The organism is Tepidimicrobium xylanilyticum, assembly GCF_900106765.1.
Lineage (GTDB): Bacteria > Bacillota > Clostridia > Tissierellales > Tepidimicrobiaceae > Tepidimicrobium > Tepidimicrobium xylanilyticum.
In genome coordinates this window covers 57,672-115,342 of sequence record NZ_FNNG01000004.1, presented here as the reverse complement: position 1 = coordinate 115,342, position 57,671 = coordinate 57,672, and the positions used below count along the sequence as shown (strand labels likewise).

Here is a 57,671-nt window from a genome sequence, read left to right as displayed (position 1 = left end):
GAACAGCTTAATTTGGCTAAAGAAGTTAAACTACCAGTTATAATCCATTCTAGAGATGCCAACAAGGATACTTTCGATATATTAAAAGAGGCCCAAGATGGTACCTTAAGGGGGGTCATGCACTGCTATTCGGGGAGTGTAGAAATGGCTATGGAATATTTGAAGCTGGGTTTCTATATATCCTTAGCGGGACCCGTTACTTTTAAAAATGCAAGAGTAGCAAAAGAGGTAGCAAAAGCTGTTCCGCTAGATAAATTGCTGATAGAAACCGATGCCCCCTATCTTACTCCAGAACCTTATAGAGGCAAAAGGAATGAACCCATATACGTAAGATACGTGGCAGGCACTATTGCAGAATTAAAAGGAATAAGCTTTGAAGAAGTAGCCAAACAGACATCACAAAACGCAAAAAGGTTGTTTAATCTAGTTTAAACAATTGACAATTTTAAATATGGTGGTTGTCTTTGGTATATTGTAAAGAACAATTCCCCAACCCAAGATCTGGCAAATATTTCGTAAGTCGAGCCTTATTTTTATAAATATGCCTCTTAGCTTCCTCGTATATGCAAGGTGTGCCACTTCAATTTCTGGGATAGAGGATCCAATTTCTTGGTGGCAAAGGATCTGACCCCTTGCCACCAAAGTTGAATAATAATTGTCAATTGTCCATTGAAAAAAGAGGTGTTTTCGCATGATAAAAGAAATAATAGTAGTAGAAGGAAGAGATGATATTACAGCCGTAAAAAGTGCAATAGAAGCGGAGGTAATTGCAACTGGCGGATTTGGATACGATGAAAGGTTTATAGAGAATTTGAAAAAAATTGCCCATAAAAGGGGTATAATCATTTTAACGGATCCAGATTATGCAGGAGAAAGGATAAGAAAGCATTTAAGCAAGCATATTAAAAATTGCAAACATGCCTTCCTTCCCCAGGGGAAAGCTTTAAAGGAGGGGGATGTTGGCGTTGAAAATGCAACTAAAGAGGATATAATAGATGCTATTAATAAAGCAAGACCTGTAATAGTAGATAAAAGAGAAGAATTTACTAAAGAGGACCTATTGGAATTAGGTTTAATAGGGGATAGGGATAGTAGGCGTAAAAGAGAGATTTTAGGGAATATTTTAGGAATAGGCTACGGAAATTCTAAGCAGTTTCTAAATAGGCTGAACCACTTTGGCATAACTAGAGAAGAGTTTGTAAAAGCTTTGGAGTTGATGGAAAAATATGAATGATAAAAGGTTATATTCTCCCAAATATGTAAGGCAAATATTAGATAAACATGGATTTAAATTTTCGAAAAGCCTAGGACAGAACTTTCTTATAGACGGTAATATCTTAAGGAAAATCTCTCAGGGAGCTAATATTATAAAGGACGACTATGTATTGGAAATAGGTCCTGGCATTGGCACCTTAACAGAGGAATTGGCATTAAATGCGAAAAAGGTAGTAGCCATTGAGCTGGATCAAAATCTGTTACCTATATTAGAGGAGACTTTAGAGGATTATTCTAATGTGGAAATAATCCATGGAGACATTTTAAAGGTAGATGTAAATAAGCTAATAGAGGAAAAATTGGGAGGAGGGCCTATTAAGGTGGTAGCCAATCTACCCTATTATGTAACCACTCCCATATTAGCCAAGTTAATAGAGGAAGATTACAATATTGAGTCCATTACAGTGATGATACAAAAGGAAGTAGCCCAAAGGATAGTAGCCTCTCCTGGCAATAAGCAATACGGTTCCATAACCGTTTTTATGAATTTTTACACAGAACCAGAAATATTGATGAATGTACCCAAAACAGTATTTATGCCTCAACCTAAGGTGGATTCTGCTGTAATCAGATTAAAGATAAGAAAGGAGCTTCCACAAGTAGATAGAAATACATTCTTCCAAGTAGTAAAATTGGCTTTTAATAAGAGAAGAAAGACCATTCTAAACGCTTTATCGTCTAATCCTTGGGGGTTAGACAAAGAAGGAATAAAAGCCGTATTGGAAAAGGCTCAAATTTCTCTGGAAGAAAGGGCAGAGAATTTAAAAATTGAAGATTTTATTAAGATTAGTGAAACATTACCCTCCTTAGACATATATTAGTATAAAGATTAAAAAGGGGGGTTATTCATGTCAAAGGAATATACATACTTTAGGAAATATATTATACTGAAAAAAGACTATACGAATATTAGCGACATAAACCCTAAGGGGCATGCTAAAATAGAAGTTAGGGGCAATAAAGGCAATGTTAGCCTTAATGTAGATAATTGTGAAAAGGAGAATTATTACCGAGTATACCTATTAAGAGAAATAAATGGTAAGATAGAAGAGGAGGATATAGGTAGAATTTTTGCAGATGATAAGGGAAGGATTAGGACTAATATTGGTCTTAATCTAAAGGAATTAGAGGCGAAGGGCTTTTCAATAGATAAAATAGATGCTATTCTCATAAGAAGGGGTATATCTTTATTATTAGGTGGTTATATTGATAAAGACAATAAGGTTATAGATAGATTCATAGAAAAAATGGCTTCTGAAGAAGGAGAAAATAGTTTCCATGCAGAAAAAATTATAGAGGCTATAAACGAAGAAGAGCAAATTGCAATGGAAGTAGCAGTTGAGGAAGGGGAGAAAGAGAGGATTAAAGAAGAAATTTTAGAAAAACTAATAGTAGAAGATATAGTTGAAGAAAATGTCCAAGAAGAGCCTGTAAAGGATGAAATTTCTGGGGATGACGAAACTGTAAATGATGTAGCAGAAGAAATGAAAGAAGAAATAGGAGAGAAAATAAATGAAGAAGGCATACAGGATATAGTTATGGAAGATGAATGGGTCATAGATAATGTATCTGAATCTTTCAAGGATTTAGAATATGCTAGACGCCTTCATTATAAGAATCAAATGACCAATTATATATTAAGCGTACTGAGATTTTTCCCTCAAGTACAGCCCTTGAAAATATATTTGCACAATTATACTTGGTGGAGGATTGAAGACGATGGAAGCCAGCCCTATAGAGGATTTTTGCCCTATTATAATTATTTGATGAGTTCGGATTATAAATATCCATTTTTGCAAAATGCAGCTACTTGTATGGATCAAATAAAAAGGTATGGTCATTATCTATTTGGATTGTACAAGGAAAATGATGAGGTAAAACTCTACATCTATGGAGTACCTGGAAGATTTACATTAGAAGAACATCCTTTTAGAGGTATTACTGGCTTTAATACTTGGTATGATTCTGTAGATGGGATAGGTTATTGGGTTTTGTACATCGATCCAATAAAAGGGAAGGTAATATACCCTATAAACCCAATGGTACCATCTTATTAAAGGTGAAGAAGGGAGGTAATTAACCATAGATAATAAAAATATATGTGGCGAGTCTGGTGCAGACTTACAGCTATTAAAAGAGATTAAAGAAGGATTGTATAACGAAGAAATAATTAATGAACTGGCTCAAATATTTAAAGCATTAGCAGATCCTACAAGACTTAAGATAATATACGTTTTATCTGAGTCTCCTCTGTGCGTTCATGATATTGCCAATTTATTGGACATGACTCAATCTGCTATATCTCACCATTTAAGGCTTCTTAGAAATTTAAGGCTTGTGAAGTTTAAAAAAGAGGGAAAATCCGTCATATACTCTTTAGATGACGACCACGTTTTACAACTATTCCATCAAGGATTAGACCATGTTAAACATGATTAAAAAAGATGGGGGTTACATGGTATCCCTCATCTTTTCAACATTATTCTCTTTTGTATAACGACATTTATCACATACTATATCCTTTGCTTGAGTAAGAGCAGCAAGAACAGTAATTCTTCTTTGCCGATCCAATAAGAAGGCTTTTTTCTCAGCATCAGTGGTTGAAGACAAAAAATATACTGGTGGAAGATTATTCAATGCAACAGATTTAATGTCATCTTGATAGTAAGGCTTTTTACAGGATTTACATAGATGTTTTATCTCTTCAAAGATTTCATCTACTAATACTTCCATGTAATTTTGAACCATAAAACCATTCCCTTACAAGAAATCTATAAATTCAGACAATAATAATATAGTCCTAATTATTATAGTACTTTATTACTATAAAGTCAACAAAAATAGCTAAAAAATTTTTGATTAATAAGATAGTTTTCGGGTAGCATATAATCATAAAGAGTAATCATAAAGAGAAAAAACTTGACAAGAGATACCCTTGTGGGGTATAATAAAATGAGAATATAAACAGCTATGAAGGAGGAGTTTAAATGTCAAACGTTGTTGTCTATACAAGCAGTACATGTCCATATTGTGTTTCTGTTAAAGAATATTTAGAAGAAAAAGGAGTATCCTATACTGAAAAGAACGTATCTACAGATGTTGATGCAAGAAAAGAGCTAATGAAAATGGGGCATATGGGTGTTCCGGTAACCATAATCGATGGCCAAGAGGTAGTAGGCTTTGACAGAAATAAATTAGATGAGTTGTTGGATAAATAACTAGGTAAGTCAAAATCTCCCCTAAATTAAATTTAGGGGAGATTTATTTTTGCCAATCTAATTATTATTCATTTAACGCTTTCAATAATTGAGATAAATCTATACCATGAACCATAGCGGCTTCTTCTAAGCTTTCCATTTGGCTTGCAGGGCATCCAATACAACCTAACCCAAAGCTCAAGAGGGTATCTACCGCTTCTGGCTTGTAACGGATTATTTCTCCTATTAGCATATCCTTAGTAATTTCCATTTTCTGACCTCCTTAACTTAAACTCATATATATATTACCACAAAAGCTATACTATTAACAGAAAAAATTAATTGAAATTGAGAACAAATATATTAAATATTTATTGAAAATGTATAAAAAACTTGCAGAATGGTTAATCTTTATAGCAGGAGGTGGGAAAATGGATAATAATGAAAACAACAGAGATAGGACAGAAAATAGGACTAACAATTGGAACATAGGGGAAATATTAATACGAATTTTAGTCACAGCAATAGTAGTTGGAATTGCAGCTTTTTTGACCCCAGGATTTTCTGTAGATAATTTATGGAGCTTGATTCTTGCAGCAGTAGTCATAGCAGTATTAGATTACCTAGTCCAAAAATTCACAGGAGTAAATGCAACTCCATTCGGTAGAGGTATTACAGGTTTTATAGTAGCTGCAATTATACTATACGCTACAAAGTTTATAGTTCCAGGATTTAATATATCCGTATGGGGAGCTATTATAGGAGCTTTAGTAATTGGTATAATAGATGTGATAATACCAGGAGATGCCATGTAAAAAAACCCTCTAACTTTTGTTAGAGGGTTGAATTTTTTTTAAAAATGATATAAAATGATTTAAAATACCCACATGGGGTATAATATGAATAATAAATAATATGAGGAGGAAAGATTATGAAGGTAAAAATAACCGATATAGCCCAGAAGGAGCTTAAAAAGACGCTGGAATCCATAAAAAACAGAAAACCTTTGAGAATTTATGTAGCAGGTTATGGTTGAGGCGGTCCTTCTTTTGGTTTGGCTCTGGATGAGCTTAAAGAAGGAGATATGAAGGTAGAGGTAGATGATTATACTTTCTTGATAGAGGAAGATCTAGCAGAAAACTTTGGCTCTTTTACCATAGATTATAGCAACAATTGGTTAAGAAGAGGATTTACAGTAATACCCGATAGAAAGGTTTCATCTTGCTAAGTTCTTATTTTGAATAGGCAATTCACAGAGCCTATTCTTTTTTGTTTTTTATATATTTATATAATAATAGAATGATTCTGTGTTACAATAGTATAGAGCAATATAAATTTATCTTGAATTTTTAATAGAAATTTTATAATCTATTAATGTAATTAAACCCTAGGAGGAACGTGGGAGGTGATGATTAGTGGATTCTGGGCCTTTACCTGGGCATAGTATATACTTTATAAGCAAAAAAATAAGAAGAACCCTAGTCATTACCTTGGACAGGAGTTCTTCTAAGGGGGGTTAATATGGATGAAAGAAGACTAAAAGAATTGATCGAAGAAAAGAAATACGTAACACTGAAGAAGGAGTTAGAAGAGTTAAATCAAGTAGACATAGCTGAACTATTGGAAAAATTAGATGTTTATACTGCATTGCTGATATTTAGAATGCTATCTAAGGACTTAGCTGTAGAGGTATTTTCTCATTTTTCCGTAGAACAGCAGAGAAATATTATAGGATTGGTAACTGATAAGGAATTGAAATATATAGTAGAAGAGCTATTTTTTGACGATATGGTGGATATTATAGAGGAAATGCCTGCGAATATAGTGAAAAAGATTTTAAAACATGCCAAGGAAGAAGAAAGAAGCCTTATTAACCAATTTTTAAAATACCCACCTGAATCAGCAGGCAGTATAATGACCATAGAGTATGTAGACTTAAAAAAGCATATGACGGTAGGAGATGCTTTAAACCATATTAAGAAAACGGGGTTAGATAAAGAAACGGTCTACACCTGCTATGTAACTGATGAAAATAGGAAATTGGAAGGTATTATCTCTTTAAGAAAATTAGTAATAAGTGACGAAGAGAAAACCATTGAGGACATAATGAATAAGGATGTAATCTATGTCCACACCCATGATGATCAGGAAACGGTAGCTAACATATTTAAAAAATATGGTTTTTTGGCTTTACCTGTTGTAGATAAAGAGGATAGGCTGACAGGTATAATCACCGTAGACGATATAATGGATGTAATAGAACAAGAAAATACGGAAGACTTTCAAAGGATGGCTGCCATGGCTCCATCGGAGGAAAAATATTTAGACACTGATATACTTACCCTTGCCAAACATAGAATCTTATGGCTATTAGTGTTGATGATTTCTGCCACCTTTACAGGTAGAATAATAATGAAGTATGAGGGTGTACTCCAAACAATAGTAGTATTAACGGCTTTTATACCCATGTTAATGGATACAGGGGGGAATTCTGGAAACCAATCATCAACCTTGATAATTCGTGGTTTGGCCTTAGGAGAAATAGAGTTAAAGGATGCAGGCAAGGTATTATGGAAGGAGTTTAGAATTAGTGTAATAGTTGGGTTTATGCTTGCAGTAATAAACTTTTTTAGAATCTATTTATTTGACACCGTAGGACCTTTGGTGGCTTTTACAGTATCTATTACTTTATTTCTAACGGTAATTATATCCAAAGGAATAGGCTCACTATTACCTATGGCAGCTAAAAAATTAAATATAGACCCAGCTATAATGGCAGGACCATTGATTACTACTATAGTAGATGCTATAAGTTTAATCCTATATTTCAAAATTGCAACTTTAATTCTTGGCATATAATAAAAAGCTGGTTTCTAAACCAATAGAAACCAGCTTTTTACTTTGTGATGAGTAATTTACGTTATATCATATATTTGTCCAGCTCTTTAGCAAAGTTTTCCGATACCTTATTGAATTCAGCAGTCTTTTCCGTCATATTCTTTATTTCATTGATGTAATTGGTTACATTCTTGCTTACCTCTTGGCTTGAAGCAGAGTTTTCTTCAGCTATTGCAGCTAGGGATTCAACATGTTCTGACATACTGGTTATTGCCTCCGATTCTTTATTTAAATCACTTACCAGATCGATGATCAGATTTGCAACTCCTTTGATGGATTCTACAACCTGGCTAGTTTCTATAGATAAATTATTTAAGTTAGACTTTTCTTCGTCCAATATCCCATATTGTCTCCCTATATCTGAAACCAATTCATCAATTTCCATAAGTATTGCTTCTAGTATGTTGTTTATATTGCTAACAGCTTCCTTAGAACTTTCTGCTAGCTTCCTAATTTCCATGGCTACAACGCTAAAGCCTTTGCCATATTCACCAGCCCTAGAAGCCTCAATGCTGGCATTTAGAGCTAATAAATTGGTCTGTTCTGCAATTTTTTCTACAGTTTCCACTATTTTAGTAACATCTTGAGCTCTGTTTTTTAAGGTAAAGCTTTTTTCCTTAACAATAGAAAATTCTCCTACTATTTCATTTAAATTATCCACAGTGTTTTTTAAATTTTCAAATCCCTTTCTAGTCTTATCTACAGTCAACTGAAGCTTATCCTTACCTTCGTTTTCCTTTTCTACTATACAGTTTAGATTTTGGATGCTATCATTAAGCTGGTAAGCTATGTTTTCCGTTTCCCCAGCTTGATTGGTAGCTCCATAAGCAACTTGCCTAACTATGGAGTCGATTTCTTGAGAAGTATTGGTCATGTTGTTGGATATCTCATTAAACTTTTCTCCAAATACATTTAATTCATCTACAATGGCCTTATAGCCTACAAAATCCCTCTTGATGCTATTTTTAGCCTTATTCAACCTATTGTTGATATCTTCTAAGAAATCGTTAGTAGAAATGTTCCTTTCAAAGGAGAAATCCTTATTTTCTAAATCCTCAATAGTTTCAAATATATACTTTAACGGTCTTAATAACAATTTCCCTATAATAGTAGGAATTAGAAAAGATAGAGCCAATATGGCTATTAGCAGTGGCATCCCATGCAAATAATTAGACAATATGGCTAAAGGGATGCCTGAGAACAATAATACTCCTAAACCAACTTTAAGTTGAAAACTCTTTATAAAACCAAGGGACAGGAAGCTATTCAGCTTATACACTCTCTTATTATAGACTTCCATTGGGAATGTTATGGCTATTTTAGTGTAATCCTCTTTCTTTTCCAATATCTCCACTTCAATATCTTCTTTAAAGTATTTGGAGGCTCCCATTAACATTCCGTGGAAATAATCAAACATTCCTCTAGGAGAAGAGTAGCTCATTGTAGCCTTGTTTTTTTCCAAGGGCTCTACCTTTAATATGGGAGGCTTTGCTCCGGGAATTCGCTTAGTGACCACCACATGGATATCATACATGGCCTTTAAAAAGGCATATAGATTTTTGAACTTAAAAAAAGCGGGATAATCTTTAGAGAAGGTATTTATGTTGTCCAACCCAATTTCGTGCCATACTTCTGATGGTGTCTTTCCTAATCTTTTTGCTATTTCATCTATAATTCCTAACGCAATACTATCCTCAATATCCTCCATGGGTGTGAATACCTTATTTTCACTAATTCCGTATGTAGCTAATGCATCCCTTACCACATCTTCCCCGAATATGTTTCTACTAGTTTTTATCCATGCTGAAACAATGGTACCCTTCATAATAACATCATCTCCTTGTTTATCTTAGATTAATTATACCATATTTATCACCTATTAAATCAATTTTCATAATATGTATTAACAGGGATTAGGGGGTAATATGATGGAGACAGATTTCAAAATTAAATATATAAATATAGAAAAGGATAAAGAAATGGAAGTGTCCCTGGAAAAAATGGTTGGCATATTATTGAATTTGGAAATGGATACTAATTTTCATATAGAGGCTTTAAAGGCTCAGGCAATAATAATTAGGACAAACTTAGTAAAAAAACCAATGGTAGAAGGAGGAGATTTTATAGATATATGGGAGGATGAAAGTGCCGAAAAGATAATAGAGGCTGTTAAGGATACTGAGGGTTTGGTAATTCTATTTAATGACAAGCCTATAGATGCAAGATATCACATATGCTGTGGCGGGAGTACGGAGAATTCGGAAAACGTAATAGATAATCAGATAGTCTATCTTAGAAGGGTTTTATGCGATTATTGTAAGGATACCACCTATTGGAGGAGGGAGAAGGATTTCAGCCTTGATGAAATGGAAAATGCATTAAAAGTAAAGTTTCCTTCCATGGATATAGGCGTAGAATCTGAGATTGCTGGATTTATAGAAGACATAGAAAGGGATGAACGGGGAAGGGTGTTGTCAATTAAGGTTGCAGGTAGAAAAATTTCAGGAGAGGAATTAGCTAGACTATTAGGTTTAAATTCCACCAGATATGCTATATTTCCAACGGGAATTAAATTTGTTACTAGGGGAAAAGGACATGGGCTGGGATTTTGCCAATATGGAGCTAATAAAATGGCCCAACAAGGATATAGCTATTTTGATATATTGAAATATTACTATACAGGAGTAGAAATAAGAAAATATTTGCTTCCCTGTATAAAAAAGCCTCTTTATGGGAAAACAATAATAATAGATCCAGGACATGGAGGAGATGATAAGGGATTTGAAGGAGATTCAATAGGACTCATAGAAAAGGATGTTGTCCTTAAACTTGCATTAAAGCTAAAGCTGCTATTGGAAGAGCTAGGCATGAAAGTTCATTTAACTAGGAATAAGGATGAAAACATACTCATTACTGATAGGATAGAAGAGGCTAATAAACTGAAAGCAGATTTTTTTGTGAGCATTCATATGGATTATTTTAATTGCTCTAATCAAAAAGGGTGTGAAATATTCCATTTTAGGAAGGATTACGATAGTCAAAGGCTAGGTTTCTGTATTCTGAAGAACTTAAAGGATAAAGGGATACCAATAAGGGGAGTAAAAGAGGGAAATTTTTATATTTTCAGAGGCGTTAGTACCAGCTCCTTATTAATAGAAATTGGCTATCTATCCAATCCAGAAGAGGAAGCTAAGTTTTTAGAAGATAGCTACATGGAAGACCTGGCTGAGGGAGTAGTAAAAGGGATTTTAGAATATTATCAATAAAAGATTGACAAAGTATCATATTCATAGTATAATATTAATTTATTTGACATGGTGGACAAATTGTGATATAATTTAACCATGAGTGTTCTTTGCACTCCTCCTCCCCTATTTTTAGGGAATAACCAATGGAAGGTGGTTACTTTGTTGGAAAAGAATAGTTTGGCGAAAATCCGTAAGAACGTAGAAGATTGTGTCGGGAAAAAGGTAATATTGAAGGCAAATAAAGGAAGAAAGAAGACCACGATTAGGGAAGGTATATTGGAAGAAGCTTATCCAAGTTTGTTCGTAGTTAAGATTTGTAATCAATTCGATATGGTTCGAAGAGTTTCTTACACTTATTCAGACATACTGACGGAAACTGTGGAAGTCACAATCTGTGATGATGAAGATAGACAGATAAAAATAAGTTAAAAAACAAGACTTGAAGTCTTGTTTTTTTACTGTCCAATTGAATGCTATATCTCGAAGTAGTACCTAATATTAGCATTTTGAATTTTATCGTGAATTATGTTTCCGATCCCTATTGCCACATTAAAGGATTTCTCGTCTTGATAATTAATTACAAAATTCCATTTTTCAATGGTTACAATCCTATAGCGATATATACAGGAATCTAAAAAGGTATGTATGATATCTTTATAGGAAAAGTCGTCTAAAAATTGGCAGTCCAGCTTAATATTAATCTTAAAATCGGATGTTTCACTAAAATTGACCAAAAGGTCGATGTTCTGCCAATTAAAATAGAATTTACCCTCCTTATTCTTGAAATTACTGGGATTAAGCACATTGACTATAACGCTTCTAGGAGGTGGTTGTGGTGTGATTTTATCGAATTTGTACAGATATTTCATCTTAACAAAATTATCAAATAGGTAACTAGTTTTCCAAATATTATCTTGGGAGTAATCGGGTATTACAATCTCTTTAATATAAGATTTAATTATATTGGCCATGCTGGAAAGGTCGAGTTCTTCATAATCGAACTGAGAGTCCATATATTCTTGGCATCTTTTCTTATGTTCTAATGGTTTTACTCCATACCATCGTCTAAAATGCTTATAGTAATATTTCACGTCTGAAAAACCACATTTTTCTGCTATAGTTGCTATACTCATATTGGTTGATAATAAGAGGAATTCGGATTTTAATGTTCGTTCATAATTGAGGCGTTCATTGAAGCTGAAATGGCTTAAATTCTTCCAGAGATGGGAAAAATAATTTTTGGTTATGAATTCCTGTTTAGCGATGTCGTCTAGAGTAATTTTTTCATGATAATGTTCATCTATGTACTTGACTATTCTATGATACCTGTCCAGTTGTAAAGGACTAATAAAATCGTTGCTCTTTTTTAAGAACTGGAGCCAATTAAACTCTTGGACCATAGAAGCTACCAACTGATACATGGAGTCTCGAGTTAATTCTTCTGCTAGTGGGTCTTGGCTGGTTATATCTGTAAGGACGCTTACTAATAGGTTTCTGAATCTGGTTTTATACCCCTTTCTTATATCATCGTCATAATTATCGCTTTCTATCCTAGTATTGCCTTGGGAGTACATATTGTTTCTAAAGAACATATACTTAATATATTTAAAATATTTTTCGAAATAGTTTAGATCGATATGAAATACTGCTACTATTGCCTTAGATGAGCTTCGTATGGAATGGATCGATTTATTATTTACAAACCAGAAATCCCCTTCCTTGACTAATATATGCTCGAAATTAGCATTTACCTCAATAGAGCCCTTAAGGGGTAATAGAATTTCAGTTACATCTTCATGCCAGTGGATGGGGTATTTTTTTATGGATAGTATCGATACGTTAAAAGGTTTATTAACTATGAACTGGACTGCTTCCTTTTTCATCTTTTCACCTTCCTTGTCCCCTTTATTATATCATATTTAAATATTTTCAGCATAAAAGGAAAAAATCCGACATAAAGTCGGATTAAAATAGGGAAATGAGCAAGCTTTTTGCTCGTACGGGGAAGAAAGATCTTTTGGAAGTCTTCCTTATAATTATATGTCGAAATTTAACTAAATGTAAATAGGACTTATTTCCCAAGAATATCCAAAATATAGTTTGGCAAGTAAAATGAACCTTTGTGCAGCTTACTATTATAGTATTTTGTGTCTAATTTTAGTTTTTCCCATTCTGCAGGCTTATGATCTTTAATGGGATGGTAGTTTTTGGATGCAAATCCAAATAACCAATTCCCTGAGGCATAAGTAGGTATATTAGCTTGATATACCTCAGTTATAGGGAAAATGTTTTTAAGTTTTTTTATAGCCCTTTCAAATTCAGCTCTATCTTTTTCATAAAAGGCGGATTCACACTGATTTACCAGTATTCCCTTATTATTTAGGGCTTTGTAGCAGTTATTGTAAAATTCCGTTGTAAAAAGTCCTTCCCCCGGCCCTATTGGATCTGTAGAATCTATGATAATTAAGTCGTATATGTTTTCCTTACCCTTAACGAATTCTATTCCGTCTTTAAAATAGGCAGTAATTCTTTCATCATCGAACCCCTTATTCAAAAATGGCAGGTATTTCTTAGAAATTTCAACTACCATCTTATCTATTTCAACAAAATCGATGGATTCAATGGTCTTGTACCTCGTTAACTCCCTTAAAGTTCCTCCATCTCCAGCTCCTATTACCAGTACCTTTTTTATATCTGGATTGACTGCCAAGGGAGTGTGGACTATCATCTCGTGATATACGAATTCATCTTTTTCTGTGAGCATTATGAATCCGTCTAATACTAGCACTCTACCATATTCATAGGTATCCAATACATCGATTTTCTGAAATGGGCTTTCCACGGAACAGAGATGCTCTTTTACCTTCATGGAAAGCTTACTATATTTGTTATGCATCTCATCAAACCACAATTCCATCATAAACCCTCCTATTCCTTAGGCCTCAATAGATTGAGGCTTAAAAACGATGTTCTTATATTTTCCTTGAGAATAATTATAAATTTTTTTAACATTTCCTCGATTTATCTCAACGGTTTCCGTTTTTTCCGCTTTAAATTTTTCCTTTAAATAATCAAAGGCAATCCAAGGGTCTACATCTTCACCACAGGTAAATAAATCTACAGCTGCATATCCATATTCAGGCCATGTATGGATTGTTAGATGGGATTCCTGTATCACTACTACACCACTGACTCCCCAAGGGTTAAAGGTGTGGAATATAGATTCTACAACGGTTGCTTTTGCTACATTTGCAGCCTCCACCATATATTCTTTTATTTTGCCAGCATCATTTAGTAATTCATTATCACAATTGTAGAATTCGACTAAAATATGCCTTCCTAACCTTTTACTGTCCATATAACAACCCCCTTCATAATATATTGTAAAGAAAAGAAATCATCAAAGTTTAGTAATTCTAAACTCAAAAACAAAAAATAATATTTAACTACAATAAACTTAAAGTTTATAATTAATAAACTTTTATCAGTACTATTATAGTACTAGTAATTAATTTTTGTGTCAATAGATTTAAACTATTTACTGTCAAAAAATTATTCATCATTTTGGACATTAACTCATATACTTTTTCATAGGATATATAAAGTAGTTTAATAGGAGGAGGTTAGATGATGGAAATAATCAAAGACACTCTAAAGGTGGAGGAACAAAGAGGTTTTGAAGAGATAGAGTCTTTAATCGAAACGGAAATTTACCTAGATCAAACTAAGGCTGAAATAGGCGAAATCCTCTGGATTGATGGTAAAGTTGAAATACTTAGTACTAAGATAATAAAGGACAAAATATTGATAAACGGATTATTAAAATTCAAAGTAATATATAGGTCTAATGAGGAGGAGTTAAATATATATACTCTTGAAACTAATAAAGATTTTAGGGAAGAGATAGAAATAGATGGAATAGCGGAAAATATGGCTGGAGAGGTAAAACCTAATTTAGAATACATAGAATATGAACTAGAAGATGAAAGAAAGGTTTCTTTAAGGGCCTTAGTTAAAATGGTAGGGAAAGTTGAAGAAACCGTTATGGTAGAAATAATTGAAGAGGTAGTAGGAGATGACCACCTTCAGCTTTTGAAGGAGAAGATTCAGTATAATGATGTATTGGAAAGGGATGAATCTTATGCTTTGATAAAGGAGGCTTTTGAGGTAGGAGAGAACCAACCAGAAATTGAAGAAATCTTGAAATTAGACTTTCATCCCTATGAAAAGGAATATTCCATTTCAGCAGATAGGATAATAGTTTCTGGAATAGTGGAAACTTCCATCATATATTTTGGGGAGAATAAGCTAAATTCTATAAAAAGGGAAATACCATTTACCCATTTCATAGAACTTTCCAATATAGAATACGACTCAAAATGTCAATTGAATATGGAGGTGGTCAATGGGGAATTTGAATTAAGGGAGAATTTAGAAGGAAGATTAAAGATAGTTGATTTGGAGTTGAAGATAAAGATAAAATCTAAAATATATAGTCAAAGGGAAAAAGAAGTAATTATCGATGCTTATTCTACTGAAAGAAAAATCAATCTAAAGACGGAAGAAATAAGGATAATGGAGAATATAAAGGATATCACCGTTAAGGAAAGTATATCTAAAGAAATAAACGTGATTAACTTCAAGGAAATATATCTGGTGGAAGCCTATCCAATAGTAGTAGATAGTCAATATGTTGAGGATAAGGTGATGGTAGAGGGAATATTGACTCTTAATATTTACTACCAAGACGATGTAGAAGACGAAATAAGAACCATTAAGGAGGAGCTGCCTTTTAAATCTTATATTACCGCTGAAGGACTAGATAGTCATATTATAATAAATTCGGATACGAGTCTTGAGGAATTACATTATAATTTAAAGGATAAGGTGCTTCACATAAGTGGAACCATTAAAAATCATATATTTATTAATAGGGAGAGGAAGATAAAAATAATTAGTGAAATGGAAGAAACAGATGAACTAATCGATAAGAAGAGCTGGCCTAGCATAATAATATACATGGTTCAAAAAGATGATATTCTTTGGGACATAGCTAAACGGTACAATACCACCGTTGAAGAGATAATAGAATCGAATAATATCATCTCCCCCTCCAGTCTAATGCCAGGGGAAAAGATAATCATTGAAAAGAAAATCCGTATGGAATTCTAGTTATAAATAGGGTTTTATGGTATAATGTATCCGTTAGTTTACTAAAAGGAGAATGAAAATGAATGAGATAGCCTTAGAATCTTATGCTAAAATCAATTTGGCCTTGGATATTTTATATAAAAGAGACGACGGATACCATGAAATAAATACTATAATGCAGCAGATAGATCTAAAGGATAGGGTGGTAATTAGAAACAAGGATAGTGGAATAGATATTCAATGTAATAATAAGGATGTACCTATAGATAGGAATAATCTAGTATATAAGGCTTGGGAGAAAATAAGGGAAAAAACTGGAATAAATAGGGGCGTTGGAATAATAATAGATAAAAAAATTCCTATAGCAGCCGGATTAGCTGGCGGCAGTTCCAATGGAGGAGCAGTACTTAAGGGGTTAAATCTATTATGGGATTTAAACCTATCGGATGAGGAATTGATGGAAATAGGCAAGAAGATTGGAGCTGATGTGCCCTTTTGCATAATGGGAGGTACTGCCTGGGCTAGAGGAATTGGGGAAAAATTAACTAAATTGAAGGGTTTTTCGGGATACAATATATTATTGGCCAATGTAGGAATACCTGTATCCACAGAATGGGTATATAAAAATATGGATTTAAAATCGATCCATAAAAGGATTGATATTGAAAAAGTAATTAAATACATGGAAGAAGGAAACCTTTTAAAGCTTGGTCAAAGTATAGAAAATGTAATGGAATCTGTGGTAATGACAAAATATCCTCAAGTAAAGATGGTCAAAGAGGATATGATTAAATTTGGAGCCTTAGGTAGCTTGATGAGTGGTAGCGGTCCTACCGTTTTTGGCCTATTTGATGACGAGGAAAAGCTCTATAGATGTAAAAGGGAGTTAGAGAAAAAAGTTCCTAATGTTTTTGTAACAAAGACCCTTTAGCTGTGTATAATAAACCCACTTTCTGTTAATTATATTAATAATAACAGGGGGTGGGTTTTTTGTATGGAATTATGCTAATTTTGAAAACCGTATTTGATAAGTATGCAATAATAGTCATCCTGTTAACGGTTTTGTTTTCACTGCTAATAGATGCTCCTAAATATAGGGCTAAGGGTTTTTTTAAGGAATGTAAGATAGTCAGAATATTTTCCTATTTGTACATAATTATTGGAATAATGATATTCATATTTTTAAAGGTTGTTTAGGAGGAGAATATGGAAGAACTCAGTAAGGACTTAAATGACAATGTGGAGAAATTAAAAACAATATTTAAGGATGTGGGAGATGTAGTATTCCGTTTTATAGAAATAGGAGATGATTCAAAGAGAAGAGCTTGCTTAGTGTTTATAGATGAACTAGTAGACAAAAATCTATTAAGCGAATATGCTATACAGCTTCTACTTACCAAAGAGAATGTTTATAACTTTGATACAAAATTGTTTAAAAAGGATTTAATAAATGCTCTTGCTAATAGAGCCATTGCCATAGCGGAGATAAAAGAGGAAAATAGATTAGAAAAAATAGTAGATGCCATATTGTCTGGGCAAACGGTTCTTTTTGTAGAAGGGGTAAAAATGGCTCTAATATTAGATGCAAAAGGTGGAACTTCTAGAGGTATTAACGAACCTCAGGCAGAAACGGTTGTTAGAGGACCTCGAGATGGGTTTGGAGAAGTTTTAAAGGTTAACATGTCTCTAATTCGCAGGCGAATTAGAGACCCGAATCTAAAGGTAAAAATGGTTCAGGTAGGTAGAAGGTCTAAAACTGATGTTGCAATAATGTATATTGAAGACATTGTAAATGACAAGATAGTAGAAGAGGTAAATAAAAGGATTGAACAGGTGGACATAGATGCCATAATCGATAGTTCCACATTGGAGTTTTTAATAGAGGATAATTATCTATCTCCTTTTCCCCAAGTGGAAGCTACTGAAAGGCCAGATACGGTAGTGGCTTCCATATATGAAGGAAGGGTAGGGATATTGGTGGACAATACTCCCTTTGCATTAATAGTTCCTGCCACCATAGGCACCATATTTCAATCGGCAGAAGATCATTATAGCCGTTGGACTATCACATCCCTTATTAGGGTATTAAGGATTTTTGCTGCCTTTTTATCTGCTTTAGCTCCTGCTTTGTACATAGCTATAACCTCTTTCCATCCAGGTCTAATACCTACTAGGCTAACTTATTATTTAGGGGCTAGCAGAATAAATGTGCCTTTTCCTGCAGTAGTAGAGGCTTTTTTAATGGAGATAACTTTAGAGTTGTTAAGGGAATCGGGTACTAGGATTGCTGGACCAGTAGGATCCACCATAGGCATAGTAGGGGGATTGATAATTGGTCAGGCAGCAGTAGAAGCGGGAATAGTAAGCCCTCTTATGATAATCATAGTAGCCATAACTACTATTTCTGCCTTTGCTTTGCCCAATTATGAATGGGCTTCAGGATTTAGATTCGTAAGGTTTATCTATATGATATTAGCAGCTATATTGGGATTATATGGTGTGATGTTAGGTGTAGTGGTGTTATTTGTCCATTTGGCAAAACTGGAAAGCTTTGGAGTACCTTATACAGCTCCTTATTCTGGTTTGGGAATTAAAGAAGGAGATTTAAAGGATACTGTAATAAAAGCTCCTGTACAGAAATTGAAATTTAGACCTGCATTTACATTTGCTAAGAATAAAAGAAGGATGGGAAAAGATAATAATGGAAAACAAAGATAGAATATCTAATCAACAAATAAAGGCTTTATTGGTTACTACTGCAATTGGTGTTGGCGTATTGTCGCTACCTAGCGATGTGGCCATGATATTGGAAAATGATGGCTGGATTGCAATACTTTTAGGAGGACTAATTCCTATTCCTATTATATTAATGACAAATAGACTGCTTAAAATGTATCCCAACAAATCCTTTTTTGAGATTTGCAAACAAGTGATGAATCCTATTGTAGCTTATCTATTTTTTATATTGTTCTTTATCTATACCATAGTGGTGCAAAGCTATGTTAGTAGGCTTTTTGCAGAAGTAATTAAGGCTTACTTACTGGAAACTACCCCCATGGGAGTAATTATTTTAGCTATGTTATTTTCAGTATCCTACATAGCAAGATCCAGAATAGAAGTTTTAGCAAGGGTAGCAGTAATGGTTTATCCCATCATACTAGCTTTTCCTATTTTATTGTTGGTTGTCAATTTGCCGGATTTAGACTATACTAATATATTCCCTCTATTCAACATAAATTATGGTGAAATACCCAATGGGGCAGTGACGGCGTACTTTTCCTATATTGGATACGAGATAGTATTATTAGCCTTCAACATTTCAGATGATAAGAGTAATTCTTTAAAATACAGTTTGAGAGGTTTATATACTGTAATAGGTATATATTTAATCATATTCTTCGTAACCTTATCCCAATATGGAATCTATCAACTTAAGAGGGAAATATGGCCTACCATAGCAGTAATTAAGGAAATCGATTTGCCTGGATACTTTGTAGAAAACCTAGATGGAATTATGATGGCGGTTTGGGTAATGGTAGTATATAGCACACTAGGGTCTTTTGCTCATATGGCTGGAATCGCACTAAAGGAAATCTTTCGAACTAATACCCATGAAGTCTTTACACTATTATTGGTACCGATCATATATGCTATTTCACTAATACCACATAATTTAATTACTACTTATAAGATCATGGGGGGTTTTTTAAGCTATTTGACCTTAATTGGAACCATCATTTTGCCTACCATTACTTTTATAGTAGCCTATATTAAGAAGAGGAGGATGAAGACATGAAAAAAGGTTTTTTTCTTCTTCTAATGATTTCACTAGTACTTTTATGTGGCTGTTGGGATAAGGTAGAAGTGGACCAAAGAATATTCGTTTCCAGCATAGGGGTGGATTTATATAGGAATAGTGAGATGAATAGGTATATTGTTACCTATGAATACCCTAATATAAATTCTATCGGGAAAAATGCAACGGAAGATCAAAAAACCTTCATTCGTTCCACACCTGCCAGCAGTATATTTCAGGCGAGTAGCAATTTAAGCACCCAGACCCCCTTTCCTTTTTACTTTAAGCATCTTAAGGTTTTAGTTTTAGGAGAGGATCTATTAGGTGAAGAAAAGTTAGTCCGCCAAGTTATAGATGAGTTGAATAGGGATACAAAGGTAAATAAAAATATTCAGGTTTTGGCTGCTGATGGAAAGGTTACTGATATCATAAATGCTAATGTTGTTCAAGAACAAACCACTGATGGAGTTTTATATACTACGGTAAAGGACAATAGATCTTCTAGCCGATATACAGCCAAAACATTAACTGACCTTATTACAGATTTGGATATTGCTGGAGTAACCATAATTCCTAGAGTTTTGGTCAAGGACGGTAAATTTCTAGTATCTGGAGGATGTGTGTTAAAAAACTATAGGCATGCGGCTTGGATATGTGAAAAAGAAAATAGGGCTATAAGTTTTTTAAGAGGAAATGTTAAAACTGAGACTATAGATGCAGTCTACAATGGGAATTTAATATCCTATACTATAACGGAAGTTAATACAGACAAGAAAGTAAAATTAGAAGAGAAAATAAAGGCAGTTTTTTCCATTGATATGGAAGGATATTTACAGGGGTATATTATTGAGAGGGATAAAACGGTTTATGATAGTAGAGTGTTGGAGGAAATGGAAAAAGCCTTAGAGAAGGAAGTGAAAAAAGAAATTGAAGATATAATAAGAAAGCTTCAAAAGACATATAGAGCAGATGTAATTGGGGTAGGAGAGTATCTAAGCAAGTTCAGACCAAAAAAATGGGCCCAAGTAAAAGACGATTGGGACAATATATTTCCTGATATAGACATAGAAGTCTTGGTAAACGTAAATATAAGAAGAATTGGATTAACTAAGTAACAATTGACAGTTGACAATTATTATTGTCTAGCCCTCATGCCTTTGATTTAAGTTAGTCAACGACATATAGCTGCTGTCTCTGGCATATTAAAAAGAACGGCCTTTCGTCTCTTGAATGGAGGGGCGTTCTTTCCAATATATTGTCATTTACCATAAAATCAGAATATGGATTTTCAATTCATAATAAAAAATTAATTTATTGAATATGGTATAAAAAAACAGAGTTAGGAAATAATTAATGATACAAGTAAAAAAGAACTTAGGAGGAATTAATATGAAGTTTAGAAAAGGAATTATTTGTTTGGTATTATTGTTTGTTTTCATCTACTTAATACAACCCTATGAAGATATGGAAGAACCCAGTGTTGAGGGATTTAAGGATAATATAATCCGCTTCCACATTGTAGCTAACAGCGATAAAGAAGAAGATCAGCTCTTAAAGTTAAAGGTAAGGGATGAATTATTAAAGGAAACCCAAGTTAAGTTTGAAAATAGCAAATCTTTAGATGAGACAAGAAGCATAATCAATGAAAATTTGAACTACATAAAATCCCTAGCCGAAGAGGTAATAAAGAGAGAGGGAAAGAACTTTCCTGTTGAGGTGCATTTTGGGAATATTAACTTCCCTACCAGAAAATATGGAGACATAGTCCTTCCAGCAGGAGAATATGAAACATTACAGGTTACAATAGGAGAAGGCAAGGGCAAGAACTGGTGGTGTGTCATGTTTCCTCCTTTATGTTTTGTAGACGCAAACCATAGTCATGCTGTAAAATCAGACCAAGATTTGAAAAAGACAATTATAGGTGAAGATACGAGCCTTCTCCATGCCAATAAAGAACCCCCTATTATATTAAAGTCTAAAGTAGTAGAAGTATATCAAAAAACAAAAACATACTTAGCAGATTTTTTGGCAAAAAAATAATAAAGACTGTCATCGGATTCTTTCTGATGACAGTCTTTACTATAAATATATAATAGGTTATAAATCATTACTAATATTTGAATTTGCTTTTTTAAATTCTTCACTATAGATTTTAAAATTTTCATTGTTTGAGTTTTTTAATAAAAATACTAGATCTTTTAATTTAGTTGAATTTTTTAATGCTAAAGCCTCTATGACTATTGGCAGGCTTGTTCCGGTAATAACATCTACATTACTGTGCTCATAGGCATATTCAGATACTACATTATAGGGAGTACCTCCAAAAATATCAGTCATGAAAAGAATTTCTTCATTTTCATCTATATTTTTTGTAATGTCTTTAATTTTATTTTTGAAATCGTCTATGCCTTCACCATCAAGTAGCGGAATTGCGAAAATATCCTCGTCATTTCCAAAAATCATATTTGCCGCATTAAAAATTCCTGGAGCAAAAGCTCCATGACCACAAATTATTAATTTCATAGTGTTTCACCTTTCCTAAAGATATTGTTTTAATTGTTAGATAAAATTAAATTGTAAATTTAAATTTATCACCTAATAAATATTCAAAAGCTCTATGGGAAATATTGTTGTAGTTGTCAGTAGCAACCCCTCTTATTAATATTATTGGATAATCTTTTTCTACTTGTAAGTAATCGCTTAAAGTATCATTAGCTCTAACTAATTCTATTGTTCTTTTAGTTTTTGTAAAATAAATATTTTTTTCTTTGTATAGGATATCATACAAAGAGTTATCATTAAGATCCTTAGTTAACAAGAATTTGTAGTTTTCTGTAAATCTTGAAATCTCATAGGAAATAGGTTCTCCGTTTGCATATCGAACTCTTTTTATAACAACTATATGCTCATCTTCTTTTAAATCTAGTTCTTTTAAATCTTCAGTTGTAGGTCTTTCCAAAGAGGCACTTATTAATTTTGCGCCTGCTTTTAATCCTTGTGTTTCAATTAATTTACTGAAACTATGAGAACCTTCCATAGGATTATTTAGTCTATTGTCTTTTAAAAAAGTTCCTTTTCCTGCTTCTCTACTTATTAAATCTTTATCTTCTAGCAATTTAAGAGCCTGTCTTATTGTCATTCTACTTACATTATAAATTTTAGTAAATTCATTTTCGGTTGGTAATTTAAAATTTTCATCATATTTTTTATTCCTTATATCTATTTCAATGAGATTTGCTATTTGCTTATATATTGGTATAGGAGAATTTCTGTCTATTTTTTTAACCATACTAATTGACGCGCCTCCTTTTTTAATGTTAATACAATTGTATAGTGGCAAATATTAAAACACAAATGTTATAACATTTATATTGAGTATAACATTAATATTTTGAATTTGCAATAAACAAACTTTCAGGCCTTTATAAATATTAAGATAATTTTCTGAAAATGCTTGCAATCGTTTCGAAGGTATGGTATTGTATATATATAATACCATACAATACTATACAATACAATCAAAAGGAGGGAGTTTTTATGATAAAACTTTTTCGTATAGACCACAGATTACTTCACGGGCAAGTTATATTTGCATGGTGTAAAATTCTGCAAATAACTAGAATTATTGTTGTTGATGATGAGGCAGCAAATGATGAATTTAAAAAAATGACACTAAGTTTAACAAAACCGCCAGAGGTAAAGCTTAATATTTTTTCCGTAGAAGAGGTTTTGTCTAAAATGGGGAAAATAGAGAGTTTAAATGATAACATTATGATGATATTTGGCGGAACTCAAACCATGTTAAAGTTCTGTGAAAATTACCCTAATGTCAAGGAAATTAATTATGGTGGGATAGCAAAAAAAGAAGGATCGAAACAGTTTAGTAATGCAATATTTTTGAATGAAGAGGAGATTGAGGACAGTAGAAAATTAAAAAACATGGGCATAAATTTGTATATGCAGCAAATCCCTAGTTCCAAAAGAGAAGACTTAAATTCTAAACTATAAAGTATTTTTGAAGAGAGGTGTCAAAAATGTTATTAAAATCGGTATTGATAGGTTTAATAGGGGTTTTTTGTATTTTAGACTCCCGGCTTTTAGGAAGGCTTAATTTTGAAAGACCATTAATTGTAAGTACATTAGTGGGCATAGTTTTAGGGGATATAACAAAAGGATTAACGATAGGTGCATCTTTAGAACTGATATCCATGGGAATAGTTAATATAGGAGCAGCTGCACCTCCTGATATGAATTTAGGTTCTATAATTGCAACATCATTTGCTATTTTGACAAATGCTACGCCAGAAACAGCTTTGACAATTGCTATACCCATTGCTATATTGGGACAAATGATAGGAATAATATTAAGAATGGTTTTATCACAATTTACTCACTTTGCAGATGCTTATATTGAAAATGGAGATTTCAATAAAGCGAAAAGATTACATATAGTTTATGGACCAGTCCTTTATTCATTAATGTATTTTGTGCCCATTTTTTTAACTATATATTTTGGAACAGGGTTAGTTCAAAATATAGTGGAAACTATTCCAGTATGGTTAACAGATGGGTTAAATGTCGCCAGCAAGATATTACCTGCATATGGATTTGCAATGTTATTAACAACAATGTTAACTAAGAAAATGATTCCATTTTTCCTTCTTGGGTTTTTTATAACTGTTTATTCAAATATAACTTTGATGGGAGTTGCAATATTGGCAACATTGCTGGCCTTCATTTTGTCAGAATTAAAGTTTAAGAATTATGATAATGAAGATTTGGAAAATCTTGATTAAATAAGGGGGATAAAAAATGGCAAATGAAAAAAAGAAAACAGATCTTAATAGGAAAAAGTATAGAAATTTTTTCTGGAAATCATGGGCTATGCAAGCATCTTGGAATTATGAAAGACAGATGAACATGGGATTTATGTATGGGATGGCACCTATAATAGATGAAATCTACAAAGATCCTAAAGACATAGAATTTCGCAAAGAAGCTTATAAAAGACATATGGCATTTTTTAATTGTACTCCCCAAACTACCGCTTTTGTCATGGGGTTGAGTGCAGCGATGGAAGAAAAATATGCTAATGATAGAGAGAATTTTAAGCCTGAATCCATTAATGCCATAAAAACTAGTTTAATGGGACCGTTATCAGGAATTGGTGATTCTTTTTTTCAAGGAACAGTTAGAGTTATTGCATTTGGGATAGGAATCAACTTAGCAAAGCAAGGAAATATATTAGGGCCTATTTTAGCTATGGTTTTATCTTTTATTCCTTCTTTTTTAGTAACTTATTATGGTGGTAAGTTAGGATATACTGCTGGGAGTAAATATCTTGTAAAAATACAGAAAGAAGGTTTGATGGAAAAAGTAATGTATATATCAACAATGGTAGGTTTGATAGTTGTTGGCTCTATGGTAGGTTCAATGATAGATATAACTACTCCTATAGCATATGGTGATATGTTTGTACTTCAAGAAATATTAGATAATATTATGCCCGGGATGTTACCATTATTACTAACAGGTCTTATGTATTGGCTGCTTAAAAAGAATGTAAAAACAGGATGGCTTTTGTTTATCTCAATTTTTGGTGGAATATTATTAAGTGTACTAGGTTTACTTGCATAAAAAGTTATATAGATAAATTAAATATAGAAAGCAAATTTAAAGGAGGACTAAAATGTTAGCAAAAGAAATTATAAAAAAAATCAAAGATGCAGAATCTAATATAACAAGTGTTATTTTTGTGGGGTGTGGGGCTTCTAAAGCAGATTTATATCCAGCTAAATATTTTTTAGAAGAAAATAGCACTAAAATTCGTACAAGTTTATATACAGCAAATGAATTCAATTACGCTACTCCAAAAGCTGTAAACTCAAATTGTATTGTTATTACAGCATCGCTAGGAGGGACTACCCCTGAAACAGTACAAGCTACATCAAAAGCAAAAAGTTTGGGGGCATATGTTATTACTTTAACTCACAAAAAAGATTCACCCATAACCAAAGATGCTGATTATGTTATTGTTCATGGATTTGAAAAAAGTTATGCTGAAAAGTTAGAGAAAATGATATATGCTTTACAATTAGCAGTTGAAATTTTAAATCAATTTGAAGGATATGCTAATTATGAAGAAATGATTAATGGATTTAATAATATATATGATTTAATAGAAAAATCTGCAGCAACTGTATTACCTCAAGCTAAAGAATTTGCTAATTCTTATAAGGATGAAAATGTAATATATCTTATGAGCAGTGGTGCTACACATAAAGTAGCATATTCAACTTCTATATGTTTACTTATGGAAATGCAATGGATGAATTCAGGGAGTTTCCATGACGGCGAATTTTTCCATGGGCCATTTGAAATAGTTGATAAAGATGTTCCGTTTATATTATTTATGAATGAAGGTAAAACTCGTCCAATGGATAGTAGAGCCTTAACATTTTTAAAAAGATTCGGGGCTAAAACAACCGTTATTGATGCCAAAGATTTTGGAATAACATCAGTAATTTCAGAAAAAGTAGCTGATTATTTTAGCCCGATGTTAATATCTGGAATTTTTAGAGTCTATGCAGAACAATTGGCTATTGCAAGAAACCATCCATTGACTAAAAGAAGATACATGTGGAAATTAGAATATTAAACATATATACTAAAAAGTATAGATTCTTAAAAATAATATGCTAATACTTCACAAAGGGGCAATCTGAGATGATTGAGGCAGTGATTTTTGACATGGATGGTCTTATGTTTGACACCGAAAGATTATCAAAAAAAACATGGCAAAAATGTGGGGAAAAATATGGCTATATTTTTGACGATGAAATTTTTGATAAGGTAATAGGAGTTAGTTCAAAAGATGCAGAAAAAATATTCAGAGAAGCTTATGGTGAAAATTTACCATATAGGGAGATTAGAGAAGAAAAAAACAAAATGATGATAAATGAAATAAAAGAAAATGGGATAAGAATTAAAAAGGGGTTGCATGAATGTATTAAATATTTGAAAGATAATCATATTCTTATAGCTGTTGCATCTTCTAGTGATGAATCCACAATAAATTTTTATTTAAAGTTAGCCAAATTATCGAATGTATTTGATTATATAATAAGTGGCGAGAGTTTGTTAAACAGTAAACCAGATCCAGAAATTTTTATAAAGTGTTGTAAAAAATTAAATGTGAACAAAGAAAATGTTCTAATACTAGAAGATTCAGCTAATGGAATTAAAGCAGCAAATAATGCTAATATTAAAGTTGTATATGTGCCAGACTTGGCAAAAATTCCAGAAGATGTTGAAAAAATGGTATATAGAAAAGTAAAAGACTTGCTATGTGTCCCTAAATTAATAGAGGAAATCAACATGAAAAATAGCCACTAGAGCTTATCTCTAGTGGCTATCCCTTTATGGAAACTATACCTATCATTTCAATAAATTCATTATGGTTTCATAAACTAGCTTTGGAGCTATGTTAAAGGAATAATCCTTTTCCAATCTTTCGGTAAATTTATGTGCATCCTTTCCAAAGGGGCCAATGTTGACCACTGGTAAATTTAATTTTTGCATCTCATCAATAGGTAAACTGTACTTAATTCCAAAACCAGGCATATTGTTTTTCAAAGAATCTACAGCGTTTTTCTCTCTTGGGGCTGCAGCATAACTTAAATCTGAAATATAGGGATAGAATTTTTTCATTTCAATATCATAATCTGAATCCATTTTTTCGATTGCTTCGTTAACTGCATCTAATACTCTTTTCTCCAATGGGGATTCTCCTTTAACATATATATGAGGATAATATGGTGGGGAATAATATACTATTACCACTGGATTTTTATCAGACCACATATTGTGAAGGTTTTCAACCATCTTTAGGGCAAAGAGCCTTTCGTCTATATTTTGGTCGTCCAATAGTTTTTTTGCCAACTCTTCCATTACTTTATCAACTTCCCGTCCCTTTTCCTCCCTTACCTTATTATATAGCTCCTCATAGGACATAACTCTTGCCTCCCAAGGTAATTTTTCGTAAGGGAATCCATTTGCTTCACAATATTTTTTATATTCTATGTTCAAACTATCTATTACCTTTTGGAAAGCCAATTCAGCTCCAGCAATGACCTTATCTAATATTTGATCTGGAGTACTTCTATGGGTGCCAAAATTAAAGTACAGATAGCTGGTTTTAGCTGTTTGAACTGAATACTCAACTTTTAAATCCTGTTGCCTTAAGGAGATAGGAGGAACCGTAACTTCCCCTTCCGCTTCATCACAATATTTGGTATTGAAATCTATTTCCTCAACGATAGCGGAAGATATGTGGTTAGGGTCTAATCCTTTGAAGGGGTCACCTCCATGGGCTTCAGAGCCAACTATATAGAAACTAGGCATCAATTTCCCCACTGTTCCCACATAAACATACCTAGTATTATCGCCTTCATATCTAGGAGCACTATAATCCGTATCAATTACAGCCAAATATTCAAAACCTTCCTTTTCTTTTAATTCCACAAGCTCAGATACAACTGACAACATACCGCCTGAATTGCCTTCTTCATCGCATACAGCAGCAAAAACTATATTACCTTCAAATTCTTCTATATCATTAGAAATGGATTCTATCAAGGTCATCAAGGTGGCTACGCCACATTTCATATCGAATACTCCTCTACCAAATAGATATTCTCCAGATTCTAAATCCTCTAAGGCCTCTTTTGGTAAGGATACCTCCTTCAATTTATCAGCTAACTCTAAGGGCTTAGTTGCATAATCTTGTATAATACCATAATCTGAAATGCCTACCGTATCCGTATGGCCTATTAATATTACCGTTTTTTTACTATTGCCCTTTTCTCCCTTAACGATTGCCATAACGCTCTTTCTTTCCAAAGGGTCATCTTTAACGGGAACGTATCTCAGCAATTCGGGATTGTTTTTAAAATACTCCATTTTGGTGAATTTTTCATATATCCTTTCCACTACATTATTTTCTTCTTTTGTTCCTACAACACTTTTTATTTGGGCTAGCTCAATGGTTAAATCTCTTATTTTTTTGCTTAAATCCTTATCCATTTTATACCTCCTATAATGACAATAAATGTTGTAACTGAAAACTAATTATTATAATAATCAGGATTACCAAAGAACTCATCTTTCAGGTCCTTAACATCTTTACTTAATAAGAGTAATCCCAACATATTAGGGATAATTACGAGTGCAAGCATAAAATCCATGAATTGATATATGAATTCCAAACCTCCAAAGGTTCCCAATAGTATTGAGATAATGTATATTATACGCATAACCTTTGCAAATCTAATTCCAAACAGGTATTCTGCTTGCTTTTCTCCATAATATACTATAACAATAATTGTTGAAAGTACAAATAGTGTAATACTAATAGTTACAATTCCTCCTCCTAAGCTAGATCCTAATACCGATTGAAAAGCTAAAGATGGTATAGTGCCAGCTTGGTCTGCAGGGACAGCTTGGTATAATCCAGTGACCAATACTACAAGAGCAGTTACTGTACATACTATTAAAGTATCAACAACATTTTCGAATAATCCCCATATAGCTTGACGTACTGGGTGATCAGTTACTGAAGCAGCATGTGCAATTGGGGCTGTACCCATACCGGATTCATTTGAATAGACTCCTCTAGCAGTACCCCATCTTATGGTTTGAGTTATTGTGGCACCTGCAAATCCACCAGCGGCTGCAGCAGGAGTAAAGGCATGCTTAAATATGGATGCTATTGCACTTGGCAGTTCTGAAATATTGTTGATTATAATAACTATGGAACCTATCACATATATTATAGCCATAAAGGGAACGAGTTTCTCTGAAACCTGGGCAATTCTCTTGATTCCACCATATACAACTATAGCGACTACAATTGCTAGAGCAAATCCTACTATCCAGTTTGGGATATTTATAGTACTGGCAGATTGAACCACTGAAACGGTTTGGGCAGCAATAGATGGGGCTATTTCGATCATTAGGAAAAAAGAGAATAAAAATCCTAAGGTTTTTCCTAAAGGCCCTTGAATCCCTTTTGCTAAATAGTACATTGGACCTCCTGTATATTCGCCTACTTCATTTTTCTCCCTATATTTAATAGCAAGAACTATTTCTGCAAATTTTGCACCTGCTCCAATTAAAGCCACGACCCACATCCAAAAAACTGCACCTGGGCCACCGAAGGCTATAGCCGTTGGAACACCAACTATATTTGCAGCACCTATACAAGAAGCTAGAGCGGTTGAGGTAGCTTGAAAAGCTGATATAGTACCTTCACCATCATTAGATTTTTTAAATATCTTTCCAAAAGTTTCCCTCATAGCATAAGGGAAATATCTAAACTGAATAAATCCTAATCTAATAGTCACTATGACACTTCCACCTACTAATATAATCAGCATGGGCATACCCCACAGCCAATTAGAAAAACTTATAATAGCATCTAAGATAAATTGCATAAAATCTCCCCCTGAATTTTATTATGTTATTAATTATAAATTAAAATATGGATTAATACTATAACCAGTAACCACCCCTTCCCATTTTAGTATAATAATTTAAGCTGCGGTAGAATATTTAATCAATACAGAATATTGCAACAATTGTGCCAACATTAATGCACTCTTTCATAAATAATAATTTATTTTCGTAAGCCTATTAATTAGCTTACTAAAGCTAATGGTCAATGGAGGAACAACTGGGTTTTTAGGTGTATAAATGGGAATTATCCGAAAAATAATCAACTTCATGCAAAAAATTTTTTGCCTATTCAAATTCGATTCCATAAACATCCATTTTATACTTTAAGGTTTGTCTTGAAATCTTTAACAATTTAGCTGCTTCATTTAAAGTACTACTGTTTTCAAGAGCTAATTTAATATACTTGATTTCAAAATCCTTTATAGCAGTGTTCAAGCAAAAATTATCATCTATACTGATGGCGGCCATCTTACTATTCTGGTTACATCTTATATATTCAGGTAATTGTTCTTCTTCTATTACATCCTCTTCTGTAAAATTGAAAGCAGATTCAATAATATGTTTTAATTCTCTAACATTGCCTGGCCAGTCATATTCCATAAATAAATCCATAACCTTTTTACTTACACCCTTAATATTTTTGTCCATTTTAGAGTTATACTCATCTATAAAGCTGTCTACCAGCATAGGAATATCTTCCTTCCTTTCTCTTAGGGGAGGAATATGGATTAATATCACACCTAAGCGATAGAATAAATCCCTCCTTAATTTACTCTGTTCCATAGCAGTATAAGGATCTTCATTTAATAATGAGATTAGTCTTACATCCACATTGATTAAACCTGCTCCTCCAATTCTTCTAATTGTATTGTTTTCAGCTGCTCTCAACAATTTAGATTGGAGACTAATGTCCATGGAATTTAACTCGTCCAATACTAAAGTGCCTCCATCTGCCATCTCAAAAAGTCCCATTTTGTTTTCTGCTCCTGTAAAGCTACCTTTAGTAGTTCCAAAGAATATACTTTCTCCTAATGTTAAGGGTATTGCAGAACAGTTTTGAACTATAAACGGATTATGTTTCCTAAAGCTATGGTTATGTATTGCTTGGGCCAATAAGTCCTTTCCAGTTCCAGTTTCTCCGTAGATCATGACTGGAGAATTGGTTTTTGCAGCTTTTAAAGTTTTATTCTTTACCTCTATCATGGCAGAATTTTGGGTTAGTATATCATCTATGTTAAAGAAAAAATCGTTATAATCAAAGCTGTGATTAATATCTTGGTCATGAATTGCCCTTAAATCTAAATCGAAATATCTATTAATATCAATAGCCCCTATAATTTCATTACCTGCCATAATTGGCAAAGTGGTAGTCAATACCGTTACCGTCCGTTCCTTAAAAATATTTAGGTGTTGTTTTTCATTAATAATAGGTTCTCTGGTTTTTAGTACTCTCATTACGGTAGAGGTTTCTTCATTTAAATGTTGATGAAGTTCTAGTATGTGGAGTCCAACTGGGTTTTCTACTATTTTACTTCCCACACTTCTAAATACTTTATAAAACTCTATATATCCGTACTTGTCGGTAACTACAAGAAAATCTGCATAATTAAATATATGAGGGAGGTTTTCAAGGATTTTATTAACCATTATGCAATCCTCCTTAATCTGTATAGTTTTTATTAATCTAATGATACCACTGCAGATTCAATACTTCAATAAAACTGATGATACTCAATAATTAGTAAAAATAGCCAGTATAGCCTTTCCTCTTTCTTGCATAAATTTTATATAATTACAAAAAATATTTAAAGCCGATGAATATGGAAGGAGGTAAAAGATTTGAAAAGGTTTACTGTAATTACTATGGTTTTAGTATTAGTTTTTCTATCCATACTTTTGTTTTATGAACCGTATAGCATGAAGGAAGCAGCTAATAGATATAATGCCCTCTATGCACCTCGGCTCCTCTACTGGGGAACTCAAGGACAGGATGTGAAAAATGTCCAATGGCAATTGGTGAAATGGAAATATTTAATTGGGAAAGTAGATGGTATATATGGACCAGAAACCTATAGAGCAGTGCGAAGGTTTCAAGCAAAAAATGGTCTTAGGGTAGATGGAATAGTAGGACTTGAGACGGCAGCAGCTTTGGGGATTACCCTTTCTAGCACTCCTGTTTCAGCTCAAGGGATGAGCAGGCAAGGAGATGAATACCTGCTGGCAAGAGCCATCCATGGAGAGGCTAGAGGAGAACCTTATGTAGGCAAGGTGGCGGTAGGTGCTGTGATATTAAATAGGGTTAGGAATCCAAAGTTTCCCAATACTATAGCAGGGGTAATATACCAACCCTTAGCATTTACTGCAGTAGCCGATGGACAGATAAACTTAACTCCAGATAAGGATTCTATTAGAGCAGCAAGGGATGCCTTAAATGGTTGGGACCCTACCTATGGTTGTTTGTATTACTGGAACCCAGCTACAGCTACCAGCAAATGGATTTGGTCTAGAAAGATAACATTGAAAATTGGGAAACACTGGTTTGGAATATAGGAGGTGATAGAGTGGAAAGAAGGAGATGGTGGATAGCACCAAGCATATTGGGAATAGCCTTAATATTAGCCTTAGCTTGGGGCTATAACGAATATAGAACTAAAAATGAATTGGGAGTGGCCTTGGAAAATAATTATCAGCGATTGTTTTTCGATGTAAAAAAACATATTGAAAATGTGCAGGTAAATCTATCTAAAGCCATGCTATCAAATTCAAGAGATCAAAATGTACTATTATTATCCCAAATTATGAACGAAGCCTATTTTGCTCAAGACAAATTATCTCAAATGCCTATAACTCATGCAGAAACAGCAGCAACGGAAAAGTTTTTGAATCAAGCAGCAGACTATAGCTACCATTTAATTCAAACTCATTTAGCAGGAAAACCTATAACCAATGAGCAAATGGCAGCTTTAGCCAATCTTCAGCAGAATTCTTCCGCCTTTAATGAGGAACTAGCTAAACTACAGTCAGAATTAGCGGATAAGGACTTTCTATTTAGTTCGCTTAATGCTAGACAAAATAAAAAAATCCGAGAAGGAAATCAGAAGATATTCCAGACTACTCTAGTAAACATTGAAAAGAATATGGCTGAAACTCCTGAATTGATCTATGATGGGCCCTTTTCAGATCAGATGCTAAATAGAAAGCCCCAAGGATTAGATAATAGGAATGTGCCTCAAGAGGAAGCTCAAAGGATTGCCAGGGATTTCTTTGGTGTCAATAGGGTCAAGGATATAGACGCTTTTGAGGAAGGAAAACATGCATCGGAAGTTAGAATACCATCCTATACATTTAACCTATATCCGAAGAATGCCTCCCGAGAACTTCCAGTATATATGGGAGTATCCAAAAGGGGAGGGCATGTTATATGGATGACCAATCCAAGACCTGTAAACAGCAATACTAAAATCAGCATAGAGGAAGCTCAAAGAAGAGCTTTAAATTATCTGGAGCAAAAAGGCTTTGAAAATATGGAACCCAATTATTATCAAAAATATGATGGTGGAGTGCTATTTAATTTTGTCAATACGGAACAAAATGTGACCATCTATCCAGATTTAATTAAGGTGAAGGTAGCCCTAGACAATGGTGAAATAATAGGTTTTGATGCATCTGCCTATTATATGAACCATCAAAATAGGGATATAGAAGAACCTGAATTGACCTTAGAGGAAGCCAGGGAAAAGGTAAGGACGGATTTTGAAATTAACTCATCTAGGTTAGCAATAATCCCCAAGGGCAAGAATGAAATACTATGTTATGAATTTAAAGGGAATTACAGAGGCTCCGACTATATTGTATATATCAATGCTCTAACTGGCAATGAAGAACAGATACTACAAATAATTAAAGATGAAAATGGAACATTAACCTTTTGAAAAATCCCCCTTTATAAGCTATAAAGGGGGATTTTAAAGTGCCCTGCTGCTTTATAACTTGAAAAACCATATGGGAAATATAGTAAAACTTAAAATTTTATTTTTTATTGCTATAATTAATATTAAAACATTTTATTCGCTAGAAAGGGTGAGAAAGATTAAGAGGATTGATAAAATCTACAATTTCTGTGTTGAAACTTTAAAGAATTATACATTAGAAGATTTAAAAGAAAAATACGGGATTACTGCCCTGGAAGTATCCAAAGAATTGGGTATTTTGAGGAATAATGTAAGTTTTGAATTAAATAATTTATTTAAAGAAGGCAAAATGATAAAAGTTACTGGCAGACCTGTCCATTATATACCAAGAGAAGTATTGGAGAGGATACTAAAGAAGGATTTAAAAGAAGGCCCTATTGAGGTAAATGATATAAATCAATTAATTGACAAAAAAACAGTAGATCCTTTTAAAAAGATTATAGGTCATGATGGTAGCCTAAAAGCACAAATTGAAAAAGCAAAGGCAGCCATACTATATCCTCCTAACGGTCTTTACAGTTTAATAATTGGAGAAACTGGTGTAGGTAAGAGTATGTTTGCAAATACAATGTGCGAATATGCAAGGTATACTAAACGAATTAGTGCCGATGCACCTTTTATAATATTTAATTGTGCTGATTATTATAATAATCCTCAACTTTTAATGTCCCATCTATTTGGCTATATAAAGGGGGCATTTACGGGTGCAGATAAGGAAAAACCTGGATTAATCGAAAAAGCTAATGGAGGTATATTATTCCTAGATGAAATACATAGGCTTCCACCAGAGGGACAAGAAATGCTTTTCTATTTCATGGATACTGGAAGATATAGTAAACTTGGAGAAACTGAGCGTAATAGAAGAGCGCAAGTGTTAATAATTGGTGCTACTACAGCAGAACCTAGTTCTGCATTATTAAGTACTTTCATTAGAAGAATACCTATAATCATAAATTTACCTCCCTTTAGTGAGAGAACTACAAAGGAAAAGATAGAGTTATTAAAGACCTTAATAGCTACAGAAGCACATCGGATTAACAAACCAATTAAAATTGATAGGGAATCTGCCAAAGCCCTCATTGGTAGCACTTCCTATGGCAATATTGGTCAGCTAAAATCCAATATACAATTAGTTTGTGCTAAAGCATTTTTAAATTCTATTGATACTATAGAACCATTAACCATTCAATTTAAAGATTTACCCACTGACATAAAAAATGGTTTTTATTCCATGAGAAGAAACAAAAGTGATGAAATGAAAATCGATGATGCCATAAATTATCAAATGACTATTATGCCTGAAGATTACAATGTAATTAAAGTTGAAGAAGATAATTATGAGTTAGATTTTGACCTGTATGAAACCATAGAATACAAAGTTAATATGCTAAAAAGGGAAGGGGAAAATGAAGAATTTATTCAAGAATACATAATGAAGGACATAGAATGCCATCTAAAAACTTTATCAAAAAAAGTAGCTGCCAATGACCTTGCCAGGGATAGAGTAAAAAAAATAGTAGGAAAAGATGTACTAGAGTTTGCGGAGGAGCTATCAGTAACAGTCATGCAGGGTTTAGAACTTGACTGCTATGAACGTTTTATATATGCTTTTTCGTTACACTTAAGTACCTTATTAAAAAAGGTTCATAATGATGAATTAGTTGACCATCCAGACATAAGAAACATAATAAAAAACCATGATAAGGAATATAAAATGGCTACCAAGATAAAGAATAAGATAGAAGAAAGGTACAATATTAAAGTACCGGATATGGAAATTAGTTATTTAACTCTTCTTTTAATGAGTATTCAAGAAAAGAGCAGTAAAAAAATAGGCATCTTAGTAGTTTGCCATGGCGATGGCATAGCTTCAGGGATGGTAAACGTATCAAAAAAATTGTTAGGTGGAGGATTAATAGATAGTGTGGACATGCCTTTAGAAGCAAAAGTATCAGATACTCTTAACATGGTTTTAGAAAAAGTTCAAAATCTGGATGATGGCAAAGGAGTACTATTATTGGTAGATATGGGTTCTTTATTAGAGTTTGAAAATATTATCCAGGAAAGAACGGGAATAAAAGTTAGAACCATAGATATGGTGTCAACACCTATGGTATTGGAAGCTATTAGAAAATCGGAATCACCCAATATTGAATTGGAAGATGCTTATCAAATTTTATCTAGATTTAGAGGTTATAAGCATAGTGGATTAGATGATACCACCTATATGAACGACAAACCGAAAGCAATTATAACCCTTTGTACCAGCGGTAAAGGAGCAGCTTATAAACTTAAACAGTTAGTAGAAAATACCATATCCAATATCACCCATACTAAGATAGAAGTCATTCCTGTGGGTTTAATGGATATGTATGATGAAATTAACCATATAAAAGAAAACTTCCATATAATATCTGTAATAGGCATTAAGAATCCTAATATAGGAGTTCCATTCATAGCTTTACACGAGTTTATAGCTGGAGAAGGAGAACAAGAGCTTATAAAACATATAGATGCTAATAACCTTGAAATATTTAAAACCAATACCTACAGTGTAGCCATGCAAATTTCCCAAGAAACCTTAGAAGAATTTTTAACTTATTTGAATCCTAGGAAGATAATCGGATCATTAAATGAATTTGTTAATATACTAGAGAAAAAGCTAGACTTTAAATTTAGTAACATAAATAGAACGCAACTAATGGTTCATACTGGATGTGTTTTAGAAAGAATGGTTTTAGGTAAGGGGTTAGAGTATAAGAAGCAAAAAAAGTTTGATAATGATTTAATAGACAAGTTGAAAAGTGCAACGAAGATATTTGAGGAGAGTATAAACATAGAATTCACCGATGATGAGATTTACTATATTTACGAGAGTTTAGAAGAGATGTTTAATACTCAAAAGAAATGAAAACAGCACAAGTGTATTAAATTTAAAATACAGTATTAAACATAAAGATAAAAGTTATCAAACTTTGAAAATAAGCAAAAAAGTTTTAATACTACATGTTGGCATGCGACTTGCTATTTAATATGTCGAAGGTTAGCATATTAAGGTTAGCATAAGGAGGCAAGACAAATGGTTTCGATTATAATTGGATCTCATGGTAGGCTTAGCGAAGAATTATTAAATACTGCAGAAATGATCTGTGGAAAACAATCTAACATAAGCACCGTTTCATTAATGCCAGGTGAAAGCTTAGATGACATACTGGAAAAGTATCAAGCTGCAATGAAAGAATTGGATATTAGTAAAGGGTTGATATTCTTAGTAGATGTATTTGCTGGCAGCCCTTTTAATGCAGCTACTAAGATAGTATATAAGGAGGGTAATATGGATATTGTTACTGGCGTTAACATACCCATGTTACTTGAGACAATAACCAAAAGGGATAATATGGAACTTAATGAACTAGTAGAGGTATTAAAAAATTCTGGTTCTCAAGGGATAAGCAGCTTTAAAGAGGATTTTATCAAAAAAATATCAAAACATGAAGATGAGGAGGAATTATAGATGGATATTGTGCTAGCAAGAATCGATGATAGATTAATTCATGGACAAGTTGTTACCAATTGGGTTAAGGAAACCAAATGTGATCGTGTTATTGTATGTAATGATGATATAGCAGCGGATGTAGTTAGGAAAACGTTAATAGAACAAGTAGTGCCTGCAGGAGTAAAGGCAAATGTGGTGAGCATAGAAAAAATGGTAAGGGTTTATAATAACCCAGCTTATAAAGGAGTTAAAGTCCTATTATTATTTACTAATCCCACAGATGTGTTGAGATTAGTGGAAATGGGAGTTGATATAAAAAGCGTTAATGTAGGGGGGATGTCCTATAAGAGTGGCAAAAAACAAATAACAGGGGTTATATCCGTAGATGAAAAGGATGTGCAAGCCTTTAAATCTTTAGATGAAAGGGGGATAGAAATTGAAGGAAGGCAAGTATCATCAGATTTTAAGTTAGATGTAATGGCAAAGATTAAAGAACATAATTTGCTGTAAATTAATAATGATTTTAAGGGAGTTGAGATTTTATGAGTGCTATACAAGTAATATTGGTATCTATCGTTGCTTTATTTGCAGGGATAGGAAGTGTATTAGATGAATTTCAATCACATAGACCATTAATAGCTTGTACTTTGGTGGGATTAGTTTTAGGAGATATAAAAACAGGAATTATAGTTGGTGGTACTCTTGAGATGATGGCACTGGGGTGGATGAATATTGGTGCAGCTTTAGCTCCAGATGCAGCAATGGCATCGGTAATATCAACTATATTGGTTATAGCAGGGAAGCAGTCAATAAGCACAGGTATAGCTTTAGCAATACCCATTGCAGCAGCTGGCCAAATATTAACAATCCTAGTTAGAACTCTATGTGTAGGGTTAGTTCATAGGGCAGATATCCATGCAGAGGCAGGAAACATCAAAGGTGTTGAGAGAATACATTTGTTAGCAGTATTAATGCAAGGTTTGAGAGTTGCTATACCAGCAGCATTAGTAGCAATGTTTGCAGATGCTTCAGCGGTTCAAAATCTATTTAACTCAATTCCACCCGTTATAACAGGTGGGTTAAACGTAGCAGGTGGGTTTATTGTTGTAGTAGGGTATGCAATGGTAATCAACATGATGGGAGCAAAATATCTAATGCCATTTTTCTTTCTAGGTTTTGTAATAGCAGGTTTTACTGACTATAATTTAGTAGCTTTAGGTGTCATTGGAACGGTATTAGCCATAATATATATTCAACTTAACCCGAAATATAACAAGGCTGCTGTGGCAGATGTGGTTGATAGTGGTCAATATGGTGATGATTTCTTAGATTAGGGGGGATAAGATGGTAGCGGACAATAAAAAAATATCTAAAAGAGACTTAAAGAAAGTATTTTGGCGTTCAAATCTTCATCAGGGTTCTTGGAATTTTGAAAGGATGCAGAATTTAGGGTTTTGTTATTCTATGATACCTGTTATTGATAAGTTATATGATGGAGATGAGAAAAAGAAAGCCTTAAAAAGGCATCTAGAATTTTTCAATACTCAACCTTTTGTGACTGCTCCTATATTGGGATTAACTATAGCTATGGAAGAGGAAAAAGCTGCGGGAGCGGATATAGATGATGGAGCTATTAATGGTATAAAAGTAGGACTTATGGGACCTTTAGCAGGGGTTGGCGATCCAATATTCTGGGGAACCTTAAGACCTGTACTAGCAGCTTTAGGAGCTACCTTTGCATTAACTGGAAGTTTATTAGGACCTCTTATTTTCTTCATAGGATTTAACTTAGTACGTTTAGCTGTTAGATGGTATGGGATAGATTATGGCTATAAAAAAGGTATGGACGTTATGAAAGATATAGCTGGCAATGCTTTGCAAAAGATTACAGAAGGTGCTTCAATTTTAGGATTGTTTGTTATGGGGGCACTTGTTAATCAATGGACTAATATTAATATTGGTGGGGTAGTATCCGAAGTAACCATGCAAGATGGGACACATGTAGTAACTACAGTTCAAGACATACTAGATCAGTTGATGCCGGGTCTTGCAGCATTATTATTGACCTTTACATGTATGCGATTATTGAAGAAGAAAGTTTCGCCACTGGTTCTAATATTGGGATTATTTGTAGTTGGCATAGTGGGGTACGCTTTAGGTATATTGGTTTAATAAAAAACTCATTATAAAGGAGCAAATGTTATGATAAGGTATGGCATCGTTGGAACGAGTTGGATTACAGAAGCTTTTATAGAAGCGGCTAATCAGGTAGGGGATTATAAATTAAATGCTGTTTATTCTAGGAGTGAAAATAAGGCTATAGAATTTGCTAAAAAGTATAATGTAGGTAATATATTCATTAACATGGAAGAGATGGCTAAGAGTAATGAGATAGATGCAGTTTATATAGCCAGCCCTAATTCATTCCATGCTGAACATTCAAAGTTATTTTTAAGAAATAAAAAACATGTTATTTGTGAGAAAGCTATAGCCTCCAATGTAGAAGAACTAAAATCTATGGTAGCTGCAGCTAGGGAAAACGGTGTATTATTAATGGAGGCTCTAAGGACTAATTTTTTACCATCCATTTCAATCATAAAAGATAATCTTCATAAGTTAGGAACCATCAGAAGATATATAGGTAATTACTGTCAATATTCTTCTAGATATGACGCTTTCAAAGCTGGGGAGCTTCCAAATATATTTAATCCAGAGTTTTCAGCAGGCTCACTAATGGATATAGGGGTATATTGTATTCATCCCCTAGTCCTCTTATTTGGACTACCAAAGGATGTAGTTGCAAATGGATATATATTGTCTTCTGGTGTGGATGGGTTAGGCAGTTTGTTATTAAAATATGATGATATGGAAGCTATAATAATCCATTCCAAGATTACCAATTCTCATTTAGGATCGGAAATACAAGGGGAAAAGGGAATTATGATTATAGATAAGATAGATCATCCACAAAAAATAAAAATAATATATAATGACGGGCAAACAGAGGATTTGTCTGTGGAACTAAATAAGCATAATATGTACTATGAAGCAAAAGAATTTGCCAAATTGATTAATGAAGGAAAAACTGAATCAGATATAAACTCATTTGAGCAATCTTTACATGTAATGAGTATAATGGAAAAGGCAAGGAAAAAGATGGGGGTTAAATTTCCTGCTGATTATACTATGGAGGCTTTACTTGAGTGAGAAATTATACACTATCATAGATGAGGATGTAGTATCTTTATTAGGTAGAAATTGAAATTAATAATTAAATTTAATTGTAAGGAAGGATCTCTAGTTCTTCCTTACAATTACTTATGAGGGACTTTTTGGTATTTAAACAATTAGAGTTTTATAGATGAAAGGAGAAAAGCATGTATCCACTGAAATTTGAGAATTTATATTATAAAAAAATATGGGGAGGAGAGAGGCTGAAAAGATTTAGGGACAATGTGCCAGAAGGGAAAATTGGCGAAAGTTGGGATGTAGCATGTCATCGCAATGGTATAAGTGTAGTTTCTAATGGAGAGTTTAAGGGAATTAGGTTAGATCAACTAATCGATATATATGGAGAAAAATTATTAGGAAGCAAAATTTCTAAAGAAAGATTTCCATTGCTTGTAAAGATATTGGATTCAAATGATAAACTTTCTGTTCAAGTTCATCCAGATGATAAATATGCTCTTACTAATGAAGGAGAAGTGGGGAAAACCGAAACTTGGTACATCATGGATGCACAGGAAGGAGCATCAATAATATTAGGAACAAAAAATTGTACTAAAGAGGAATTTAAGGAAGCAATAGAAAATGACAATATAGATGAATATTTGAATGTTATTCAGGTTAGAAAAGGAGATGTATATTATATAAAACCTGGACTTATTCACTCTCTAGGACCTGGAATAACTGCCATAGAAATACAGCAAAACAGTGATATAACTTATAGAGTTTATGACTATAATAGAGGGAGAGAAGTACACATAGAAAAAGCTTTTCAAGTAATGGATTTTAGAATAGAAGGGAAAAAAAGCAGAGGAATAAAAATAGAAAGTGAAAATTATGATAAAACATATTATTGTTTAAACCCACATTTTGTATTAGAACTTTATGATATAAGAAAGAATCTTTTGGGAGCTAGCGATAAAGAAAGATTTCATATTTACACTTGTGTTGAAGGAGAAGGGACTATTATATATAACAATGGAGAAGAAAAGTTGAGTTTAGGAGATAGTATTTTTATACCTGCTAGTTTAGGGAGATACCAAATATCAGGGAGTTTGAAGTTATTGAAATTTTATGTACCCTGTGTACCTAAAGTAGAAAAAGAAATATTAGAACATATAAGATAATAAAATTAAACTAACATGATTATTTAGCTAATTTTACTAGTTTAAAAAAGGATTGTAAAAATCCCCTAATACTAATAGAATATAATAGAAGGGGGTTTATCAATGGACGACAGACCAATTGGAGTATTTGATTCAGGAATTGGTGGCTTAACCGTATTAAAGGAGATAATGGAGCAGCTACCAGGAGAAGACATAGTATATTTTGGAGATACAGCTAGAATTCCATATGGAACCCGTTCTAAGGAAACGGTAATAAAATACTTTTTTCAATCGGTGAGATTCTTACTTACAAAGGATATAAAAGCTATTGTAATAGCTTGTAATACAGCTTCAGCCTTAGCCATGGAGGAAGCCCAAGAAGCATTCGAAATTCCATTATTAGGAGTGATCGAACCAGGAGCTAAAGCTGCTGTTTCAGCAACTAAAAATTCAATCATCGGAGTCATAGGTACAGAAGGGACAATAAATAGCCAGTCCTACCAACGAAAAATACGTCAGATGTTACCCTCTGCAGAGATAATAGGAATTCCCTGCCCTTTATTTGTTTCCATAGTAGAAGAAGGTTGGGAAAATACTGATGTAGCATATCTTACAGCTAAAAAATATTTATTGGAATTAAAGGAACACAATATAGATTCCTTAGTTTTAGGCTGTACCCATTATCCAGCCCTTCGCTATACTATTAACAAAGTACTAGGAGATAATGTAATTTTAGTCAACCCAGCATATGAAACTGCCAAAGCAGCTAAGATAATGTTAAAGGAGAAGAACTTATTATCGAATAAAGCAGATGGAGGAAAATGTCGTTTTTATGTAAGTGACAATCCTGAGAAGTTCAAAAGGGTAGGAGGCAATATGCTGAAAAAGGAAATTGCTTCCGTCGAGAAAGTTAATATTGAAAGCCTATAGGCACGCTAGTGCCTATAATTTGGCTTTAAGTGCCTAAAATTCAGCAGAAGGTGGTTTTTATGAAGGATCTATTTTTTAAAGAAAACATCTTAGAAATACTGGATTATATAGAAGAGGGGATTCATATTATCGACAGGAATGGAATGATAGTTTTTCAGAACCTATATGGGCAAAAAATAGATGGTATAGATAGGGAAAAAGTTATAGGTAGGCATTTGTTGGAGGTTTATCCATCATTAAGCCATGAAACCTCTACCCTGTTAACGGTTATTAGAACGGGAAGGCCTATACTTAAGAAAGAGCAGACCTTCATCAATTACAAGGGGGAAAAAATTACCACTATCAATTCCTCAATTCCAATAAAATCCAGTGGTAAAATATTAGGAGCATTGGAAATATCTAAAGATATAACCCAAGTTAGGGAAATGTCTCAGAAGATAGTTGACCTTCAAAGCAGGCTGTATAATAACGATATAGGGAAAAATAAAGAAAAGGAAACGGCTCAATATACCTTCCTGGACATAATAGGTCAAAATAAGGAGATGTTAAAGATTAAACAGATGGCCTTAAAAGCCGCAGAAGTGGACGTCCCAGTCTTAATATATGGGGATACGGGTACAGGTAAGGAATTATTAGTCCACGCCATACATAATGCCAGTAAGAGAAGAAATAAACCATTCATCACCCAAAACTGTGCCGCATTACCTGCCAACCTGTTAGAAGGGATCCTTTTTGGAACTGTTAAGGGAGGATTTACCGGTGCAGAAGATAGAGAAGGTTTATTCCAATTAGCCCATGGAGGCACTTTGTTTTTAGATGAAATAAACTCCATGCCTTTGGAATTACAATCTAAACTTTTAAGAGTTTTGCAGGATGGCAGTTTTAGGCCAGTAGGTGGAATTAATACTATTAATGTAGATGTAAGGATAATTACTGCTACCAACATACCTCCAGAAGAGGCAGTAAAACAACAGTGTTTAAGAAGGGACCTGTATTATAGGTTAAATGTAATAAGCATCAATATCCCCCCATTAAGGGAGAGAAAAGACGATATTTCCTTACTTACTGAGCATTTCATAGAAAAGATTAATAAAAAATTGGGCAAAAAAGTAAAGGGAGTATCTAAGGAAGTAATGGATGTATTTATGTCCAATCCCTGGGATGGTAATGTAAGGGAGTTGGAAAATCTAATCGAAGGGATTATGAGTATTAGTGATATGGAGATAATAGGAATAGAACATCTGCCTGCTAAATATAAAAACGCAGTACCAACGGCAAGTCTATCTTTAAAGGATACTTTGGAAAGAATAGAAAAGGAATTAATAGAGGAGGCTTTGGAAAGGGCAGAATACAATATTAGTTATACAGCCCAATTATTAAACATTCCCCGACAAACTCTTCAGTATAAAATATCCAAATATAACCTAAAATAATGTGAATAAGTTCCCTAATAGGTGCCAGGCATCCTTAGGGTATTTTTTTTGCCTAAAATTGGGCACAAAAATCTATAATATTTCTATAGAATATTTTCAAAAACCTCTAAATTAACCCTTTTTATTTTTTAATAATGTGGCATAAATATTGCATTGTTAATTATGTGGCAGTAAATTTTTGTTAGGAGGGATTATATGAGAAGAGGTTGTCCTTATGGCACTCACCGGGTTATAGAACCAAAGGGAGTATTACCCCAACCCGCATTGAAAATTGATAATGATATGGAAATTTATGACAACGAAATATTAATTGATGTAAAAACTCTAAACATAGATTCAGCAAGCTTTACCCAGATAAAGGAACAGGCTAAAGGAAATATAGAAGAGATTAAAAGGATAATGAGAAGCATAGTTGATGAGAGAGGGAAGCATCAAAATCCAGTTACAGGTTCTGGTGGAATGTTAATTGGAACAGTGGAAAAAATAGGTCCTGCATTAGAAGGGAAGACTGACCTTAAGGTAGGGGACAAAATAGCCACTTTAGTTTCCTTATCTTTAACGCCCCTAAGAATAGATGAAATCTTAGAAGTAAGGCCAGATGTAGACCAAGTAGATATTAAGGGTAAGGCCATTTTATTTGAATCGGGCATATATGCAGTACTACCCGATGATTTGCCAGAAAATCTAGCTCTATCTGTACTAGATGTGGCAGGAGCACCAGCTCAAACTGCTAAATTGGTTAAACCAGGGGATACTGTAGTAGTAATAGGGGGAACTGGAAAATCAGGAATGCTCTGTTTATATGAAGCCAAGAAAAGAGCTGGAGTGACAGGAAAAGTTATTTGTATTGGTTCCAGAGATGAAACAATTGCCCGAGTTAAGGAAGCAAACCTTGCTGATGTTTACATAAAAGCCAATGCTACCAATGCAGTTGAAATACTTGAAAAGGTTAGGGAAGCCACTAACGGTGAAATGGCTGATCTAGTAATTAACACCGTAAACATTCCAAATACGGAAATGTCCAGCATATTGATTACAAAAGATGGAGGCACAGTATACTTCTTCAGCATGGCCACAAGTTTCACCAAAGCAGCTCTAGGAGCAGAAGGAGTAGGAAAGGACGTTACGATGTTAATAGGCAATGGCTACACAAAAGGTCACGCAGCAATAGCTTTAGAACTGATGAGGGAGTCAAAAGAATTGAGAAGAATTTTTGAGGAATTGTATGCCTAGACAATGGACAGTTGTCAATTGTCCATTGTTCACTGTCCATTGAATAAAGAGGGGTGATTTTTGCCATGAGATCCTATAAGGATATCGAATTGTGGAAAGATGTAACTGAAGAGGAATGGAATGATTGGCGTTGGCAGGTAAGAAATAGGATTACAGATGTGGAAACTTTAAAAAAAATAATCAATATAACTGAAGAAGAGGAAAAGGAAATTGGGGAGGTATTGGGGAAGTTTAGAATGGGTATTACACCTTATTATGCATCCTTAATGGACCCAGATGATCCCAATTGTCCCATTAGGAAACAAGCGGTACCAACTATTATGGAAACCCATAAGAGTATAGCTGATATGGAAGACCCATTAGCAGAAGATGAAGATTCTCCTGTACCAGGGTTAACTCACAGGTATCCAGATAGAGTGTTATTCTTAATAACTGATCAATGCTCCATGTATTGCAGACATTGTACCAGAAGAAGGTTTGCGGGGCAACGGGATTCTGGTGCTCCTAAGGAAAGAATAGATAAATGTATAGAATATATTAGAAATACTCCTCAAGTTAGAGATGTATTGTTATCGGGGGGAGATGCTCTACTAGTATCGGACGAAAAATTGGAATATATCATAAGTGAATTAAGAAAAATCCCTCATGTAGAGATAATAAGAATAGGAACAAGAACTCCTGTAGTTATGCCTATGAGGATTACAGATGATTTAGTGAACATGCTTAAAAAATACCATCCAATTTGGTTGAATACCCATTTTAACCATCCTAAGGAAATAACAGAAGATGCCATATTAGCAGCTAATAAAATGGCGGATGCAGGTATTCCGTTGGGAAACCAATCCGTATTGTTAAGGGGAGTTAATGATTGTCCTCATATAATGAAAGAGCTTGTCCACAAATTGGTTAAGATGAGAATAAGGCCATATTATATCTACCAATGCGACCTATCCATGGGTATTGAGCACTTTAGAACTAAGGTAGCTAGGGGTATTGAAATTATAGAAGCTTTAAGAGGCCATACCTCTGGATATGCAGTACCCACTTTTGTGGTTGATGCACCAGGAGGCGGAGGGAAAATTCCAGTAATGCCTCAATATGTTATAAGCCAGTCGCCAAATAAGGTAGTATTAAGGAATTATGAAGGGGTAATTACCACCTACACCGAACCTCAATATATAGAAGATGAATGTAACTGTTCAGTATGTAGAGGAGAGCGTAAAGGCTACACTACAGGAGTGGCAGAAATCCTTATGGGCCCAGAAGTAAAATCTTTATCACCATCCAATTTGGAAAGGAAAATGAGAGCTAAATAACAATTGACAATTACAGCAAGGGATCTGGCAAGGGGTCAGACCCCTTGCCACCAAAAGCTAGACTCTAGTAGTTGTTAGTTGTCTATTGTAAAAAGGGGTTGTTTCCATTGTTGCTACAGCATATACAAGATAAATACAAAATAATATCCATAGTAGGAATGGCTAAGAATAGTGGCAAGACCGTAGCGTTGAATCATTTGATTCAGGAATCCTTAGATGAAGGGATTCAATTAGGTATAGTTTCCACTGGAAGGGATGGGGAATCTTTAGATTTAGTTACTGAAACGGAAAAGCCTAAAATATTCGTAGAAGAAGGGGTTCTAATTGCCACTACTACCGAACTATTATCTTTAAGCGATGCAACGGTAGAAATAATAGATATAACTGGCTACAGAACGCCCTTGGGGGAAATACTAATAGGCAGAATAAAGGATAGTGGCTATATTCAAATATCTGGGCCTCAAACTACAGTTGAAATTAAAGAGATAGCCGATTCTATGATAAAATTAGGGGCGGAGTTGGTACTTGTAGATGGAGCCATAGACCGGAAATCATCAGCCGCCCCTTCAATCACCGATGCCACCATACTTGCTACTGGGGCAGTATTAAGCAGGGATATGACCAAAGTAATAGAGGAAACTCTCCATATAGTGAATTTATTTAATCTTCCTCCCGTTGATATAAACGATAGGCCTATATTAGAAAGGGCCTTTGAAAATGGAGATATTTCCACAGTTGATGAAAATTTAAATTGCTATCCCCTTGGAATTAAGACTGCCCTAAACTGTGGGCATATCATTGGCCAACATATAAAGGAAGATACGAAATATATACTAATCCCCGGTTCTTTAGTGAAGAATACTGTAGAGGGCATTATTGAAACTGCCAACAGATATAAAAAGGTGGTGTTGGTAGTATCAGATGGGACTAAAATATTTATTCCTCCAAAGGATTGGCTTAGGTTTGTAAAACATGGACTTAAAGTGAAGGTCATAAATCCTATCAATCTAGTAGCCATAACCCTTAATCCCTATGCGCCACAGGGCTATTATTTCGATGCAAGGGAACTACTAGATAGAATGAGATATTATATAAAAGATATTCCTGTGGTGGATTTGGTGTTAGGGAGTGAATAAAATGGAATTTATGGATGAGTTAACAAGGAAATCCTTAGATTTTCAATATATTTTAAATAGAATAAATATCAAAACCCCGTATGGCAAAATGTATAAGGACAAGATGAGACCTTTTGTAAGGGGAGAAGAGGAAAGATTAGTAGACGAATTGGAAAAAGTGGAGGCCTTTACCTTTTATGCTAGGAATACAAAGTTTGTGGAAAGTATTAGCTATATATTTCAAAGGATAAAGGATTTGAGAACTTCCATAAATAGAGCAAGGGAAGGAGGAATTCTTTTAACTGTAGAGCTGTTTGAAATAAAGAATTTCCTCTTTTTAATTCGGGAGCTAAATGAACTCCTTAATAGGAATCAGGTACCCTTATGGGATGATATAAGAATAGAACCAATAGAAAGCTTAGAAAATTTATTAGATCCGGAATCAACAGGCATTTCCACCTTTTATATATACGATGCTTACTCTGAAGAATTGAGGCAAATTAGAGAAGAAAGACGAGAAAGGGAAAGGGAAATCAAAAAAGAGAAAAGGATATTGAGGGAAAGGCTGGAAGAGGAATTAGGTATAAAATTAAATGCAGATGGCTCCATAGTCATTCCAAAGGACAGGTTGGAATTAATTAAGAAAATTGAAAACTATCCCCATTTGAGCTATGTATCGGAAACCTATATAAACGTTAAATATTCCCTAAAGCCAACTGACAAGATAAACTTACTAGAGAGGAAAATATTAATCCTAAAGGATAGAGAGGAAAAAGAAGAAACTAAAATAAGAGAATATTTATCCAAAGAAATAGGAAAAAGGAGTAAAGTGCTATATAAGAATATATCCAGTATTGGAAAGTTAGATTTCCTACTAGCAAAGGCTAGTTTTGGAATTGAGATAGATGGGGTTAAGCCTAATATAGTGAAAGAACATCAGATGACCATAATAGAAGGAAGACACTTAAAGGTTGAGGAATCCTTAAAGAAGATTGGATTAGAATATACTCCCATAACTATAGATTTAAAAAAAGGGGTTACCTGTATTACAGGAGCCAATATGGGAGGAAAGACCGTCAGCTTAAAGTTAGTAGGATTATTGACTATTATGGCTCAACATGGCCTATTAGTTCCAGCTAAGGAGATGGTTTTAGGATTAAATAATTTCATCAAGGCCTCCATAGGAGATATTCAGTCTACGGAGAAAGGTCTAAGCACCTTTGGAGGGGAAATTAAATTAATCCAAGAGGCCATCGAAGTTTCCGATAATGAGGGATTAATACTAATAGACGAATTAGCCAGTGGAACCAATCCAGAAGAAGGCTATGCCATATCAAAAGCCATAGTAGAATACCTATTAGAGAAAAACTCCATAACCTTACTCACTACCCATTATGATAATATTGGAAATATGGATAGGGTAGTCCATCTTCAGGTAATAGGCTTATCCCATATGGGAATAGGGGAGTTGAAAAAAGAGCTAAAAGATCTTTCAGAAGGGAAATTGGAATTGATAAATAGATTGATGGATTATCGTTTAAGGGAAGTAGGCAAAACAAAGTCTGTCCCCAAAGACGCCATCAACATAGCTAGAATAATGGGACTGGATAAAGAGATAATAGATAGGGCTGAAAGGAATCTCAGAGGCCATATTTGGGAAGAATGCACTTCAAAAGATAGACCATAATAATTGTGCGCTGTGAATTGTAAATTGATAAAAGAGGGGGTTGATATTTTGAGCAAATTAAATCTAGATCAAAATTTAATAGATAGTTCAAGGAATGCTGCTAGAAAAATTGCTGACAATATACAGGAATTTATAGACCAACATACTACTACTTCTACAGAAAGGGCCATTGCCCGCTTGTTAGGGGTAGATGGTGTGGATGAAATAGACAAACCCTTACCCAATGTACTCATAGATAGTATAAAAGATGGAGGAGGGTTAGAAAGGGGAATTGCATACTGGTTAGGAAACGCCATAATTCAGACTGGAGACAGCCCTCAGGAAATAGCAGAAAAAATATCTAGGGGGGAACTAGACATAATTCGCCTACCAGCAGCAAAGGAAGAGAAAATCCGCGATACTATTTTTGAATTGGCTGAGGAAGGGGTAGCAAGGATAAAATCAAATAGAAAAAAAAGAGAGGAACTCTTATCCACTTTGGGGGAAGGTAATAAACCTTATATATACGTAATAGTCGCTACTGGCAATATATATGAGGACATTGAACAGGCTAAATCTGCAGCAAGACAGGGGGCAGATATAATAGCCGTTATTAGAACTACAGGTCAAAGTCTATTGGACTATGTTCCCTATGGAGCAACTACCGAGGGATTTGGAGGAACCTATGCTACCCAAGAAAACTTTAGGCTTATGAGAAGGGCTTTAGATGAAGTAGCAGAAGAGGTAGGCCGTTACATAAGGCTGTGCAACTATTGTTCTGGATTATGTATGCCAGAAATAGCTGCTATGGGAGCACTAGAGAGATTAGATGTAATGTTAAACGATGCCTTATACGGAATACTATTTAGGGACATTAATATGCAAAGGACCTTAATAGACCAATTTTTCTCTAGGGTCATCAATGGATATGCAGGAATAATAATAAATACTGGAGAGGACAACTACCTTACCACCGATGATGCAGTAGAAGCAGCCCATACCGTATTGGCCTCCCAGTTCATAAACGAGCAATTTGCATTAAAAGCTGGAATCCCAGAAGAGCAAATGGGGCTAGGTCATGCATTTGAGATGGACCCCGATTTGGAAAATGGCTTTTTATACGAGCTAGCCCAAGCTCAAATGGCAAGAGAGATATTCCCAAAAGCACCTTTAAAATATATGCCTCCAACTAAATATATGACGGGAAACATCTTTAAAGGCCATGTGCAAAACGCTTTATTTAATATGGTATCCATAATGACCAATCAAGGTATCCAACTCCTTGGAATGTTAACTGAGGCTATTCATACTCCTCATCTACATGACAGGTACTTATCTATAGAAAATGCTAAATATATTTTCAACAATGCCAAGGACTTAGGAAATGAAATCACCTTCAAAGAAGGAGGAATTATTCAGGCTAGAGCCCAAAAGGTATTAAGTGATGCAGAACAGCTATTAAGAGAAATAGCTGAAATAGGGTTATTCACAACAATAGAACAGGGTAAATTTGGAGGAGTTAAAAGACAAAGGACTGGCGGAAAGGGATTAGACGGAGTTGCTAAAAAGGATTCAGGATATTTCAATCCCTTTATTCAGCTTATGTTAGGAGGTGGAAGGTAATGCTAGACCTAACTAGAGTAAAACCTTATGGAGATACATTAAATGACGGTATGGTACAACTTAGTTTCACATTGCCAGTACCCTATGGAGACGAAGCCAAGGAAACAGCTAGGCAATTGGCTAAGAAGATGGGTTTAGAAGAGCCTTCCGTAGTATATGCAAAGGATCTAGTTGGATTTACCTATTTTATTTTATATGGGAAATTAATCCACACAGTAGACTTTACTAAAATAGAGGTACCAAAAGTAGATGTAGATGTGATGAGCAAAGAAGAAGTGGAACAATTTATAAAGGACAATATTAATAGGGACATAGTAATAGTAGGAGCTTGTACTGGAACAGATGCCCATACCGTTGGAATAGATGCTATCATGAACATGAAAGGCTATGCAGGCCACTATGGATTGGAGAGATATGAAGGAGTAGAAGCTTATAACCTAGGCAGCCAAGTTCCTAATGAGGATTTAGTAGCCAAAGCCATAGAATTGAATGCTGATGCCATATTGGTATCCCAGGTAGTAACCCAAAAGGATGTCCATATACCAAATCTAACCCAATTGGTGGAATTATTGGAGGCAGAAGGAATTAGGGATAAGGTAATCCTAGTTTGTGGTGGACCAAGGATATCCCATGAACTAGCAAAGGAGCTGGGATACGATGCAGGATTTGGTCCAGGCACTTTTGCAGAAGATGTGGCCAGCTTCATAGTAACTGAAATGGTAAAAAGAAATATGGTTTAAAATAAAACAACCCAGTTTTGGGTTGTTATTATTTTAACTATATATTACCAGACTTTAATGTTTTACCAAGATAAAGCAACAAATGTAATATTTGAAGTTATTTGACATTTCTGATTAAAAAAAATATAATAAAAATATTCAATAAAAAAATAATTAGAAAGGAGAGGCATATCAGTGGATAATCAATTAAAAGATTTTAAGCCTTATATCCCAGCGGGTGAGGTGATGCCAGAATTTACATCTACAGCAATTATAATTGGTATTTTTATGTCTATAGTTTTTGGTGCAGCTAATGCTTATATTGGCCTTAGAGTTGGTATGACTATCAGTGCTTCCATACCAGCGGCGGTAATTTCTATGGGCATTATCCGTGGAATTATGAAGCGAGATTCTATCTTAGAGAACAATATGGTGCAAACCATAGGTTCTGCTGGAGAATCCTTAGCAGCAGGTGCCATATTTACTTTACCCGCCTTGTATATTTGGTCTCAAGAGCTTGGTATGGAGGTGCCTAGCTTATTAAGGATAGTGATCATATCCTTATCAGGAGGTATTTTAGGAGTATTACTAATGCTTCCGCTAAGGAGGGCCTTAATAGTAAATGAACATGGGATTCTTCCCTATCCAGAAGGAACTGCCTGTGCAGAGGTTTTAATTGCAGGAGAAACTGGAGGAACAAAGGCCGAGACGGTATTCAAGGGACTTGGTATTGGTTCAGCCTTTAAATTCATTACTGATGGAATTAAACTATTCCCATCGGAAATAGAATGGGCAATTCCAGGATATAAGGGTGCAGCCATAGGAATGGATACTCTACCAGCCCTACTAGGGGTAGGTTTTATAGTAGGTCCCCAAATATCTGCCTACATGTTGTCTGGTGCGGTGCTAGGTTGGTTTGTACTCATTCCATTAATGACCAATTTGGGTCAATATATAACGGATATAATATATCCAGCATCAGTACCCCTAAGTCAATTGGACTACTGGGGAATATGGAGCAACTATATTAGATATATTGGTGCAGGGGCTGTAGCCTTTGGAGGAATACTATCCTTAATTAAATCCTTGCCATTAATCGTCAGAACCTTTAAGGAGGCCTTAGGGGGCTTGAAGATCACGGCTGGTTCTACTTCAAATCTTAGGACGGATGAAGATATGTCTATCAAAGGAGCCTTAATGGGTGTATTAGTCATAGTGATATTTATAGGAGCTACGGACTTCATACCTGTAGGTATTCCTGGAGCCTTAATTATAGCCATATTTGGCTTCTTCTTTGCTACTGTATCAGCAAGGCTTGTAGGCTTGGTAGGCAGCAGCAATAATCCAGTGTCGGGTATGACCATTGCAACCCTACTAATTACCTCCATCATATTCAAATCCATTGGATTTGATGGGGAAGCGGGAATGATAGGAGCTATATCCGTAGGTTCAGTAATCTGTATAATAGCAGCCATGGCAGGAGATATGTCCCAGGACTTAAAGACTGGCTTCTTGGTAGGGGCTACCCCAAGGAAGCAGCAGTATGGAGAAGTAATAGGAGCTGTAGCTTCTGCACTAGTAATTGGCCTTGTATTAATGTTATTGGATAGGGCTTGGGGCTTTGGATCCAACGAATTGCCAGCACCACAGGCTACCTTAATGAAGTTGGTGGTTGAAGGAGTAATGAGTGGCAACCTCCCATGGGTCTTGGTATTCATGGGAGTAGGCATTGGATTAGTAGTTGAGATACTAGGCATTCCAATACTTCCCTTTGCAGTAGGCCTATACCTACCAATTCACTTAAGTACACCAATTATGCTAGGTGGAATTATTAGGGGAATACTTGAAAAGAAAGAAGATGACAATATCAAAGAGAAAATTGATGGGGGAGTTTTATTCTCATCTGGTCTTATAGCTGGCGAAGGGCTAGTAGGAATACTATTGGCAGTAATGGCTATAATACCAGTAGGAGGAGTAACCCTAGCAGATAAAGTTGCCTTTGGAAATTATGCCTTAGGCCAATGGGGCTCCTTAGTATTCTTTGCAGGTTTGGCCTACCTATTGATAAGGAAGTCCTTTTATGCAAAGATAGAAAAATAATAGGGGAGTACTATGTTTAAGAGGAATAAAAAAGAAGAAAACTATCTAGATTATATACCAAAGAAATCGGAAAAAATCCATTGGATAGAAAAGGAAGATGGGTTAATTCAAATAATAATATATAGAAATTCTTTATTTGAAAGGATAGTTCGAAAACTTTTTTTCACACCAGATAAATATAGAATAGATTTGGATCAAATGGGTTCCTTCATATGGAAGCATATAGATGGAGAGAAGTCAGTCTACCAGATATCCCAATTGGTAAAAGGGGAATTTCAAGAGAAAGCAGAACCCCTGTATGAAAGGCTAATTCAATTTATGAATATATTGAAAAACAATAAGTTCATAGACTTTAAGTAATATAATCCTTCCTAGTCTATTTTAAAATAAAAGTAGATTAGGAGGGATTTACATTTTGCTAAAAATTTGTAATATATAGAAAATTCATTTGAAATTTGGAAAATAATGTGATAAAATAATCCTACTCAAATAGTACTATAGAACCAAACGAGGGAAGTAGGTGATAAGGTAATGGAAAACCTAACTTTGGAGACGAGCAAATTTGTTAGAGTGAAATCAATGTCTACAAGAAACAGGTTAGTACAAAAACAGAAGCAGCTATTAGAACTCTTAGGTTATGATGTATGCATATCTTTCCTATTTAATGATAAAAGGAATATTGCTTACAAGAATGCAGTTGCAAGCTCTAATATGAAATATAAGAGAAAATCAATTTCCAATGCCATATTCATAAACAAAATACAGTACTCTGCTTTTAGGGAACTAATAGGCAAAAAGGGCATAGTGGAAAATTATTCTCAAGATATATTCCCTCCATTGTTAGAAGGTGTCAACACCGAAGTTTATATCCCCATTTTTTGCTGCAATGATAGAGATTTATCAATAGAACTAATCGGATGTTTATACTTAGGCTCTTCTGATTTCAAAGAATTCCCCTTCAATCACTTTATAGATGACAATTTGGTAGAAGAACTGATGTCTGATATTTCTAAGCTGTTAACCTTGCTTCTTATCAGGATGGAGCAGTTTGAAGATGCAGTTAATATAGCTGAATTTATATTAGGTCTAATGGATAAAAAGGCTCCCTATCTTTCTAACCATGCCTATAATGTTTCAGGTTGGTGTAGGGAGATTGGAATGGAATTAAAGCTATCCAAAGAAGAACTGAATGAATTGACTTTAGCAGGATTATTACACGATGTTGGCAAGATCATAGTGGACAATAGTATATTATATAAAAAGGGGAGGCTGGAGAAGGAAGAATACCAAAAGGTTCAAGAACACGTCATTACTAGCTATAAAATTTTAAAATACCTATTTGAGGATATTGAGGAATATAAAAACGTTCCCGAAATAGTCAAATACCATCACGAATGGTATGACGGCAAGGGATATCCTTTTGGATTAAAAGGAGATGGCATACTATACTTGCCAGGCACTAAAAGGGCTGTACCTATAGAAATCAATAAAATAGGTGGAGACGCCTTGTCCTTTAGTTTGGAAGAAAGTTATGGCAAGAATCTGTCTAATGGAAAGCCTTTAATAATAAAGGTGCTATTTGATGAATTGGAGTTGGATATTACGGGTACAGTAGTTAGAAAATATAATTTCGGTCCTTATAAATACTTTGATTTCAACTATACCAATATACCCGATTGGAAGAGAGATGCCATATTTAGGCAGTTGTTTAGAAAGCAAATCCAGTTGAGAAAAACCATAAGCAAGTATGAAAAAACAGCAACCTAATTTCAGGTTGCTGTTTAATTAATACTATCAATAAAAGTTGTAGCAACCACAATTGTGAATTATTTCACAATCTATAAATATAATTATATAATCAAATATAAGTTGGAGTAAAATTATATCCAAAACATAAACTGGTGAAAATAGATGGCAATACAGCTATTTTTGAAAACAAGGAAACTAACGAAAATAGTTTCTATAGCCTTGAATATACAGTACTAGACTTAGGTACAAAGCCAGATACAGAATTAATAGAGGAAATAAAAGAAGAATTCAGCAATGTATTTGTACTAGGAGATGCTAATAAGACTGGAAGAATTAGAAATGCTATGGAAACTGGATTTGAATTAGCTTACAAATTATAAAATAAGGAGGTATAATATGGCAAGATACGGACAAGTATGTCCCATAATCTACGGAGAAGGGACCATCAACTTATTTGGTGAAGAAGCAAAAAAACTTGGATGTGCCAAAGTATGGAAATTTAGATTTAGCTCTGACTGTTAAACCCAATGATCAAAACAGGCTTAGATATATACATTTAATAAAGGAAAACCTAATAGTAATAGTGAACAAGAATAATCCTTTATCAAAGAAAAAAAGTATTAAATTTGAAGATTTAAGAGGGCAAAAATTTATATTTTTAGCAGATGCCTTCCGTATGCAGGATATGCTTATAAATAACTTACACAAAGCAGGAATTAAGCCAGATGTATATTATAAATCTAGTCATGATTTAAAGTTAGTTTATGATTTAGTGGAATTAAACAAAGGAATATTTATATTTGTAGAAGATTAACTGTTATAGATAGATATGATAATATTCGCTGCATTCCATTAGATGTACCAGCAGCCTTTTGGGATGTAGATTTTATTGTAAAATCAGATATGAAAATGAAATCGGAAGCTAGAAGATTTACCAATTTTTTCCTAGATAAAAGAAACTTGGAACAAATATATTAGTATTAGCAATATAAAATAGGAAGGAATATGTAATTTAATTCCTTCCTATTTCATATTATTTTTCTAATTTAAACCCTGATATCCTATTTACTATTAAAGCTATGGCAGCATCTCCCGTAACGTTAACTGCAGTGCCAAAGCTGTCTTGGGCTACGTATAACGCTATCATCAGTGAAAGCATAGCAGGAGTGAAGCCTAACATGGATTCCAATAGACCTAAAGCTGCAATGACAGCGCCACCAGGGACTCCAGGTGCAGCAACCATTGTAATGCCGAGCATCAGTATGAAAGAAAACATTATCCCAAAGTTAGTGGTCATTCCATTTAACATCATAATTGCCATGGAACAGCTAACCAAAGTAATGGTACTTCCTGATAGATGGATGGTAGCACATAGGGGAATGACAAAATCTGCAATTTCATCTTGGATTCCATTCTTTTTGGCTTGTTCTAAAGTAACTGGAATAGTAGCTGCTGAAGACTGGGTACCTATAGCTGTAAGATAAGCAGGTATCATGTTCTTAAGTAGCCTAAAAGGATTTCTTCCCCCAATGGCACCGGCAATTGTGAACTGTATTACTAAGATGGAAATATGGAGTAAAATTACCATTACGAATACTCTGGCAAATACAGATAGAATAGTGGCTACCTGTCCGGCATAGGTCATATTAGCAAATATGCCTAATATGTGGTAGGGCAGCAGTGGAATGATTATGCTATCAATAAGCTTTTCTATAATAGATTGAAATTCACTCATAAACTTCTTTATAGTCTCCCCTTTAATAAATGCAATACCAAGTCCAATAGTAAAGGCAATTAGCAAAGCAGTCATTACTCCAAATATGGGGGGCATTTCAATGTCAAAATAAGGGCTTAAAAGGGCTTCTTCTGGATTAGTTGCATCTACATTTAAGGCACCAGTAGTTAAAAA

58 protein-coding genes (2 of these 58 cut by a window edge) are annotated in these 57,671 nt (G+C 34.1%); 46 read left to right on the top strand and 12 right to left on the bottom strand.

What is annotated here, in order from left to right; translation table 11 throughout:
- The 5 genes from BLV68_RS06165 to BLV68_RS06145 all read left to right on the top strand — a co-directional run.
- Window positions 1–432: the 3' portion of a TatD family hydrolase gene (locus BLV68_RS06165; RefSeq protein ID WP_093751911.1), read on the top strand. Its footprint begins 336 nt before the window's first position; 432 of the gene's 768 nt are visible here — the last part of the coding sequence; its start codon lies off the left edge, out of view; its stop codon occupies window positions 430–432.
- Between the two features lie 259 nt (window positions 433–691).
- Window positions 692–1,234, top strand: a complete 543-nt coding sequence (gene rnmV, locus BLV68_RS06160) for a ribonuclease M5 (RefSeq protein WP_093751909.1) — start codon at window positions 692–694, stop codon at window positions 1,232–1,234.
- Complete coding sequence (rsmA, locus tag BLV68_RS06155; protein WP_093751907.1) at window positions 1,227–2,096, top strand: 16S rRNA (adenine(1518)-N(6)/adenine(1519)-N(6))-dimethyltransferase RsmA; 870 nt, start codon at window positions 1,227–1,229, stop codon at window positions 2,094–2,096. Before rnmV ends, rsmA begins: the two co-directional genes overlap by 8 nt.
- Window positions 2,097–2,123: 27 nt before the next feature.
- Window positions 2,124–3,332 carry a hypothetical protein gene (locus tag BLV68_RS06150; protein WP_093751905.1) on the top strand — a complete coding sequence of 403 codons (1,209 nt, stop codon included), beginning with the start codon at window positions 2,124–2,126 and terminating at the stop codon, window positions 3,330–3,332.
- A 94-nt stretch (window positions 3,333–3,426) separates the two neighbouring features.
- Complete coding sequence (locus BLV68_RS06145) at window positions 3,427–3,714, top strand: ArsR/SmtB family transcription factor (RefSeq protein ID WP_317920248.1); 288 nt, start codon at window positions 3,427–3,429, stop codon at window positions 3,712–3,714.
- A gap of 12 nt (window positions 3,715–3,726) precedes the next feature.
- On the opposite strand, the gene BLV68_RS06140 is transcribed toward BLV68_RS06145, so the two are convergent.
- Window positions 3,727–4,023, bottom strand: a complete 297-nt coding sequence (locus BLV68_RS06140; protein ID WP_093751901.1) for a late competence development ComFB family protein — start codon at window positions 4,021–4,023, stop codon at window positions 3,727–3,729.
- A gap of 239 nt (window positions 4,024–4,262) precedes the next feature.
- Between BLV68_RS06140 and BLV68_RS06135 the strand changes: the two genes are divergently transcribed.
- Entirely contained in the window at window positions 4,263–4,493 is a 231-nt protein-coding gene (locus tag BLV68_RS06135) for a glutaredoxin family protein (protein ID WP_093751899.1), read from the top strand.
- A 64-nt stretch (window positions 4,494–4,557) separates the two neighbouring features.
- Here BLV68_RS06135 and BLV68_RS06130 read toward each other — a convergent pair whose 3' ends face one another.
- A complete protein-coding gene (locus tag BLV68_RS06130) occupies window positions 4,558–4,743 on the bottom strand; it encodes a DUF1858 domain-containing protein (RefSeq protein WP_093751897.1) in 186 nt (61 codons plus the stop codon).
- A 160-nt stretch (window positions 4,744–4,903) separates the two neighbouring features.
- Here BLV68_RS06130 and BLV68_RS06125 point away from each other — a divergent pair, with 160 nt between their 5' ends.
- The 3 genes from BLV68_RS06125 (at window position 4,904) to mgtE (ending at window position 7,331) form a co-directional block, all read left to right on the top strand.
- Window positions 4,904–5,287 carry a phage holin family protein gene (locus tag BLV68_RS06125; RefSeq protein WP_093751895.1) on the top strand — a complete coding sequence of 128 codons (384 nt, stop codon included), beginning with the start codon at window positions 4,904–4,906 and terminating at the stop codon, window positions 5,285–5,287.
- Window positions 5,288–5,403: 116 nt separating this feature from the next.
- Entirely contained in the window at window positions 5,404–5,700 is a 297-nt protein-coding gene (locus BLV68_RS16265; protein ID WP_399262820.1) for an iron-sulfur cluster biosynthesis family protein, read from the top strand.
- A gap of 293 nt (window positions 5,701–5,993) precedes the next feature.
- Entirely contained in the window at window positions 5,994–7,331 is a 1,338-nt protein-coding gene (mgtE, locus tag BLV68_RS06120) for a magnesium transporter (RefSeq protein WP_093751893.1), read from the top strand.
- Window positions 7,332–7,392: 61 nt separating this feature from the next.
- On the opposite strand, the gene BLV68_RS06115 is transcribed toward mgtE, so the two are convergent.
- Window positions 7,393–9,195, bottom strand: a complete 1,803-nt coding sequence (locus BLV68_RS06115) for a heme NO-binding domain-containing protein (RefSeq protein WP_093751891.1) — start codon at window positions 9,193–9,195, stop codon at window positions 7,393–7,395.
- 103 nt (window positions 9,196–9,298) lie between these two features.
- On the opposite strand from BLV68_RS06115, the gene BLV68_RS06110 reads away from it, so the two are divergent.
- Together BLV68_RS06110 and BLV68_RS06105 are read left to right on the top strand one after the other, a co-directional pair.
- Window positions 9,299–10,636, top strand: coding sequence for an N-acetylmuramoyl-L-alanine amidase (locus BLV68_RS06110; RefSeq protein WP_159428629.1), 1,338 nt, complete (start codon window positions 9,299–9,301; stop codon window positions 10,634–10,636).
- A gap of 141 nt (window positions 10,637–10,777) precedes the next feature.
- Window positions 10,778–11,047, top strand: coding sequence for a Veg family protein (locus BLV68_RS06105; RefSeq protein WP_093751887.1), 270 nt, complete (start codon window positions 10,778–10,780; stop codon window positions 11,045–11,047).
- Between the two features lie 44 nt (window positions 11,048–11,091).
- Here the strand turns inward: BLV68_RS06105 and BLV68_RS06100 are convergent, their stop codons facing one another.
- The 3 genes from BLV68_RS06100 to speD form a co-directional block, all read right to left on the bottom strand.
- Window positions 11,092–12,501 carry an AraC family transcriptional regulator gene (locus BLV68_RS06100; RefSeq protein WP_093751885.1) on the bottom strand — a complete coding sequence of 470 codons (1,410 nt, stop codon included), beginning with the start codon at window positions 12,499–12,501 and terminating at the stop codon, window positions 11,092–11,094.
- Window positions 12,502–12,689: 188 nt separating this feature from the next.
- On the bottom strand, window positions 12,690–13,535 hold the full coding sequence (gene speE, locus BLV68_RS06095) for a polyamine aminopropyltransferase (RefSeq protein WP_093751883.1): 846 nt from the start codon (window positions 13,533–13,535) through the stop codon (window positions 12,690–12,692).
- 18 nt (window positions 13,536–13,553) lie between these two features.
- Window positions 13,554–13,976: an adenosylmethionine decarboxylase gene (gene speD / locus BLV68_RS06090; RefSeq protein WP_093751881.1), complete on the bottom strand. Its 423-nt coding sequence runs from the start codon at window positions 13,974–13,976 to the stop codon at window positions 13,554–13,556.
- A gap of 269 nt (window positions 13,977–14,245) precedes the next feature.
- Here speD and BLV68_RS06085 point away from each other — a divergent pair, with 269 nt between their 5' ends.
- The 7 genes from BLV68_RS06085 to spoIIR all read left to right on the top strand — a co-directional run bounded on the left by BLV68_RS06085 (window position 14,246) and on the right by spoIIR (window position 21,605).
- Window positions 14,246–15,790 carry an SPOCS domain-containing protein gene (locus tag BLV68_RS06085; protein ID WP_093751879.1) on the top strand — a complete coding sequence of 515 codons (1,545 nt, stop codon included), beginning with the start codon at window positions 14,246–14,248 and terminating at the stop codon, window positions 15,788–15,790.
- Window positions 15,791–15,848: 58 nt separating this feature from the next.
- The gene (ispE, locus tag BLV68_RS06080; RefSeq protein ID WP_093751877.1) at window positions 15,849–16,700 is read left to right on the top strand and encodes a 4-(cytidine 5'-diphospho)-2-C-methyl-D-erythritol kinase; all 852 of its coding nucleotides are present in this window, start codon (window positions 15,849–15,851) and stop codon (window positions 16,698–16,700) included.
- Between the two features lie 59 nt (window positions 16,701–16,759).
- Window positions 16,760–16,966, top strand: a complete 207-nt coding sequence (locus tag BLV68_RS06075) for a CLC_0170 family protein (RefSeq protein WP_093751875.1) — start codon at window positions 16,760–16,762, stop codon at window positions 16,964–16,966.
- 9 nt (window positions 16,967–16,975) lie between these two features.
- Window positions 16,976–18,487: a spore germination protein gene (locus BLV68_RS06070; RefSeq protein WP_093751873.1), complete on the top strand. Its 1,512-nt coding sequence runs from the start codon at window positions 16,976–16,978 to the stop codon at window positions 18,485–18,487.
- Window positions 18,471–19,565: a GerAB/ArcD/ProY family transporter gene (locus BLV68_RS06065; protein WP_093751871.1), complete on the top strand. Its 1,095-nt coding sequence runs from the start codon at window positions 18,471–18,473 to the stop codon at window positions 19,563–19,565. The genes BLV68_RS06070 and BLV68_RS06065 overlap by 17 nt, the downstream gene beginning before the upstream one ends.
- A complete protein-coding gene (locus BLV68_RS06060; RefSeq protein WP_093751869.1) occupies window positions 19,562–20,680 on the top strand; it encodes a Ger(x)C family spore germination protein in 1,119 nt (372 codons plus the stop codon). Before BLV68_RS06065 ends, BLV68_RS06060 begins: the two co-directional genes overlap by 4 nt.
- Before the next feature lie 274 nt (window positions 20,681–20,954).
- On the top strand, window positions 20,955–21,605 hold the full coding sequence (spoIIR, locus tag BLV68_RS06055) for a stage II sporulation protein R (protein ID WP_200773674.1): 651 nt from the start codon (window positions 20,955–20,957) through the stop codon (window positions 21,603–21,605).
- A gap of 57 nt (window positions 21,606–21,662) precedes the next feature.
- Here spoIIR and BLV68_RS06050 read toward each other — a convergent pair whose 3' ends face one another.
- Together BLV68_RS06050 and BLV68_RS06045 are read right to left on the bottom strand one after the other, a co-directional pair.
- A complete protein-coding gene (locus BLV68_RS06050; RefSeq protein ID WP_093751867.1) occupies window positions 21,663–22,088 on the bottom strand; it encodes a PTS sugar transporter subunit IIA in 426 nt (141 codons plus the stop codon).
- A 46-nt stretch (window positions 22,089–22,134) separates the two neighbouring features.
- Window positions 22,135–22,854 (bottom strand): GntR family transcriptional regulator, encoded by a 720-nt coding sequence (locus BLV68_RS06045; protein WP_093751865.1) that lies wholly within the window; start codon window positions 22,852–22,854, stop codon window positions 22,135–22,137.
- Window positions 22,855–23,102: 248 nt separating this feature from the next.
- Here BLV68_RS06045 and BLV68_RS06040 point away from each other — a divergent pair, with 248 nt between their 5' ends.
- From BLV68_RS06040 to BLV68_RS06020, 5 genes are all read left to right on the top strand, one after another.
- Entirely contained in the window at window positions 23,103–23,573 is a 471-nt protein-coding gene (locus BLV68_RS06040; RefSeq protein ID WP_093751863.1) for a PTS sugar transporter subunit IIB, read from the top strand.
- 26 nt (window positions 23,574–23,599) lie between these two features.
- The gene (locus tag BLV68_RS06035) at window positions 23,600–24,361 is read left to right on the top strand and encodes a PTS mannose/fructose/sorbose/N-acetylgalactosamine transporter subunit IIC (protein WP_093751861.1); all 762 of its coding nucleotides are present in this window, start codon (window positions 23,600–23,602) and stop codon (window positions 24,359–24,361) included.
- Window positions 24,362–24,377: 16 nt separating this feature from the next.
- Complete coding sequence (locus tag BLV68_RS06030; RefSeq protein ID WP_093751859.1) at window positions 24,378–25,202, top strand: PTS system mannose/fructose/sorbose family transporter subunit IID; 825 nt, start codon at window positions 24,378–24,380, stop codon at window positions 25,200–25,202.
- A gap of 52 nt (window positions 25,203–25,254) precedes the next feature.
- On the top strand, window positions 25,255–26,223 hold the full coding sequence (locus BLV68_RS06025) for an SIS domain-containing protein (RefSeq protein WP_093751857.1): 969 nt from the start codon (window positions 25,255–25,257) through the stop codon (window positions 26,221–26,223).
- 68 nt (window positions 26,224–26,291) lie between these two features.
- Window positions 26,292–26,960 (top strand): HAD family hydrolase, encoded by a 669-nt coding sequence (locus tag BLV68_RS06020; RefSeq protein WP_093751855.1) that lies wholly within the window; start codon window positions 26,292–26,294, stop codon window positions 26,958–26,960.
- Window positions 26,961–27,002: 42 nt separating this feature from the next.
- Here BLV68_RS06020 and BLV68_RS06015 read toward each other — a convergent pair whose 3' ends face one another.
- The 3 genes from BLV68_RS06015 to BLV68_RS06005 form a co-directional block, all read right to left on the bottom strand.
- Window positions 27,003–28,649, bottom strand: a complete 1,647-nt coding sequence (locus tag BLV68_RS06015; protein WP_093751853.1) for a M20/M25/M40 family metallo-hydrolase — start codon at window positions 28,647–28,649, stop codon at window positions 27,003–27,005.
- Window positions 28,650–28,690: 41 nt separating this feature from the next.
- Window positions 28,691–30,058 carry an alanine/glycine:cation symporter family protein gene (locus BLV68_RS06010; RefSeq protein WP_093751851.1) on the bottom strand — a complete coding sequence of 456 codons (1,368 nt, stop codon included), beginning with the start codon at window positions 30,056–30,058 and terminating at the stop codon, window positions 28,691–28,693.
- Window positions 30,059–30,365: 307 nt separating this feature from the next.
- Window positions 30,366–31,727, bottom strand: a complete 1,362-nt coding sequence (locus tag BLV68_RS06005) for a sigma-54 interaction domain-containing protein (RefSeq protein ID WP_093751849.1) — start codon at window positions 31,725–31,727, stop codon at window positions 30,366–30,368.
- A gap of 192 nt (window positions 31,728–31,919) precedes the next feature.
- On the opposite strand from BLV68_RS06005, the gene sleB reads away from it, so the two are divergent.
- From sleB to BLV68_RS15715, 23 genes are all read left to right on the top strand, one after another.
- The gene (sleB, locus tag BLV68_RS06000; RefSeq protein WP_234949848.1) at window positions 31,920–32,630 is read left to right on the top strand and encodes a spore cortex-lytic enzyme; all 711 of its coding nucleotides are present in this window, start codon (window positions 31,920–31,922) and stop codon (window positions 32,628–32,630) included.
- Between the two features lie 11 nt (window positions 32,631–32,641).
- The gene (gene ypeB, locus BLV68_RS05995; protein WP_093751847.1) at window positions 32,642–34,012 is read left to right on the top strand and encodes a germination protein YpeB; all 1,371 of its coding nucleotides are present in this window, start codon (window positions 32,642–32,644) and stop codon (window positions 34,010–34,012) included.
- 148 nt (window positions 34,013–34,160) lie between these two features.
- Window positions 34,161–36,962, top strand: coding sequence for a sigma 54-interacting transcriptional regulator (locus BLV68_RS05990; protein ID WP_200773673.1), 2,802 nt, complete (start codon window positions 34,161–34,163; stop codon window positions 36,960–36,962).
- Between the two features lie 168 nt (window positions 36,963–37,130).
- The gene (locus BLV68_RS15725) at window positions 37,131–37,565 is read left to right on the top strand and encodes a PTS sugar transporter subunit IIA (RefSeq protein ID WP_200773672.1); all 435 of its coding nucleotides are present in this window, start codon (window positions 37,131–37,133) and stop codon (window positions 37,563–37,565) included.
- Window positions 37,566–38,057: a mannose/fructose/sorbose PTS transporter subunit IIB gene (locus tag BLV68_RS15720; protein WP_200773671.1), complete on the top strand. Its 492-nt coding sequence runs from the start codon at window positions 37,566–37,568 to the stop codon at window positions 38,055–38,057.
- A 32-nt stretch (window positions 38,058–38,089) separates the two neighbouring features.
- Entirely contained in the window at window positions 38,090–38,881 is a 792-nt protein-coding gene (locus tag BLV68_RS05980; protein WP_093751845.1) for a PTS mannose/fructose/sorbose transporter subunit IIC, read from the top strand.
- 10 nt (window positions 38,882–38,891) lie between these two features.
- Window positions 38,892–39,719: a PTS mannose transporter subunit IID gene (manZ, locus tag BLV68_RS05975; RefSeq protein WP_093751843.1), complete on the top strand. Its 828-nt coding sequence runs from the start codon at window positions 38,892–38,894 to the stop codon at window positions 39,717–39,719.
- Between the two features lie 30 nt (window positions 39,720–39,749).
- Complete coding sequence (locus BLV68_RS05970) at window positions 39,750–40,754, top strand: Gfo/Idh/MocA family protein (protein ID WP_093751841.1); 1,005 nt, start codon at window positions 39,750–39,752, stop codon at window positions 40,752–40,754.
- Window positions 40,755–40,924: 170 nt separating this feature from the next.
- Window positions 40,925–41,899, top strand: coding sequence for a mannose-6-phosphate isomerase, class I (gene manA, locus BLV68_RS05965; RefSeq protein ID WP_093751839.1), 975 nt, complete (start codon window positions 40,925–40,927; stop codon window positions 41,897–41,899).
- Between the two features lie 102 nt (window positions 41,900–42,001).
- Entirely contained in the window at window positions 42,002–42,808 is an 807-nt protein-coding gene (murI, locus tag BLV68_RS05960) for a glutamate racemase (protein ID WP_093751837.1), read from the top strand.
- Between the two features lie 59 nt (window positions 42,809–42,867).
- Window positions 42,868–44,241, top strand: coding sequence for a sigma-54 interaction domain-containing protein (locus tag BLV68_RS05955; RefSeq protein WP_093751835.1), 1,374 nt, complete (start codon window positions 42,868–42,870; stop codon window positions 44,239–44,241).
- Window positions 44,242–44,436: 195 nt separating this feature from the next.
- Window positions 44,437–45,474 (top strand): L-erythro-3,5-diaminohexanoate dehydrogenase, encoded by a 1,038-nt coding sequence (gene kdd, locus BLV68_RS05950; protein WP_093751833.1) that lies wholly within the window; start codon window positions 44,437–44,439, stop codon window positions 45,472–45,474.
- A 65-nt stretch (window positions 45,475–45,539) separates the two neighbouring features.
- On the top strand, window positions 45,540–46,790 hold the full coding sequence (kamA, locus tag BLV68_RS05945) for a lysine 2,3-aminomutase (RefSeq protein ID WP_093751831.1): 1,251 nt from the start codon (window positions 45,540–45,542) through the stop codon (window positions 46,788–46,790).
- Between the two features lie 107 nt (window positions 46,791–46,897).
- On the top strand, window positions 46,898–47,926 hold the full coding sequence (gene kamB / locus BLV68_RS05940; protein WP_093751829.1) for a lysine 5,6-aminomutase reactivase subunit KamB: 1,029 nt from the start codon (window positions 46,898–46,900) through the stop codon (window positions 47,924–47,926).
- A gap of 1 nt (window position 47,927) precedes the next feature.
- Window positions 47,928–49,592 carry a lysine 5,6-aminomutase reactivase ATPase KamC gene (gene kamC, locus BLV68_RS05935; RefSeq protein WP_093751827.1) on the top strand — a complete coding sequence of 555 codons (1,665 nt, stop codon included), beginning with the start codon at window positions 47,928–47,930 and terminating at the stop codon, window positions 49,590–49,592.
- A gap of 48 nt (window positions 49,593–49,640) precedes the next feature.
- Window positions 49,641–51,194, top strand: a complete 1,554-nt coding sequence (kamD, locus tag BLV68_RS05930; RefSeq protein WP_200773670.1) for a lysine 5,6-aminomutase subunit alpha — start codon at window positions 49,641–49,643, stop codon at window positions 51,192–51,194.
- Window positions 51,194–51,934 carry a lysine 5,6-aminomutase subunit beta gene (gene kamE, locus BLV68_RS05925; protein ID WP_093751825.1) on the top strand — a complete coding sequence of 247 codons (741 nt, stop codon included), beginning with the start codon at window positions 51,194–51,196 and terminating at the stop codon, window positions 51,932–51,934. The genes kamD and kamE overlap by 1 nt, the downstream gene beginning before the upstream one ends.
- A 225-nt stretch (window positions 51,935–52,159) precedes the next feature.
- Entirely contained in the window at window positions 52,160–54,013 is a 1,854-nt protein-coding gene (locus tag BLV68_RS05920) for an OPT family oligopeptide transporter (RefSeq protein WP_093752076.1), read from the top strand.
- Between the two features lie 12 nt (window positions 54,014–54,025).
- Complete coding sequence (locus BLV68_RS05915; RefSeq protein ID WP_093751823.1) at window positions 54,026–54,373, top strand: PqqD family protein; 348 nt, start codon at window positions 54,026–54,028, stop codon at window positions 54,371–54,373.
- Between the two features lie 171 nt (window positions 54,374–54,544).
- A complete protein-coding gene (locus tag BLV68_RS05910) occupies window positions 54,545–55,780 on the top strand; it encodes an HD-GYP domain-containing protein (RefSeq protein ID WP_093751821.1) in 1,236 nt (411 codons plus the stop codon).
- Between the two features lie 134 nt (window positions 55,781–55,914).
- Entirely contained in the window at window positions 55,915–56,142 is a 228-nt protein-coding gene (locus BLV68_RS05905; protein ID WP_093751819.1) for a hypothetical protein, read from the top strand.
- A gap of 16 nt (window positions 56,143–56,158) precedes the next feature.
- Window positions 56,159–56,284 (top strand): hypothetical protein, encoded by a 126-nt coding sequence (locus BLV68_RS16090; RefSeq protein WP_268807614.1) that lies wholly within the window; start codon window positions 56,159–56,161, stop codon window positions 56,282–56,284.
- A complete protein-coding gene (locus tag BLV68_RS15715) occupies window positions 56,244–56,576 on the top strand; it encodes a LysR family transcriptional regulator substrate-binding protein (protein WP_234949850.1) in 333 nt (110 codons plus the stop codon). The genes BLV68_RS16090 and BLV68_RS15715 overlap by 41 nt, the downstream gene beginning before the upstream one ends.
- A 219-nt stretch (window positions 56,577–56,795) precedes the next feature.
- On the opposite strand, the gene BLV68_RS05895 is transcribed toward BLV68_RS15715, so the two are convergent.
- Window positions 56,796–57,671 carry the 3' portion of a dicarboxylate/amino acid:cation symporter gene (locus tag BLV68_RS05895; protein WP_093751817.1) on the bottom strand. Its footprint extends 294 nt past the window's final position, so only the last 876 of its 1,170 coding nucleotides appear in the window; the start codon falls outside the window, past its right edge; its stop codon occupies window positions 56,796–56,798.

What these genes read in the sequence shown, in the direction of transcription:
- rnmV (WP_093751909.1), top strand. Translation starts at nt 692, where the DNA reads ATGATAAAAGAAATAATAGTAGTAGAAGGAAGAGATGATATTACAGCC.
- rsmA (WP_093751907.1), top strand. Translation starts at nt 1,227, where the DNA reads ATGAATGATAAAAGGTTATATTCTCCCAAATATGTAAGGCAAATATTA.
- BLV68_RS06150 (WP_093751905.1), top strand. Translation starts at nt 2,124, where the DNA reads ATGTCAAAGGAATATACATACTTTAGGAAATATATTATACTGAAAAAA.
- BLV68_RS06140 (WP_093751901.1), bottom strand. Translation starts at nt 4,023, where the DNA reads ATGGTTCAAAATTACATGGAAGTATTAGTAGATGAAATCTTTGAAGAG.
- BLV68_RS06135 (WP_093751899.1), top strand. Translation starts at nt 4,263, where the DNA reads ATGTCAAACGTTGTTGTCTATACAAGCAGTACATGTCCATATTGTGTT.
- BLV68_RS06130 (WP_093751897.1), bottom strand. Translation starts at nt 4,743, where the DNA reads ATGGAAATTACTAAGGATATGCTAATAGGAGAAATAATCCGTTACAAG.
- BLV68_RS06125 (WP_093751895.1), top strand. Translation starts at nt 4,904, where the DNA reads ATGGATAATAATGAAAACAACAGAGATAGGACAGAAAATAGGACTAAC.
- mgtE (WP_093751893.1), top strand. Translation starts at nt 5,994, where the DNA reads ATGGATGAAAGAAGACTAAAAGAATTGATCGAAGAAAAGAAATACGTA.
- BLV68_RS06115 (WP_093751891.1), bottom strand. Translation starts at nt 9,195, where the DNA reads ATGAAGGGTACCATTGTTTCAGCATGGATAAAAACTAGTAGAAACATA.
- BLV68_RS06110 (WP_159428629.1), top strand. Translation starts at nt 9,299, where the DNA reads ATGGAGACAGATTTCAAAATTAAATATATAAATATAGAAAAGGATAAA.
- BLV68_RS06100 (WP_093751885.1), bottom strand. Translation starts at nt 12,501, where the DNA reads ATGAAAAAGGAAGCAGTCCAGTTCATAGTTAATAAACCTTTTAACGTA.
- speE (WP_093751883.1), bottom strand. Translation starts at nt 13,535, where the DNA reads ATGGAATTGTGGTTTGATGAGATGCATAACAAATATAGTAAGCTTTCC.
- speD (WP_093751881.1), bottom strand. Translation starts at nt 13,976, where the DNA reads ATGGACAGTAAAAGGTTAGGAAGGCATATTTTAGTCGAATTCTACAAT.
- BLV68_RS06085 (WP_093751879.1), top strand. Translation starts at nt 14,246, where the DNA reads ATGATGGAAATAATCAAAGACACTCTAAAGGTGGAGGAACAAAGAGGT.
- ispE (WP_093751877.1), top strand. Translation starts at nt 15,849, where the DNA reads ATGAATGAGATAGCCTTAGAATCTTATGCTAAAATCAATTTGGCCTTG.
- BLV68_RS06070 (WP_093751873.1), top strand. Translation starts at nt 16,976, where the DNA reads ATGGAAGAACTCAGTAAGGACTTAAATGACAATGTGGAGAAATTAAAA.
- BLV68_RS06065 (WP_093751871.1), top strand. Translation starts at nt 18,471, where the DNA reads ATGGAAAACAAAGATAGAATATCTAATCAACAAATAAAGGCTTTATTG.
- BLV68_RS06060 (WP_093751869.1), top strand. Translation starts at nt 19,562, where the DNA reads ATGAAAAAAGGTTTTTTTCTTCTTCTAATGATTTCACTAGTACTTTTA.
- spoIIR (WP_200773674.1), top strand. Translation starts at nt 20,955, where the DNA reads ATGAAGTTTAGAAAAGGAATTATTTGTTTGGTATTATTGTTTGTTTTC.
- BLV68_RS06050 (WP_093751867.1), bottom strand. Translation starts at nt 22,088, where the DNA reads ATGAAATTAATAATTTGTGGTCATGGAGCTTTTGCTCCAGGAATTTTT.
- BLV68_RS06045 (WP_093751865.1), bottom strand. Translation starts at nt 22,854, where the DNA reads ATGGTTAAAAAAATAGACAGAAATTCTCCTATACCAATATATAAGCAA.
- BLV68_RS06040 (WP_093751863.1), top strand. Translation starts at nt 23,103, where the DNA reads ATGATAAAACTTTTTCGTATAGACCACAGATTACTTCACGGGCAAGTT.
- BLV68_RS06035 (WP_093751861.1), top strand. Translation starts at nt 23,600, where the DNA reads ATGTTATTAAAATCGGTATTGATAGGTTTAATAGGGGTTTTTTGTATT.
- BLV68_RS06030 (WP_093751859.1), top strand. Translation starts at nt 24,378, where the DNA reads ATGGCAAATGAAAAAAAGAAAACAGATCTTAATAGGAAAAAGTATAGA.
- BLV68_RS06025 (WP_093751857.1), top strand. Translation starts at nt 25,255, where the DNA reads ATGTTAGCAAAAGAAATTATAAAAAAAATCAAAGATGCAGAATCTAAT.
- BLV68_RS06020 (WP_093751855.1), top strand. Translation starts at nt 26,292, where the DNA reads ATGATTGAGGCAGTGATTTTTGACATGGATGGTCTTATGTTTGACACC.
- BLV68_RS06015 (WP_093751853.1), bottom strand. Translation starts at nt 28,649, where the DNA reads ATGGATAAGGATTTAAGCAAAAAAATAAGAGATTTAACCATTGAGCTA.
- BLV68_RS06010 (WP_093751851.1), bottom strand. Translation starts at nt 30,058, where the DNA reads ATGCAATTTATCTTAGATGCTATTATAAGTTTTTCTAATTGGCTGTGG.
- BLV68_RS06005 (WP_093751849.1), bottom strand. Translation starts at nt 31,727, where the DNA reads ATGGTTAATAAAATCCTTGAAAACCTCCCTCATATATTTAATTATGCA.
- BLV68_RS15725 (WP_200773672.1), top strand. Translation starts at nt 37,131, where the DNA reads ATGGTTTCGATTATAATTGGATCTCATGGTAGGCTTAGCGAAGAATTA.
- BLV68_RS15720 (WP_200773671.1), top strand. Translation starts at nt 37,566, where the DNA reads ATGGATATTGTGCTAGCAAGAATCGATGATAGATTAATTCATGGACAA.
- BLV68_RS05980 (WP_093751845.1), top strand. Translation starts at nt 38,090, where the DNA reads ATGAGTGCTATACAAGTAATATTGGTATCTATCGTTGCTTTATTTGCA.
- manZ (WP_093751843.1), top strand. Translation starts at nt 38,892, where the DNA reads ATGGTAGCGGACAATAAAAAAATATCTAAAAGAGACTTAAAGAAAGTA.
- BLV68_RS05970 (WP_093751841.1), top strand. Translation starts at nt 39,750, where the DNA reads ATGATAAGGTATGGCATCGTTGGAACGAGTTGGATTACAGAAGCTTTT.
- manA (WP_093751839.1), top strand. Translation starts at nt 40,925, where the DNA reads ATGTATCCACTGAAATTTGAGAATTTATATTATAAAAAAATATGGGGA.
- murI (WP_093751837.1), top strand. Translation starts at nt 42,002, where the DNA reads ATGGACGACAGACCAATTGGAGTATTTGATTCAGGAATTGGTGGCTTA.
- BLV68_RS05955 (WP_093751835.1), top strand. Translation starts at nt 42,868, where the DNA reads ATGAAGGATCTATTTTTTAAAGAAAACATCTTAGAAATACTGGATTAT.
- kdd (WP_093751833.1), top strand. Translation starts at nt 44,437, where the DNA reads ATGAGAAGAGGTTGTCCTTATGGCACTCACCGGGTTATAGAACCAAAG.
- kamA (WP_093751831.1), top strand. Translation starts at nt 45,540, where the DNA reads ATGAGATCCTATAAGGATATCGAATTGTGGAAAGATGTAACTGAAGAG.
- kamC (WP_093751827.1), top strand. Translation starts at nt 47,928, where the DNA reads ATGGAATTTATGGATGAGTTAACAAGGAAATCCTTAGATTTTCAATAT.
- kamE (WP_093751825.1), top strand. Translation starts at nt 51,194, where the DNA reads ATGCTAGACCTAACTAGAGTAAAACCTTATGGAGATACATTAAATGAC.
- BLV68_RS05920 (WP_093752076.1), top strand. Translation starts at nt 52,160, where the DNA reads ATGCCAGAATTTACATCTACAGCAATTATAATTGGTATTTTTATGTCT.
- BLV68_RS05915 (WP_093751823.1), top strand. Translation starts at nt 54,026, where the DNA reads ATGTTTAAGAGGAATAAAAAAGAAGAAAACTATCTAGATTATATACCA.
- BLV68_RS05910 (WP_093751821.1), top strand. Translation starts at nt 54,545, where the DNA reads ATGGAAAACCTAACTTTGGAGACGAGCAAATTTGTTAGAGTGAAATCA.
- BLV68_RS16090 (WP_268807614.1), top strand. Translation starts at nt 56,159, where the DNA reads ATGGCAAGATACGGACAAGTATGTCCCATAATCTACGGAGAAGGGACC.